Consider the following 57,671-nt stretch of genomic DNA (forward strand, 5'->3'; position numbering starts at 1 on the left):
TCGCCGGCGTCAGCGGCATGCGGTACCGCTCGTTCCTGGTCTTCAACGTCATCGGCGGCGTCCTGTGGGGCGCGGGCGTGACCCTGCTGGGCTCCTGGCTCGGCAACATCGACTTCGTCAAGAAGAACATCGAGGCGATCCTCATCCTGATCGTCCTCGTCTCGGTGATCCCGATCGTCATCGAGTTCCTCAGGGCCCGCTCCCAGTCCAAGAAGAACCCCCGGCAGGCCGCCGCGGCCCCGGCGCAGCAGCAGCACCAGCAGCCGCCCCAGCAGCAGTACCCGGTCATGGACGACGCCACGACCCAGCTGCGCCGCATCGACGACCAGCAGCCCCGGCAGAACGAGTACTACGCGCAGCCGCAGCCGCAGCCGCAGTCCTACGGCAACGACTACTACGGCGGCCAGCAGCAGTACCCCCCGCAGCAGTACCCCCAGCAGCAGTCCCCGTACGACAACCGGAACCAGGGGTACTAGAGCGTCCCGCGGGGCGGCCGCCCGGCGTCAGAATCCCCGCGTCCGCTTGGCGGCACGCCGCTTCTCGGCGGAGCCGATCCGCAGGCCCAGCCGCGACACCTCGGACCCCAGGTTCACCCCGATGGCGATGGCCATCGCCAGTGCCGCGGCCTTGGTCAGCGAGTCGAGCCCCTGATCCACCTCGTTCTGAGCGATCGCCAGCAGCCCGAAGTACGTGGCCGAACCGGGCAGCAGGGGTCCGATCGCCGCGGTGGTGTACGGCAGGGCCGAGGCGAACCGGTACCGCGACAGCAACTGCCCGAACAGCCCCACCAGCCCCGCCGCGACGGCCGTGGAGGCCACGGGCGAGATCCCGCCGGCGTAGTGCATGGCGCCGTACACCGACCAGGCCACGCCCCCGTTCAGGGTGACGGCCAGCACGGTCGACCGTTCCTGCTGCAACAGCACGGCGAACGTCAGCGACAGCAGCATCGACGCGCCGATCTGCCACAGCGGCCGGTCGACGCTGCCCAGGGCCGCGTCGGGGTTGAGATGGGCGCCGAGCTGGACACCGACGTAGAGCATCACCAGCACGCCCACCACGATGCCCACGAAGAGGTACATGACCTCCAGGAGCCGCGCGGCGGCGGTGATGTAGAAACCGGTGAGTCCGTCCTGGACGCCCGCCACCAGCGCCCGCCCGGGCAGCAGCGCGAACAGCCCACCGGTGATGACCGCGGACGCCTTCACGTCGACGTGCCCCAGCGTCAGCGCGATGCCCATCGCGGCCGACGGCATCGCGGCGACCAGGAACTGGTAGAACTCCGGCAGCCCGCGCCCCGCGCACAGCCAGGCCAGCCGGTCACCGAGCATCGCCCCGAGCATGGCCGCCACGAACACCACCGCGTCACCGCCGACGAGGACCGAGGCGGCGCCCGCCAGCAGTCCGCTCGCCGAGGTCAGCACCCAGGTCGGGTAGGGATGCCGGTTGCGGCGGATCTCCGCGAGCCGCCGGTAGGCCTCCTCCAGGGAGATGTGGGTCTCCGGGTCGCTCAGGTCGTCCACGAGCCGGAAGACGGCCGCCAGGCGGGTGTAGTCGGTGCCCCGGCGGCGAACCGTCCGGGACGCCGTCACCGGGTCCTCCACCAGCGACGGCTGGTAGGAGATCGACAGCAGCGTGAAGGTGACGTTCGGCTCGCAGCGGTCCAGCCCGTACGAGCGGCACACCGCGAACATCGCGGCCTCCACGTCCTCCGCGCCCTCGCCGCCCGCCAGCAGCAGCTCGCCGATGCGCAGCGTCAGGTCGAGCACGCGGGGGACGGCCGGACCGCCCTCCTCCGCCTTCGGTCCCGGCTCGGGCGCGGGACGCTCGGCCACCGGCATCCGCAGCATCGTGCGCATCCGGTCCTGCCAGGGCACGTCCTTGGCCAGACTGACCACGGGTATGCCGTCGACCGGAGTGAACGCGGCAGGGGCGCTGCGGGCGCTGTACGTGCTCGGCGGGCTGAACGCCGACCCCTCGGCCTCCGGAGCGGGCGCCACGTCCAGCCCCTTCGGCACGGCGAACTCCGACGTCGTCTCGGGCTCACCGCCCGCTCTGGGGACCGACAGCCCCCGCGGAACGGCGAACTCGGAGGTCACCTCGGGGTCGTAGGACCCCCTCGCCTCGTCCGACTGCGGCTTGCGGTCCTCCGCCTCCGTCACTGCGAAACGCTCCCTGAACGACACCTTCCGTAGGCCTCAGTATGCGCACAGACACACGAAAGGGCCGCACGCGCGTGCGTGCGGCCCTTTCCGGGACTGCGGAAGGTCAGTGACCGCCCTGGTCCTTGAAGCGCTTGTACGACCGCTCGATCTCGGCCTCCGCCTCGGTACGGCCCACCCAGTCGGCGCCCTCGACGGACTTGCCGGGCTCCAGGTCCTTGTAGACCTCGAAGAAGTGCTGGATCTCCAGACGGTCGAACTCCGACACGTGGTGGATGTCGCGCAGGTGCTCCACGCGCGGGTCCGTCGACGGGACGCACAGCAGCTTGTCGTCGCCGCCGGCCTCGTCGGTCATGCGGAACATGCCGATCGCGCGGCAGCGGATCAGGCAGCCGGGGAAGGTCGGCTCGTCCAGGATGACCAGCGCGTCCAGCGGGTCGCCGTCCTCGCCGAGGGTGTTCTCGACGAAGCCGTAGTCGGTCGGGTAGGCGGTCGAGGTGAAGAGTCGACGGTCCAGGCGGATCCGACCGGTCTCGTGGTCCACCTCGTACTTGTTCCGCGAACCCTTCGGGATCTCGATCGTGACGTCGAACTCCACCGGTGGCTCCTCCATGATCAGCACATAGTTCTGGTGGTTAAGTGTCCCTCACGCAGGTGTGTGATCGCGAAAGGGGCTGGTGGTCGTGCCAGAGCTGAGGCCTTGGCGAGCCGCGAGACCGCATGTGGTGCGGATCACGGACGCCGTACGACCGCGTCTGGCACGGGCCGCAGGAATCGTACGGCCCTCTCTCGCGCGTGCGGCGGCGGCCGCCGGGCCGCAGGTCGCACGGCTCAGGCAGGCGGCCGGGCCGCACCTCGAGCGGATCACGAAAGCCGGTCCGAACGCCAGGTCCTGGCAGTACACCGCGGGTGCGGCGACCGCCGGACTGGCGCTGGCCGCGGGCGTGGTGACGGCCGCCGGCCCCTGGGACTCCACCGGTCAGCGTACGGCCGAGCGCGACCGCGCCGCCGCCCTGGAACGCGCGGGTGGCACAGATCACGGCCGTACGGACGATTCGTCCCGTACGTCCGACACGGCCGCCGGAGCGCCCCGGCCCGCCCCCAGCGCCGCCTCCGTCCTCACCGGCCTCGCAGGCGCCGCCGGCACCGGCGGGTCCGCCCCGGACGCCCTGCCGACCAGCACCGGCGTCGCGGCCGTCCTGGACCGGCTGCTGGCCGATCCCGCCCTGGGCGCCCGCCACACCGCCGCGGTCGTCGACGTGGCCAGCGGCAAGCGCCTGTACGGCGCCGGGGCCGACGAGGCGCTGACCCCGGCCTCCACCACGAAGATCGCCACCGCCGTCGCCGCGCTCTCCGCGATGGGCGCCGACCACCGCCTCACCACCCGCGCCGCCCTGGAACCCGACACCAAGGAGCTCGTCCTCGTCGGCGGCGGCGACCCCACCCTCACCGCCCGCGCGGACGCCGAGGGCTGGGCGAGCCTGCGCACCCTCGCCGCCTCGACGGCCAAGGCGCTCAAGAAGCGCGGCGTGACCGACGTGACCCTCTCCTACGACACCACCCTCTTCGCCGGCTCCGCGATTCACCCCATCGGGGTCAACCCCAACCTCGCCCCCGTCACCGCCCTGAGCGCCGACGAGGGCCGCACCGACGGCTCGACGAGCGGCCCGGTGACCCGGGTGAGCGACCCGGCGGCCGACGCCACCCGGAAGTTCGCCGGGTTCCTGAAGGCCGACGGCATCACGACCACGGCCCCCGGCCCCTCGAAGGCGACCGCGCGCGCGGCGACGCTCGCCACGGTCTCCTCGCCCCCGCTGTCCGCGCTGATCGAACGCATGCTCACCAACAGCGACAACGACATCGCCGAGGCCCTCGCCCGCCAGACCGCCGTCGCGACCGGCGTCCGCGCCGACTTCGCCGGGGGCGGCAAGGCCGTCCGGGCCCAGCTGAAGAAGCTCGGACTGCCCCTCGCGGGCACCGTCTTCAAGGACGGCAGCGGGCTCGACCGGGAGGACCGCCTCACCGCGAACCTGCTGACCGCCCTGCTGGTCGAGGCGGGCGACCCGGACCGGCCCGGGCTGCGCCCCGTCCTCACCGGTCTGCCCGTCGCCGGCTTCACCGGCACCCTCAGCACCCGGTACGCCGACGGCGCGGCCGGCGTCGTACGGGCCAAGACGGGCACCCTGACCGGCGTGAACACCCTCGCGGGCACGGTCGTCGACCGGGACGGCCGGCTGCTCGCCTTCGCCCTGCTGACCTCCGGCACCACCGACCCGACGGCGGCCCAGACGGCACTGGACAGGACCGCCACGGCCCTGGCCGGGTGCGGTTGCCGGTGAGCAGTCCCGCCGTGACCGAAAGTCCTGGTCCGCCCCCGGTCCCGACCCCGACCCGTCCCTGACGCGCCCCCGAGTCCTCCCCGATCGACCCCTCGCGGCCTGCCCCAACCGGCGGCGACCACGTACGGTTGACACATGACGAGCATCGGTGGTGCTGCATCTGCTGGGATGGTCGACTGGAATCTCGCGGTGGCGACCGCGACCCGGCTCGTGCGGCCGGGCCCCGAGGTGAGCCGTGACGAGGCCCGGACCGTCGTCGCGGAACTGCGCCGGCACGCCAAGGCCTCGGAGGGGCACGTCCGCGGCTTCACCCGGATGGGCACCGACGACCTACACGACACGCCGATCCTCGTCGTCGACCGCCCCGGCTGGGTCCGGGCGAACGTCGCCGGGTTCCGGGAGATCCTCAAACCCCTCCTCGACAAGATGCAGGAGCGCCGCGGCAACAGCACCGGCGGCGCGGTCCTCGGCGCGGTCGGCGGCAAGGTCACCGGCGTCGAACTGGGCATGCTGCTGTCGTTCCTGGCCTCCCGCGTCCTCGGCCAGTACGAGACCTTCGCCCCGGCCACCCGCGACCTCCCCGCCGGCGGCAAGAACGGCGGCCGGCTGCTGCTCGTCGCCCCCAACATCGTCCACGTCGAACGCGAACTCGACGTCGACCCGCACGACTTCCGCCTGTGGGTCTGCCTGCACGAGGAGACGCACCGCACCCAGTTCTCGTCGGTGGCCTGGCTGCGCGACCACCTGGAGGGCGAAATCCAGTCGTTCCTGGGGGAGACCGACGTCGACCCCATGACCTTCCTGGAGCGGATCAGGGAAGCCGCCCAGTCCCTCGCCGGCGGCCGCCCCGAGGGCGAGGAGGACGACGGCGGCCACTCCCTCGTCGAACTCGTGCAGACCCCCGCGCAGCGGGAGATCCTCGGTCGTCTCACCGCCGTGATGTCCCTCCTGGAGGGCCACGCCGACTTCGTCATGGACGGGGTCGGCCCGGACGTCGTGCCGACCGTCTCGGAGATCCGCGAGAAGTTCCAGCAGCGCCGCGCCAAGGGCGCCTCCCGGCTGGACGTCGCCCTGCGCAAACTGCTCGGCCTGGACGCCAAGCTCCGGCAGTACAAGGAGGGCGAGCGCTTCGTGCGGTCCGTCGTCGAGCAGGTCGGCATGGACGGCTTCAACCGCGTCTGGACCTCCCCGAACACCCTTCCGACCAAGGCCGAGATCGCCGCACCGGCGGACTGGGTCGCGCGGGTGCACCGCAAGGCCGAGTCGTGACCCCTTGCGGAACCTCGTGCACCAATTCCGGCCTACGGCAGACGAACGCCCCTTCAATCACCCGTCCGAGGGACCGTGCGCCCGCGGCAGGCGTGCGATGCTCGGTGAACGCCCCGGTTCTGTCACCATCTACACACTCTGAGTGACCGGCCTCGGGTTCACCCCCCGAAAACATCATGAAGGGAACCGGACATGGGTCCCCATCCTGCGGTCGCGGCGATACGCCTGGCGGTCCGCCGCGTCCTGCACGACATCCTCAATGATCACCAGGCCCCCGACCCGGGGGCGCACGAGCGCCCGCCCGCGCCGCTCGTCCTCGTGGCGTGCTCCGGCGGCGCCGACTCCATGGCGCTCGCCTCCGCCCTCGCCTTCGAGGCCCCCCGGCTCGGCGTGCGCGCCGGGGCGGTCACCGTCGACCACGGCCTGCAGCCCGGCTCCGACCTGCGCGCCCGGGAAGTCGTCCTGCGCCTGCGCGAACTCGGCCTCGACCCCGTCGAGTCCACCGCGGTGACCGTCGGCCGCGAGGGAGGCCCCGAGGCCGCCGCCCGCGACGCCCGCTACGCCGCCCTCGACGCCGCCGCCGAGGACCACGGCGCCGCCGCGGTCCTCCTCGGCCACACCCGTGACGACCAGGCCGAGACCGTCCTGCTCGGCCTCGCCCGCGGCTCCGGCATCCGCTCCCTGTCCGGAATGGCCGCGGTCTCGGGGGCCGGCGGCCGTTACCGCCGCCCCTTCCTCGAACTCGACCGGCAGACCGCCCGCAAGGCCTGCATGGTCCAGTCGCTGCCCGTCTGGGACGACCCGCACAACGCCGACCCGGCGTACACCCGCTCCCGGCTGCGCCACGAAGGCCTGCCCGCCCTGGAGAAGGCCCTCGGCAAGGGCGTCGTCGAGGCACTCGCCCGGACGGCCCAGCTCTCCCGCGACGACGCCGACGCCCTCGACGCCTGGGCCCGCCGCGCCGAGGCCTCCGTACGGGACGCCGCGGGCCTCCTGGAGTGCGCCAAGCTCTACGCCCTGCCGCCCGCCGTCCGCCGCCGCATCCTGCGCCGCGCCGCCATCGAGGCGGGCGCCCCGGCCGGTTCCCTCTTCGCCCGGCACATCGAGGAGGTCGACCGGCTGATCACCGGCTGGCGCGGCCAGGGGGCCATCAATCTCCCCGGCAAAGTCGTCGCCCAGCGGCAGGGTGGCAGACTGGTGATTCGGCAAGGCTGAATCCCGACCCTCCGCACGGAGGGTTCCGGGCCGGCCGGTGTGACGACCGAAAGTGATGCGGGTGGACGCGAAAGACATGGGTGCCGACCTCAAGCAGGTACTCATCACCAAGGAAGAGATCGACGCGAAGCTGGCCGACCTGGCCGCGAAGATCGACGCGGAGTACGCGGGCAAGGACCTGCTGATCGTCGGTGTCCTCAAGGGCGCGGTGATGGTCATGGCCGACCTCGCCCGGGCGCTGTCCACCCCCGTCACCATGGACTGGATGGCCGTGTCGTCGTACGGCGCGGGCACCCAGTCCTCCGGTGTGGTGCGGATCCTCAAGGACCTCGACACCGACATCAAGGGCAAGCACGTCCTGATCGTCGAGGACATCATCGACTCCGGCCTGACCCTGTCCTGGCTGATCTCGAACCTCGGCTCCCGCGAGCCCGCCTCGCTCAAGGTGTGCACGCTGCTGCGCAAGCCCGAGGCCGCCAAGGTCGCCATCGACGTCGAGTGGGTCGGCTTCGACATCCCCAACGAGTTCGTCGTGGGCTACGGCCTCGACTACGCCGAGAAGTACCGCAACCTCCCGTTCGTCGGTACGCTCGCGCCCCACGTCTACGGCGGCTGAGCCCCGAGGGGCCCAAGCTCGCAGGACGATCGGGAACCCCGGCGGCCCTCGCGCCGTTGGAGCATGCAGACGGGTGTGCCAGCCGGACTGTGCGGCTTCGCGTGACAAAGCTGGGGTACCGTCAGAAGAACTGTCTTATCAAACTCACTATGGCAGGAGGGACGGGGCGGCACCGCTCCGTATGGATGGACGTGAAGCGATACTTCCGTGGGCCGGTCATGTGGATCGTGCTGGCCGTCCTTGCCGTGGTCGTGTTGATGCAGGTCGTCGGCTCGTCCGGCGGCTACAAGACGGTGGACACCGGCCAGGTCGTGGCAGCGATCAACGACAACAAGGTCGAGTCGGCCAAGCTCACCACCGGTGACGAGCAGACCATCAAGGTCACGCTCAAGGACGGCGTGAAGGTCAAGGGCAGCTCGAAGATCCAGGCGAGCTACATCGGCGACCAGGGCGTGACCATCGCCAACACGCTGCAGACCAAGTACCAGGACAAGCAGATTCCGGACGGCTACACGGTCTCTCCGACGAAGCAGAACGCCTTCGTCGGGATCCTGCTGTCCCTGCTCCCCTTCGTCCTCATCGTGGTCGTGTTCCTGTTCCTGATGAACCAGATGCAGGGCGGCGGCTCCCGCGTCATGAACTTCGGCAAGTCCAAGGCGAAGCTCATCACCAAGGACACCCCGAAGACGACGTTCTCGGACGTCGCCGGTTCGGACGAGGCCGTCGAGGAGCTCCACGAGATCAAGGAGTTCCTGCAGGAGCCGGCGAAGTTCCAGGCCGTCGGCGCCAAGATCCCCAAGGGTGTGCTCCTGTACGGGCCTCCCGGCACCGGCAAGACCCTGCTCGCGCGCGCCGTCGCCGGCGAGGCGGGCGTCCCCTTCTACTCGATCTCCGGTTCCGACTTCGTCGAGATGTTCGTCGGTGTCGGTGCCTCCCGCGTCCGTGACCTGTTCGAGCAGGCCAAGGCGAACGCCCCGGCGATCGTCTTCGTCGACGAGATCGACGCGGTCGGCCGCCACCGCGGCGCCGGCCTCGGCGGTGGTCACGACGAGCGCGAGCAGACCCTGAACCAGCTGCTCGTCGAGATGGACGGCTTCGACGTCAAGGGCGGCGTGATCCTCATCGCCGCGACGAACCGGCCCGACATCCTCGACCCGGCGCTGCTGCGCCCCGGCCGCTTCGACCGCCAGATCGCGGTCGACCGCCCGGACATGCAGGGCCGCCTGGAGATCCTCAAGGTCCACCAGAAGGGCAAGCCGGTCGCGCCCGACGTCGACCTGGCCGCCGTCGCCCGCCGCACCCCCGGCTTCACGGGCGCCGATCTGTCGAACGTGCTGAACGAGGCCGCGCTGCTGACGGCCCGCTCGGACAAGAAGCTGATCGACAACCAGATGCTGGACGAGGCGATCGACCGCGTGGTCGCGGGCCCGCAGAAGCGGACCCGGATCATGTCGGACAAGGAGAAGAAGATCACCGCGTACCACGAGGGCGGACACGCCCTGGTCGCGGCGGCCTCCCCGAACTCCGACCCGGTCCACAAGATCACGATCCTCTCGCGAGGCCGTGCCCTGGGCTACACGATGGTCCTCCCGGACGAGGACAAGTACTCGACCACGCGCAACGAGATGCTGGACCAGCTGGCCTACATGCTGGGCGGCCGCGCGGCCGAGGAGCTCGTCTTCCACGACCCGACCACGGGCGCGGCGAACGACATCGAGAAGGCCACCGCCACCGCCCGCGCGATGGTGACCCAGTACGGCATGACCGAGCGTCTGGGCGCGATCAAGTTCGGCGGCGACAACACCGAGCCGTTCCTCGGCCGTGAGATGGCTCACCAGCGCGACTACTCGGAAGAGGTCGCCGCACTGGTGGACGAGGAAGTCAAGAAGCTCATCGAGAACGCGCACAACGAGGCCTGGGAGATCCTGGTCGAGAACCGCGACGTGCTCGACAACCTGGTCCTCCAGCTGCTGGAGAAGGAGACGCTGGGCAAGGAGGAGATCGCCGAGATCTTCGCCCCCATCGTCAAGCGTCCCCCGCGGCCGGCCTGGACCGGCTCCTCCCGCCGCACGCCCTCGACCCGTCCGCCGGTGCTCTCCCCCAAGGAGCTCGCACTGACGAACGGCGCCAACGGCGCGACCCCGGCGATCTCCACGGCCAAGTCCACGGCGGCGGAGACCACCCCGGTGGCCGAGCCGGCCACGGAGGACCGTCCCGAGAGCTGATCGGGCTGCCAGGCCCCTCACCAGGCCCGGAATGGATGCCGCGCCCCCCAGGTTCTAGCCTGGAGGGCGCGGCATTCGCGTATGACCGATTTTCTACGCTCTTGTAGGACACCTAGGAACGAGGCAGCACATGACCGACCCCGTGACGCTGGACGGCGAGGGTTCCATCGGCGAGTTCGACGAGAAGCGCGCCGAGAACGCCGTACGGGAACTGCTGATCGCGGTCGGCGAGGACCCGGACCGCGAGGGGCTCAAGGAGACCCCGGCGCGGGTGGCGCGGGCCTACCGGGAGCTCCTGGCGGGCCATACACAGGTTCCCGAGGATGTGCTGACGACGACGTTCGATCTCGGCCACGACGAGATGGTCCTGGTGAAGGACATCGAGATCGTGTCTCTCTGCGAGCACCACATGCTGCCGTTCCACGGCGTGGCGCATGTCGGCTACATCCCGGCCGACACCGGCAAGATCACGGGGCTGTCGAAGCTGGCGCGGCTGGTCGAGGTGTTCGCCCGTCGTCTGCAGGTGCAGGAACGACTCACCACGCAGATCGCCGACTCCCTCATGCGGATCCTGGAGGCCCGCGGCGTGATCGTCGTCATCGAGGCCGAGCACATGTGCATGTCGGTGCGCGGGATCCGGAAGCCGGGCGCCAAGACGACCACGTCGGCGGTGCGGGGCCAGCTGCGGGACGCCACGACGCGCGCCGAGGCGATGAGCCTGATACTGGCGCGCTGACGCCCTGGCGCGTCGACGCCCCCGCGGCCTAGGCCGCCGGTTCCGCCCCGGTGTGGTTGTGGTCCTCGTCCTCCGGGAGCTTGCAGACGCGCTCGAGGAAGAGGGCGGCCGCTATGACCGCGATGCCTGCCAGGACCGAGAAGCCGGCGTAGATGGCCTGATCGCGGCGGGCGGGGATGTCGAGCGACTCCAGAAGGAAGACGCCCGTGCCGCCGTACATGCCGGAGACGAGGGCGGCGACCAGGGCGCTGGCCTGGCCGAAGACGACCGCGCGGGCCGCCATGAGGGGGTCGACGCCCTTGGCCTCGGGGCGGCGCTCGCGCTGGGCCTTGAGGCGGGCGCGCAGGGAGAGCGCCGTGGCCATCAGGACCACGGCGATCAGGGCGAGGACGATGGGGGCGGCCAGCGGGACGCTGGGCAGGGTCCCGATCGAGTTCCAGAGGCGGGCGCCCGCCCAGGACAGGACGCCGGCCACGACGAACACGCCGGCCAGCACCCTGATGCGCAGCTCTCTCACGGTGTCCCTTCAGCTCCCCCGGGGTCCGCGGGTCTCCCGCGGACGGTGTCGTCCTGACCTTAACGACTACGCGGGCAGGTGGAGTTCCAGGTCCTTGCGGGGGACGACGCCCTCGCGCGTGATCGTGTCGAGGAGGTCGGCGACCGCGCCGCGGCCGGGGAGCTGGGCCTCGGGGTCCACGTCGTGCCAGGGGGCGAGGACGAAGGCCCGTTCGTGGGCGCGCGGGTGCGGGAGGGTGAGGTGCGGGTCGTCGTCGACGACGTCGGCGTAGGCCACGATGTCGACGTCGAGGGTGCGCGCGCCCCAGCGTTCGTCCCGGACGCGGTGGAAGGCCTCCTCGACCGCGTGGGCCCGCTCCAGGAGCGAGGACGGCGGCAGGGTCGTCTTGAGGACGACGACGGCGTTGAAGTACGCGGGCTGGGAGCCGGGCTCGACGCCCCACGGCTCCGTCTCGTACACGGGGGAGACGGCCTTGACGCGGACGCCCGGGGTGTCCTCCAGGGCGTCGATGGCCCCCTGAAGGGTCTCCAGGCGGTTGCCGAGGTTGGAGCCGAGCGAGAGCACGGCGCGTCGGGGGTTGTGCAGGGTCGTGTCGGCGGCGTCCACCTGCTGCACCACGGAGGCGGGCACCGGCTGAACGGTCGGGTCGCTGTGGCCCTGGGTGAAGGACGCGGTCATACTCGGCTCCGGGTGATGGTGACGGTCACGTCGTCGAAGGGGACCGTGATCGGCGCGTTCGGCTTGTGGACGACGACCTCGACCTCTTGTACCCGCTCGTGTTTCAGGCAGGCCTGGGCGATGCGCTCGGCGAGCGTCTCGACGAGGTCGACCGGCTCGCCCTCGACGACGGCCACGACCTCCTCGGCCACGATGCCGTAGTGCACGGTCTTCGCCAGGTCGTCGTCGGCGGCGGCGGGCCGGGTGTCCAGGCCCAGGACCAGGTCCACGACGAAGGTCTGGCCCTGCGCGCGTTCCTCGGGGAACACCCCGTGGTACCCGCGGGCCTTCAGGCCGCGCAGCGCGACACGATCCACGCGAATCACTCCTGCAATCGTCGGTTGCGGCCGGTGCGTACCGGGTGCGGGCGGCACGCCGGCCTCGAACGAATCTACCTGCGAGCACCGACAGGCCCGGGCGGCGGCCGCGGTGGCGCCGGCCCGATCCGGACTTTTCACCCGGTGTTTCCCCTGGGGAATCCGGTGGCTCACGGGTTGGTAGCCGCCCCTACCCGCGGGTTCGTGATTCCAACCACTTCTTGGTCCAGGAGGGGGTGTCTAGGGGGTGTCGTCGTCCTCGGCGGTCTCGTCCTCGTCGTTCTCGGCCAGGACCGGGGAGGCGTGGTGCGACCAGAGCTTCCAGCCGTCGGGGGTGCGGCGGAACACGTTCGTGGCGACCACCAGCTGGCCCACGAGCGGTCCGAGCTCCTCTCCGGCCCGGGGGGCGGGGCCGCCGCTGAGGATGTTCTCCGTGCAGGTCACCAGGGCGGTGTCACCGGTGACCGAGACGTGCACGTCGGTGAGGAAGAACTGGATGTAGTCCGTGTTCGCCATGATCAGCGCGTAGGAGCGCAGCACCTCGCCGCGTCCGGTGAGCACCGGCCAGCCGGGGTGGACGCAGGAGACCACGCCGGTGTCCGCCGGGTCGTGGTACTCCTCGTCGACCCCCAGGTCGGCGGGGGTGAGCCAGAGCGAGGACACCCCTTCGAAGTCACCCTGCTCCAGTGCCTCGTAGAAGGCGGTGTTCGCGGCCTCGACCTGCTCGACGTCGGTGTGGGGGGCGCTCACCGGGCTCCTTCTGCGCCGTGCGGGCCGCGTGCGCCGGAATCCTCGGAGCCGGTGTGCGCGCGGGGCGCGGCGCTTTCCGCGCGCGCTCCTTCCACGGCGCGCGCGACCCGCACCGCGTCCGCCGTGGCGCGCACCTCGTGCACGCGCACCGCCCACGCGCCGGCGTGGGCCGCGAGCGCGGACACGGCGGCCGTGGCGGCGTCCCGCTCGCGGGCGGGCGGGGGCGCGCCCTCGGGTCCGGCCAGGACCCGGCCGAGGAACCTCTTGCGGGATGCGGCGACGAGCAGCGGGTGCCCCAGGGCGCGCAGCCGGTCGAGGTGGGCGAGCAGGGTGAGGTCGTGGCCGGCGTCCTTGGAGAAGCCGAGGCCGGGGTCGACGACGATCCGGTCGGGGGAGACGCCGCCGGCCAGGACGGCCTCCACGCGCGCGTGCAGTTCGTCGACGACCTCGGTGACGACGTCGTCGTAGACGCCCTTGATCGTGCCGCCCTCCAGGAAGCCGCGCCAGTGCATGACGACGAAGGGGGCGCCGGCGTCCGCGACGGCGGGGATCATCGCCGGGTCGGCGAGGCCGCCGCTGACGTCGTTGACGAGGGCGGCGCCGGTGGCGAGGGCGCGGGCGGCGACGGAGGCGCGCATCGTGTCGACGGAGACGACGACGCCCTCGGAGGCGAGGCCGCGGACGACGGGGATGACGCGGCGCAGTTCCTCGGTCTCGTCGACGCGGGTGGCGCCGGGCCGGGTGGACTCGCCGCCGACGTCGACGAGGTCGGCGCCCTCGGCGACGAGCTGGAGGCCGTGCTTGACGGCGGCCGTCGTGTCGAACCAGCGGCCGCCGTCGGAGAAGGAGTCGGGCGTCACGTTGACGACTCCCATGACCGCGCAGCGGTCCCATTCCGGAAGGCCGGCGACGCGCCCGCGTCCGCTCTGCTTGCTCATACGTTCAGCGTAGGCCCCGTGGGGGGCCGGGACGCCGGGCGGCCCGGGCGGAAGCCCCAGGGCTGGGAGGGGGCGGGGCTTCCGCCCGGGCCGGTCATGAGGGCCGTACGGCTATGCGGCGCGTACGTCTCTTTCGGCCAGCCCGTGCGCGCACGCGCGGGCCGGCCTGGCCCGGCGGCGCAGGAAGCGCGGCAGCGGGAGGGCGAGGTTGACGAAGCCCTCGGCCTGCATCGCGGCGAAGCCGATGCGGGGCAGGTCGCCGGAGGCCCGGTAGACGACGAAGCGGGGCTCCCAGCGGGGCTGGAACTTGGCGTTGAACTTGTAGAGCGACTCGATCTGGAACCAGCGGGACAGGAAGACCAGCAGCCCGCGCCAGGCACGCAGCACCGGTCCGGCGCCGATCTTCTCGCCACGGGCCAGCGCGGAGCGGAACATCGCGAAGTTCAGCGACACGCGCGTGATGCCGAACCGCGGCGCGGCCTGGAGGGCGGCGACGATCAGCAGTTCGTTCATGCCCGGGTCGGCCGCGCGGTCGCGGCGCATCAGGTCCAGGGAGGCGCCGTCCGTGCCCCAGGGCACGAAGTGCAGGATCGCCTTCAGGTCGCCGTACGGCCCGGGCACCTCGTCGGCCTTGTGCGCGGTGGCGATGAGGCAGTCGCCGTCCGAGGCGTCGCCCACACGGCCCAGCGCCATGGAGAAACCGCGCTCGGTGTCGGTGCCGCGCCAGTCCTCCGCGGCGCGCCGGATGCGCTCCAGTTCGGCCTCGCCCAGGTCACGGACACGACGTACGCGGGTCTCGTAACCGGCGCGCTCGATGCGCTTGACCATCTGGCGCACGTTGCGCATCGCGCGGCCGGCCAGCGAGAAATCCGCGACGTCCACCACCGCCTCGTCGCCCAGTTCGAGGGCGTCGAGGCCGGTCTCGCGGGTCCAGACCTCGCCGCCGGTCTCCGAGCAGCCCATGACGGCGGGCGTCCAGGAGTGGGCCCTGGCCTCGTCCATGAAGCGTTCGATGGCGCCGGGCCAGGCCTCGACGTCGCCGATGGGGTCGCCGCTGGCGAGCATCACGCCGGAGACGACGCGGTAGGTCACCGCGGCCTTGCCGCTGGGCGAGAAGACGACGGCCTTGTCGCGGCGCAGCGCGAAGTGGCCGAGGGAGTCGCGGCCGCCGTGCCTCTCCAGCAGGGCACGCAGGCGTGACTCGTCCTCCTCGGTGAGGCGGGCGGCCGGGTGTTCGGGGCGGAAGGCGAGGTAGATCGTGGTGACGGCGGTGATCCAGCCGAGGGCGCCGAGGGAGAAGGCGACGGTCCAGGAGGTGTTGCCCTGGTAGTCGACCGGGCCCTCGAAGCCGAAGAGGCCGTACAGGACGTGGGTCAGGCGATCGGCCAGGCTCGGGTCGCCGATCATGCGCCGCGGGTGGACGCTGACGATGACCAGTCCTAGGACGAGGGAACCGGCGCCCATGAGGACGAAGTTGGCGAGCGCGCGCCAGCGGCTGCGCGGGTCGGGCAGGGCCGCGAACTGGTCGCGGTGGACCACCAGCGGCACCAGCAGCGCCAGTGAGATGAGCGCGCCCACGAGCGAGTGGCGGTACACGAACTGCGCGACCGCGCCCGCCGGGAGCAGCACGACCGCGGCCCGCCACGCCCGCCGTTTGGCGCGCTTGAGACCGTGGGCGAGCAGGAGCAGCAGGACGCCGGCGCTGAGCGAGAGGGCGGCCGCGAACGGGCCGAACGCGCCGGGCAGCACCTCGGCGAGGGTGTGCATACGGCTCTGCCGGAACCGCGGGAAGATGCCCGCGGCGACGTCCAGCAGGCCCACGAGGGCACAGGCTCTGCCGACGAGGGCGGGCACGGACTCGGGGCGCGGGCCTCGCATCAGCCGCCGCACCCGGCTTGATCGGATCGGAACCCCGCCCGACATTTCCCCATCTTCCCTGACAGACATCGCATCCCGTAGTTCCGCGAGAGACCTTGAACCCGGCGCCATTCGGGGCATCCGGCGACATTGCGCCCTCTAGGACGGTGTCTCGGGGAGAGAGGTTCACTCGTCTCTTCAAAGCCGCTGAAAAGGCCAGGGAAAGTCCGGGACAAGCCCTCGCGAAGGAGTCGGGGGAACGGGCGTGCGCCCGGACGGAGAAGCAGGCAGGAAACCACTTCATGGGTCTCACGAGCAACACAGTGCTGCTGTTGTCGGTCCTGTTCGCCTTAGTGCTGTTCGTCGGCACGGTATGGCTGTGGCCGCGGCTGGCCCGGCGTTCCTGGCGGGCCGTCGGAGGGCGTGTGGGGCTGCTGCTGTCGACGCAGCTGGCCCTCTTCCTGTCGGTCGGGCTGTCCGCCAATCAGGCCTTCGGTTTCTACGCCAGCTGGGCGGACCTGTTCGGCCGGGAGACGGAGCCGGGTGTGGTCGTCGACCACACGAACGGCGCCCCGGGCGGGCCGGTGCGGGTCGTCGACACCCGGCGGGTGGACGGCGGCGGCGGGCGGCCGGAGTTCGGCGGGCAGATCCAGAAGGTGACCCTCGACGGCCGTACGTCGGGCATCGCCACGCCCGCCTTCGTGTACCTGCCGCCGGAGTACTTCGCCCCAGAGAACCGCTCGCGCACCTTCCCGGCGGCCGTCGTCCTCACGGGCTACCCCGGTACGGCGGAGGCGCTCGTCGACAAGCTGCACTACCCGCGCACCGCCCGCAAGCTCGCCGAGGACGGCCGTATGCAGCCGATGATCCTGGTGATGCTGCGGCCGACGGTGGCGCCGCCGCGGGACACGGAGTGCGTGGACGTCCCGGGCGGACCGCAGACCGAGACGTTCTTCGCCAAGGACCTGCCGGACGCCGTCACGGCCCACTACCGGGTGGGGAGGAAGCCCGGCAGCTGGGGCATCATCGGGGACTCCACGGGCGGTTACTGCGCCCTGAAGCTCGCGATGCACCATCCGGAGGTGTACGCGGCGGGCGCGGGACTGTCGGCGTACTACAAGGCGCCGACCGATCCGACCACGGGCGACCTCTTCCACGGTGACAAGACGCTGCGCAACGAGGCGGATCTGCACTGGTTTCTGAAGAACCGTTCCGCCCCGGACACCTCGCTGCTCGTCACCAGCAGCAAGGCCGGTGAATCCAACTACAAGGCCACACTGAAGTTCATCGACCTGGCGAAGGCCACGGACCGGACCAGGATCTCGTCGATCATCCTCGAAAGCGGCGGCCACAACTTCAACACCTGGCGGCGGGAGATCCCCCCGACCCTGGAGTGGATCAGCGGGCGGCTGAACAATTGATCTTGATGTTCTTCGCCGTGCTCTGTGAAGACTTCGTCATGGCTGTGTTTTTGCGGGGCGGGGCGCCAACATTCGCCTACGCGCGGTAAGTTTCTGGCCATGCCACGTGGACGTCACCGCCATTCCCCGCCTTTGCACAGGCTGCTGCCTCCCTCGGCGATCGCAGGCGTCTCCGTCGTCTGCGCCCTCGGCCCCTGGCTGTTCGCGGAGCCGGTCGTGCTCCGGGGTCTGGCCGCGGCCGCGGCGGTGACGGCGGTCGTCGGCGCGGTCGTCATGCGCCGCTGGGACACGCAGGCCGGCCGGCAGGTCGCCGACCTCACGCGCGCGCGTGCGAGCGACGAGTGGCGCTTCGAGGAACGGGTCGCCGAACTGGAGACGGATCTCGACGAATCGCGCGAGCTGCGCGTCAAGCTGGAGCAGCGGCTGCGCGCCAAGCGCGCCGAACTGGCGGGCCTGCGCAACGAGCACGCCGCCCTGCTGCGTCGCTACGCCACGGCGGAGACCGAGCGGGCGAGCGCCCTGGAGGGCCGCCGTCTGCTGGAGATCGAGGCCGTCACGGAGATGCACGCGCTGCCTGCCGCGCGGGTGTCGGAGGAGCAGGAGCAGCCGGAGCCCGAGCGGGAGCCGGACACGGCGGCCGCGGTCTCCGGGACGGCGGAGACGGCCGACGTGCCGGGGACGACCGGGACGGCGGAGGAGGAGAGCGCCGAGCCGGAGCGGAACACCGAGGCGGAGTCCGGCGCTCCGGCGGTCTTCTCGCCGGAGGGCTCGCGGCTCTTCCTCAAGGCGCAGGTGGCGCTGGCCAAGCTCGACCCGGACGCCGCGCCGGCCGCCGAGAGCGATGCCTCCGGCGGGGAGGAGCCCGTCAAGGTCACGTCCGGGGAGGCCGCCACCACGGAGGCGGCCCAGGAGGACGAAGCCGAGGGGAAGCCCGAGGCGGTCGACGAGCACGCGCGCGCGGCCGCCGCTCACCCGGCTGACGACGAGAAGGAGAGCCCGGCGCAGGAGCCCGCTCCGGAACCGGCGCGGGAGACGGCTGGTCACGACGACCTGGCCGAGCCCGCCGGGACCCCCGGTTCCGGGACGGCCGGTTCCGTGACGTCCGGGTTCGGGGCGTCCGGTTCCAGGACGGTCGAGTCCGGGACGCCCGCCTCTGAGACGCCCGGTACGTCCGCGTCCGTGGCGCCCGGTTCCGGGGTGCCCGGTTCCGGGACGGCCGAGTCCGAGGCGCCTGCGTCCGGGAGGTCCGCGTCTGGGACCCCTGGTTCCGAGATGCCCGCGTCCGGGGCGCCTGCGTCCGTGACGTCTGCGTCCGGGGCCCCCGGTTCCAGGGCCGCTGACGCCGGATCGGCCGCGTCCGAGCCCGAGCGCGAGCTGTCTGAAGCAGCCGCATCCGTGCGCGCCGCGTCCATGCCGGCCGCGCCCGCGCCCGCGCCTGCCGCATCCGGGTCCGCCGGCCCCGCGCCCGCCGCGCCCGCCGCATCCGCGCCCGCCGCATCCGGGTCCGCCGCGCTCGTTCCCCGGCCCGCCGGTCCCGTGCAGCGGCCCGCCGGGCACTTCACCGTGCCGACCGCCGTGGCCGTCGTGCCCGCCGCACAGCCGGTGCGGCGACCCGCGGTCGAGGGCGGGTTCGACTTCTTCGGTACGAAGAGCGCGACGCCGTCGAACGCCCTGGAGGCCGTGCAGAACGAGGACCTCGCCGACGTCGTCGGGCAGGAGGCGCTCGCCCTGCACAAGGCCGAGGCCGAGGCGGAGTTCAAGCCGGCCGGCGAGGAGGCGCGCGGCGTCGGCCAGGTCATCGACCTGACCGCGCACGACGAGACCGAGGTGATCGACCTCCAGGGCCTGCGCAGCGCGGTGTCCTGACCCGGCGTCACCTTCGCCGCGACCCGAGGGCCGTGCGCCCGCCGTCTCCGGAACGGCGGCCGCACGGCCCTCGCGCGTCCGGGAACGGGCCCAGGGCCTGCCCGGCGGGTGCTGCCGACGAGGCGGGGTCCGGCACGCCCCTGCGGCGTCGGCGGCGGGCGACGGCGGTTGCAGCCCCCCCTCACGTCCCGTCCCGCGCCCCCTACGCCATCCAGCGGTCCGGGCGGGCGGCTCGGCGGCCGGTTCGGGAGCGCTCGGCCTGGGAGCGCAGCAGTCGCTCGGCCTCCTGTACGTCCCTCAGGCGGGCCGTGACGGTCTTGTCGGCCCCCGTGTCCACATGGACGGCCGCGAGGCGCCAGAGGCGCTGCCAGGGGCCCTGGGTCAGCCGTACGCTCTGGACCTTCGCGTGCGGCACGAGCGCGAGGCTCCGGTGCAGCAGCCCGTGCCGGGTGGCGAACACGGCGTCGGTGACCGCGATCCCGTAGCCCCGCCACCACAGCGGCACGCACCGTCCGGCCCGGCGCGGCGGGCGGGACAGCGAGTCCGCCGCCGGCACGGTCACGCCGGGCAGCACGCGCGCGACGACGGCCTCCGCGACCGCGCGCGGGGCGACCGGTACGAGCACGGAGTTGGCCGAGCCCGCCACGTCCAGCTCGACGCGCACCCAGCCCCGCCGCCGCCACAGCAGCGGCTGCACGATCCGCACGGTCTGCACGCGCCCCGGCGGGACCGTCTCGTGCGTGCGGTCCAGCAGGCCGCGGTCGATGCGCAGCCCGTCCGGGGACTCGCCGACGGTCCAGTCGTACTCGCCGACGAACCGCCCCGCGCTGCGCGCGGCCGCCGCGCCGAGCAGGGGCAGGCCGGTCGCGAGGACCGTGACCACGCTGTGGGTGACCAGCCACAGGACGGGCGGCACGACGAGGGCGGCGGCCAGGGCGCCCCAGGTCGCGCCGGTCAGCGCCAGCGCGACCGCGAGGTGGCGCGCCGGTACGCGCAGCAGTTCGCGCGCCGGCGCCTCGCCCACCTCGTGCGCCGTCTCGGGCGCGAAGCCCGCCGCCCGCGCGAGCAGTTCGGCCCGCAACGCGCGGGCCTCGTCCTCGCCCAGGAAGGCCAGTTCGTCCTTCTTGTCGGCGCCGACGACGTCGAGCCGCAGTTTCGCCACCCCCGCGATCCGCGCGAGCAGCGGCTGGGTGATGTCGATCGCCTGGATGCGTTCGAGACGGATGTGCGCCGTGCGCCGGAACAGCAGCCCGGTGCGGATGCGCAGCTCGCTCTCCGTCACGGCGAAGTGGGTGAACCACCAGCTCAGGAACCCGTAGGCGGCCGCCGCCGGGACCAGCACGGCCAGCGCGACCAGCAGGGTCGTCGTGGTCAGCCGGGTGAGCTGCTCCTGCGTCTGGCGGGGGTCGTGCACCGCCCAGCCGACGAGCACCGCGACCGGCGCCCAGGCCCGCCGGAACGGGGTGACGGGGTGCAGCCGGTGCTCGGCGAGGGCACGCCCCGCACCCTCGCCGGCGGCGCCGGGGGCCGTCACAGGCCCGCCGATCGGGCCTCGCCGAGCTCGGTGAGCCGGTCGCGCAGCCGTTCCGCCTCGGCCGGGTCGAGGCCCGGGATGGTCGCGTCGGTGGCGGCGGCCGCGGTGTGCAGCTGGACGCTGGCGAGGCCGAAGTGCCGCTCGACGGGACCCGAGGTCACCTCGACCAGCTGCATGCGCCCGTACGGTACGACGGTCTCCTCGCGCCACAGCACGCCCCGGCTGATCAGCAGGTCGTCGGCGCGCTCGGCGTACCGCCAGGAGCGCCAGTTGCGGGCGAGGAGCTGCCAGCCGGACGCGATCCCGATCAGCGGCAGCAGCGCGAACGCCGCCCACGCCGGTCCGGCGAGCAGTCCGAGGAGCAGGCCGAGGCCGACGGCCGCGAGCCCCAGCCACACCACCAGCAACAGCCGCCGCATCCGCAGCAGCCCCGGCGGCAGCCCGGTCCACACCGGCCCCGCCTCGGACGTCTGCGGTCCCGCCTCGGTCGTCTCCGCGCCCCCAGGGCTCCCCGTTTCCATACGGCCAGCGTACGTAGGGGAGACTGGGTGCCATGACTCCTACGACGGAGACCACGGTCGGGATCGGCGGCGCCGCGGAGAGCACCGACATGGTGCTCAACATCGGCCCCCAGCACCCCTCCACGCACGGCGTGCTGCGGCTGCGACTGGTGCTGGACGGCGAGCGCATCCGGCATGCCGAGCCGGTGATCGGCTACATGCACCGCGGCGCGGAGAAGCTGTTCGAGGCGCGCGACTACCGGCAGATCGTCATGCTGGCCAACCGCCACGACTGGCTGTCGGCCTTCTCGAACGAGCTGGGCGTGGTCCTCGCCGTCGAGCGGATGCTCGGCATGGAGGTCCCCGAGCGCGCGGTGTGGACGCGCACGCTCCTCGCGGAGCTGAACCGGGTGCTGAACCACCTGATGTTCCTGGGGTCGTATCCGCTGGAGCTGGGCGGCATCACCCCGGTCTTCTACGCGTTCCGTGAGCGCGAGGTGCTGCAGAACGTGATGGAGGAGGTCTCCGGCGGGCGCATGCACTACATGTTCAACCGGGTCGGCGGCCTCAAGGAGGACCTGCCGGCCGGGTGGGCCTCACGCGCGCGGGCGGCCGTCGCCGCCGTGCGCTCCCGCATGGACGTCTTCGACGACCTCGTGCTCGGCAACGAGATCTTCCGGGGCCGCACGCGCGACGTGGGCACGCTCTCGCCCGAGGCCGTGCACGCGTACGGCGTCAGCGGGCCGATCGCGCGTGCCTCGGGTGTCGACTTCGACCTGCGCCGCGACGAGCCCTACCTCGCGTACGGGGAACTCCAGGACACCCTGGAGGTGGTGACCCGCACCGAGGGCGACTGCCTCGCCCGCTTCGAGTGCCTGCTCGCCCAGACCCACAACGCGCTCGACCTCGCGGACGCCTGCCTGGACCGCCTCGCCGACCTGCCGCCCGGCCCGATCAACCAGCGGCTGCCCAAGGTCCTCAAGGCGCCCGAGGGGCACACGTACGCGTGGACCGAGAACCCCCTCGGCATCAACGGCTACTACCTCGTCAGCAAGGGCGAGAAGACGCCGTACCGCCTGAAGCTGCGCTCGGCCTCCTACAACAACATCCAGGCGCTCACCGAGCTGCTGCCGGGCACCCTGGTCGCGGACATGGTGGCGATCCTGGGGTCGATGTTCTTCGTGGTCGGGGACATCGACAAGTAGGCCCGGCGCGGTGCCTCACCGCAGGGGGTCCGCGACGCCCACCGGCTGGAGCAGCCAGCCGAAGTCGCCGAGCCCGCCCGGGGCGGTGAGCTCGGCGGCCTCTCCGGCGCCCGCGAGGGCGCGGACGTAGGCGGCCGGGTCGGCGGAGGCGAGCGAGAGCGGGGGGCGCGCGCCGTCGAGGCCCAGGGCGTGCAGGGCGGCGCGCTGGGTGAGCAGACGCGGGACGGGCGGGTCGTACGCCGTGGTGTGCGCCGTCGCCCTCGCGCCGGCCTCCGCGCACGCGTCGAGCGCCACGTGCGCCGTGATGTCGCACGTCCCGTCCGGTACGGGTGCCGTCTCCCGGCCCTCGCGGAAGCCAGTGAGCGTGCCGAACGGGGGGCGCGCGTCCGCCGTGTGCGCGTAGTCGACGGCCACCGCGAGCCCGCGCGCCACGGACGCGACGGCGGACGCCCACGCCGTGTCGCGGGGCAGCCCGATCTCCGCCCGCAGCCCCTGCTCCTCCGGCAGCGGCCACCAGCGCGCCAGCCACGCCGCCGCCGTGCCGGACACCTCCTCGCCGAGCCGCTCGGTCCCGTCGGCGCGGACCAGCACCAGGCGCGGCACGCCCGCGGAGTCGACCTCGGCGACCTCGACCGGCACGTTGTCGAGCCACTCGTTGGCGAACAGCAGCCCGGTGATCCCCGGCGGCGGCTCCGCCAGCCACTCGATCCGGGGAGCGAGCCCTTCGGGGCGGCCGGCGAGCTCGACGGCGTACGCGCGGGTGCGGTCGGCCACCTCGGCGGGGAGCGCGGCGAGCACCCCGGTGACCAGTTCGCCCCGTCCGGCGGCCATGTCGACGAAGTCGAGCTCCTCGGGCCGGCCCAGTGCCTCGTCGACGCGGCACACCAGGCGGGCGACGGCCTCGGCGAAGAGGCGGGAGGCGTGCACCGACGTGCGGAAGTGCCCGGCGGGGCCCTCGGGCCGCCGGTAGAAGCCGCCCGCGCCCCCCGTGCCGTACAGCGCGTCCCGCATGGCCGACCGCCAGCCGCGCCAGTCGTCGGAGTCGCTCACTTCGTGCGTCATCCGGTCAGACTAGGCGCACAGGTGATCACGGCCTCCACCTTGCGGAGTACGCGCGCCGGGACCGGATCGGCCCTCCGGTTGACCCCCGCACACAGCGGGCTTCCCTACGCTGGGTTACGTGCAGCGCCTCTATGACTTCCTCCGCAGACACCCGACCGGGGTGGACGGCTTCTGGGCCGTCGTCCTGTTCGGGATCACCGCGGCTGCCGGAACCGCGGGTCAGGACCGGGGCGGCACCGACTCCGCGGCGCTGCTGGTGCCGGTGGTCTTCCTCCTGTGCCTGGTCATCGCGCTGCGTCGGCTCATGCCCGAGAAGATGCTGGTGCTGGCCGCCGCGCTCGGCCTGGCCCAGCTGGTGCTGAACGTCGGGGTCACGGCCGCCGACTTCGCCCTGCTGGTGATCGTCTACACGGTCGCCGCCACCGGCGCCCGCTGGGCCTCCCGGCTCGCCCTGGTCATGGCCCTGAGCGCGGCCACCCTGGCGCAGGTGCGCTGGCCGCACGAGCACGCGAGCGTGCCGGGCCAGTTCGCGGTCATCGTCTTCCAGACCGTGCCGTTCGCCCTCGCCTGGGTGCTCGGCGACTCGATGCGGACCCGGCGTGCCTACTTCGCGCAGCTGGAGGAGCGCAACGCGCGTCTGGAGAAGGAGCGCGAGGCGCAGGCGAAGGTCGCGGTGGCCGCCGAGCGCGCCCGGATAGCGCGGGAGCTGCACGACGTCGTCGCGCACAACGTGTCGGTGATGGTGGTGCAGGCCGACGGCGCCGCGTACGTCATCGACGCCGCGCCCGACCAGGCGAAGAAGGCCCTGGAGACGATCTCCTCCACCGGCCGCCAGGCCCTCGCGGAGATGCGCCGTCTGCTGGGCGTGCTGCGCACCGGGGAGCACCAGGAGGGCGGGGAGTACGTGCCGCAGCCGGACGTGGAGCAGATCGAGGATCTCGTCCAGCAGTGCCGCGGCTCGGGCCTGCCCGTGGACTTCAAGATCGAGGGCACCCCGCGGCCGATGCCGAGCGGCGTCGAGCTCACCGCGTACCGGATCGTGCAGGAGGCGCTGACGAACACGCGCAAGCACGGGGGGCCGAACGCGGGTGCGAGCGTCCGCCTGGTCTACTTCGACGACGGCCTCGGGCTGCTCGTCGAGGACGACGGCAAGGGCGCCCCGCACGAGCTGTACGAGGAGGGCGGCGCCGACGGGCAGGGCCACGGCCTGATCGGCATGCGGGAGCGGGTCGGCATGGTCGGCGGCACTCTGGACGCGGGCCCGCGTCCCGGCGGAGGATTCCGCATCAGCGCCCTGCTGCCGCTCAAACCGGCGCATTGACCCCGACGCGCGCCCCTCGTTGACACCTGTCACGCCCCCGGGCGTCGACCCGCACTGAGAACCGACCCACGGAAGAGGACCCGATGACGATCCGCGTGATGCTCGTCGACGACCAGGTGCTGCTGCGCACCGGGTTCCGGATGGTGCTCGCCGCCCAGCCGGACATGGAGGTCGTGGCGGAGGCGGGTGACGGCGTCGAGGCCCTTCAGGTGGTGCGCTCCACGGCCGTCGACGTCGTCCTGATGGACGTGCGCATGCCGAAGCTGGACGGGGTGGAGGCCACCCGGCGGATCTGCGCGGAGCCCGACCCGCCGAAGGTGCTGATCCTGACCACCTTCGACCTGGACGAGTACGCGTTCTCCGGGCTGAAGGCGGGCGCGTCCGGCTTCATGCTGAAGGACGTGCCGCCCGGCGAGCTGCTCGCCGCCATCCGCTCGGTGCACAGCGGCGACGCGGTGGTCGCCCCCTCCACCACCCGCCGCCTGCTCGACCGGTTCGCGCCGATGCTGCCCGCCACCGGCAGGGAGCCCCGGCACAAGGAGCTGGAACGGCTCACCGACCGGGAGCGGGAGGTCATGGTGCTGGTCGCCCAGGGCCTGTCCAACGGCGAGATCGCGGCCCGTCTGGTGCTGTCCGAGGCCACCGTCAAGACCCATGTCGGCCGCATCCTGACCAAGCTGGGCCTGCGGGACCGGGTCCAGGTCGTGGTCCTCGCATACGAAACGGGGTTGGTGCGGGCCGGCGGCCACTAGTGTCTGCGCATGCTCCTGTGGATCAACGGCCCCTTCGGGGGCGGCAAGACACAGACCGCACATGAGATCCGGCGCCGCCTGCCCGGCAGCGTCGTCTGCGACCCCGAGCACGCCGGGTTCGGGCTGCGCCGGATGCTGCCGCCGGAACTGCGCGGGGACTTCCAGGACCTGGTGTCCTGGCGGCAGGGCGTCGTCGAGGTCCTGGACCTGGCGCTGAGCAGGCACGACGGCGTGGTGATCGCCCCCATGACGGTCACCGATCCCGCCTGCTTCGCGGAGACCGTCGGCAGGCTGCGTGAACTCGGGCACGACGTAGGCCACTTCACCCTGCTCGCCGAGCGCGAGACGGTCCTGCGGCGGCTGCGCGAGCGGGGCTTCGGGCATCTGCTGCGGTACGTCGCGGGGAAGAACGCCGGTCTGCGCCGGGAGAGCTGGGCCGTGCGGCAGTTCGACCACTGTCTGGAGCGGCTGCGGGAGCCGGAGTTCGCCGAGCAGCTGTGGACCGACCACTCGACCGTGCCGAAGACGGCGGACCGCATCGCGGTGCTGGCCGGGCTGACGCTCAGGCCGAACACCGAGGGCGCCCTGCGCACCCGGCTGCGGCAGGCGGGGGTCGGGATCCGGCACATCCGGTTCGACTGAGCGGCCCGCTCAGCGCAGGAGGCCCTCCAGGAAGTCGCTGCCCAGCCGCGCCACCACCGTCACGTCGAGCTGGTGCAGCACGTACCGGCCGCGGCGGCGGGTGGTGATCAGGGACGCCTTCTTCAGGACGCCGAGGTGGCGGGATATCTCGGGTGCCGTCATGCCCAGGGACTGGGCTATCTCGCTCGTGGTGTAGGCGCTGCGGGCCAGCAGACGGCAGATCCGCATCCGTACGGGATGGGAGAGCGCGGTGATGCGCAGCGTCAGCTGTTCGACCGAGGGCGGCGAGGCGAGCTCGGGGGAGCCGACCGGGTAGTGCAGGACCGGCTGCCAGCCGTACCGGTGCAGGACCATCAGGTGGGGCCAGCCGAGGCTCGTCGGGATGAGGAGGAGCCCGCCGTCCGCCGTGGCGGTGCGGCCGTGGGCCATCTTGTCCACGGAGATCAGCGCGGCGCCCTCGTCCAGCGACACGGCGGTGGACACCGAGGTGAGGGCCTCCGCGAGGCCCTTGCGCCGCAGCAGGTCCGTCTTGTGGCGGGCGTCGGCGGCGAGCGGGTGGCTCACCCGGGCCCAGACGTCGGCGAAGAACGCCTCCTCGCAGTCCCGGAGGAACTGGCGCAGCCAGGCGCGCACCGCGGGCGGGTCGTCGAGCAGCCGCCGGGTGAAGTGCACCTGCCGGGGGCCGCGTGCCGCGGCCAGGTCCAGGGCGCGGCGGTGCTGCGCCGGGTCGGCGAGGACGTCGAGGCCCGGCGCGTCGTAGCCCGGCGTGCACATGAACTCCGTCGCGGCGTTCACGAACTGTTCGTCCGTCAGTTTGTCGAGGAGGTCCAGTTCCTCGGTGAGGGTGGCGCCGGGCAGGGTGTCGCGGCCCGGGAGGCCGGCGTACGGCAGGAAGAGGTCCGAGAACGTCGTCCGCCACAGGAAGTCGGCCTCGCACATCCGGTCGGCCAGATACGGGTCCAGCCGGGCGGTGACACCGGTGACCCACCCCTGGAGACCGGGGTGGTGGCCGGGCTCGGAGAGCGCGTGCAGGGCCATGCCGAGCTCGGCCAGGGGCGAGGGCACGACGGCGATCCGCTCCGGCCGCAGGCCCGCGATGTCGATGCTGACGCTCATGCCCTCATGGTGCACCCCGCCACTGACAACCCCCCTCCCGATTGACGAGGGCCGTCAATCGGGAGGGGCGGGAGCGGTCTCGTGTGCGACGGACCCGTGCGGTCTCAGTTCGCGGCGTCCAGCTTCGCCCGCTGCTCCGCCGTCAGTTCCAGGTCGACGGCCGCCAGGCTGTCGTTCAGCTGCTCGACCGAGGACGCGCCGACCAGCGGCAGGACCGGGATGTCGCCGCCCATCAGCCAGGACAGCACGACCTGGTTGACGCTGGCGCCGGTCTCCTCGGCCACCTCGCGGACGGCCTGGAGCCGGGCGGGCGTGCCCGCGTGCTCGAAGCCCGGGCCCAGCGGCTTGTCCTCGCGCACGTAGGCGCCGGACAGCAGCGGCGAGTAGGCGACCTGGGTGAGGGAGGGGTTGGCGCGGACGTAGCTGAGCAGGTCCGCGCTGACCAGGCCCTGGTTGCCGTCGGGCGAGCGCAGGCTGGGGATGTCGGCGCGCTGGCGCAGGTAGCTGTGGTGGTGCTGGAGGACCTCGTATCCGGGCAGTCCGGCCGCCCTGGCGAGGTTGCGGGCGGCCTCGATCCGCCAGGCCCAGTGGTTGCTCGCGCCGAGCAGGCCGGCGACGCCGTCGGCGACGACCTCGGCGAAGCCGGTGACGGTCTCCTCCAGGGGCGTCTTCTCGTCCATGATGTGCGCGTACAGCAGGTGGATGCGCTCGATGCCGAGGCGTTCCCTGCTGCGCTCGGCGGATTCCCGGATGGCTTTGGCCGAAAGTCCCTCGACGTCAAGGCTGAAACCGGTCGCCGGCGCGTTCGGGCGGGCGCCGAGTTTCGTCGCGATGGTGATCTCGTCGCCGATGCCCCGGCTGCGGATCCAGCGGCCGAGCAGTTCCTCGCTTTCCCCGCCCTGCGTTCCATTGACCCAGAACGCGTAGTTGTTGGACGTGTCGATGAACGTGCCGCCCGCTTCGACGAAACGGTCGAGAATGGCGAAGGAGGTCGCTTCGTCGGTCACCGTCCCGAAGAGCATGGAGCCCAGGCTCAGGACACTCACCTCACGGCGGGTGGCCGGATCGCTGCCGATGACGCGGTATTTCATGAGAGTCCTCTTCATGGCTTCGGGTCGGGGCGTGGAGACTTTGCTGCGAAAACCGGAACCGTTAATTCCCGGTGAACAATTGCCGGTCGCCGGCCGGGTCCAGGGCGGTGGCGACGATCTCCACCATGGCATCGAGATGCGGTACGAGGAAGAAGTGGCCGCCCTCGTACTCGTGGAGCGCGAACCCCTCGGTGGTGTGCGTGGCCCAGGCCCGGGCCATGGGGGCGTCGACGCGCGGATCGGCGTCCCCGATGAACGCGGTCACGGGACAGTCCAGCGGGGGTGCGCCCCGGTAGCGGTAGGTCTCCGTGGCGACGTAGTCGCTGCGCACCGCGGGCAGGATCGCCGCGAGCAGTTCGGGGTTGTCCAGCATCCGGCTGTCCGTGCCGCCCAGGAGCTTCATGTCGGCGATCAGCTTCTCGTCGCTGGCCAGGTGCACCGAGCCGGGCGCGGGCACCGAGGGCGCGCGCCGCCCGGACACGAACAGGGCGCTCGGGCGGACCCCGGCGGTGTGCAGCCGGCTGCCCACCTCGAACGCGAGCGTGGCCCCCATGCTGTGCCCGAACAGGGCGAACGGCCCCTCCCCGGCCCACTCGGCGAGCTCGGCGGCGACGGTGTCGGCCAGCTCGTGCAGGTCCTCGACGCAGGGCTCGTGGAACCGCTCCTGACGCCCCGGGTACTGCACGACCAGCACCTCGGCCCGTGGCGCGAGCCGTGCCGAGAAGGGGTGGAAGAACGAGGCGTTGCCGCCGGCGTGCGGGAAGACGAACAGCCGTACCGCGCCCGGTGCGGCGGGGTGGAAGCGGCGCAGCCAGGGGGTGGCGGGCGCGCTCACGGCCATCCCCGTCACCCCGCCCGGCCCGCGCCGGACCGCACGCGGGCGGTGATGGGCACGTGCTTCCAGCCGGAGACGAAGTTGGAGGCGAGGCGTTCCGGCTTGCCCGCGGGCCGGAAGTCCTCGAACCGGGTGAGGAGTTCCTCGAAGAGGATGCGCAGGGTCACCCGGGCCACGCTGTGCCCGATGCAGTAGTGCGGGCCGATGCCGAAGGCGATGTGCTTGTTGGGCTTGCGGCGGATGTCGAAGGTCCCCGCGTCGGGGAAGACGGCGTCGTCGCGGTTGGCGGAACCGAGCCAGACGACCACCGCGTCACCCGCGCTGACCTTGGTGTTCCTGACCTCCACGTCCCGGGTGGCGTAGCGCAGGAAGTGGTTGACGGGCGAGGCCCAGCGCAGCGCCTCCTCGGTGGCCGTGGTGTTGAGCTCCGGGTGTGCCGCCCAGTCCTCGAGCACGCCCTTGTCGATGAACTCCGCCATCACGTAGTTGGGGGAGTGCGGGGTGGTGACGTTCGCGCCGAGGAGCAGGCTGTAGCAGTTCGCGACGATCTCGCCGGGGTCCATGTGCCGGCCCTCGAACTCGGTGGAGATCAGCACGCTCAGCAGGTCGTCGCCGATGTTGCTGCGGCGGAAGCGCATCAGGTCCTGGAAGTAGGCGAACAGGTCGCGGTGGGCGCGCTCCAGGGTGGCGGCCTTGCCGCCCGGGTCCTGGTACTCGGGGTCGTCCGCGGCGATGCAGATGGTGGTCAGCCGGCTCAGCCAGGGCCAGTCCGCCCGGGGCAGGCCCATCATGGTGCCGGTCACGGACATCGGCATGGCCAGCATGGCCTCGGCGAAGTCGAACGTGCCGCCGTCGCCGAGCGGGGTGATCAGGTCGACGACCAGGGGTCTGATCATGTCCTTCTGCCGCTCGACGGCCTTCACCGCGAGGGCCTTCTTCAGGCGCGTCTGCATCTCGGTGTGGCGCGGCGGGTCGGTGACGGCGAGCTGCTTGCCGCCGGCCGGGTCGTCGGTGCCGAGGAGGTCGAGCATGGTGCCGCGTTCCGAGGTGAAGGTCTCGGTGTCGCGCAGGACGCGCTCGGCGTCGTCGAAGCCGACGATGTTCCAGAACCCGCGCTTCTCGTCGACGTCCTGGCGCGTCAGGGTCTCCTGGGCCCGCATCCACCGCCATACGGCGTGTGCGTCGCCGCCGCTGTACAGCCAGGGGTCGACGAGATCGGCCGTCGCCCCCTGGTGCACGGGGCATCCGGAAATCGCTGCGCCGGGTAGGGCGGCGTCATGGACTCGCAAGGGGGTTGTCCTTTCGTCCGGTAGGGATGCCGCGGGACAACGTACACGAAGGATGTCCGGTGAAGCTTAATTATTTGACCAACCGATTGCAGGCTTCGTGAGAGCGTAATGAATCAGACACGTTCCGATGGCTGGAATTGTTTTGGTCAGGTGGCCAAAAAGCGCCGCACGAGGTCTGACCGGCAGGTCCGAGGTGTGCAACACGCCAAGCCAGGGAAACCCTTGACATGTTCATCGGGCCCCGCCTACGGTCATTCAGCCATTCACCGGCGGTCGCCGTCCTGCCTTGACGGAAACGCCTTTTTTGCTTTCCTCTGGTTCGTACAACGTTTTACCACGTGTTATTCGTGGTTCCGGTAAGCGGTTCCATTGTTCACATGAGTTTCGGGGGAATCTCTCGTGTTGTCCGTTTGGTACCCGGCCACCCGCATGCAGCAGGGCCTGTGGGTCCTCGACCGTGACGAACTGCAGAGACCCACCCAGCTCGTCCCGTCCGTCGTCGAGTTCACCGGCGAGGTGGACCACGGACAGCTCGTCGAGGCCGCCCGGCTCACCATCGCCCGGCACCCGTCCTTACGGGCCCGGTTCCGCTTCGACCTCAAGCGCCGCCGGGTCGAGTACAGCACCGACGGCGAGCCCGGCCAGGCCCTGCTGCGCGACGCCGAGGCCGAGGGGCTGTCCGAGGCCGAGGTCGACGCCTACGTCCGCACGCTGTGCAGCACCCCGTTCGACCTCGCCGTCGACGCCCCCGCCCGGGCCGTCGTCGTCCGGCTCGACGCCCGGCGCACCCTGCTGGTCCTCGTCTCGCACCACATCGTGGTCGACGGACTGTCGCGCACGATGCTGCTGGAGGAGATCTTCGCCGTCTACCGGGCCCGGCTGGCCGGCACCCGGCCGGAGCTGAGCGACCCGCCGCATCCCGCCTCCGTCGTCGCCGACCGTCCGCCCGAGGAGGTGGCCGCCCAGGTCGACGAGGTCGTCGAGCGGCTGAGCGGCGCCCCCCTCGACGTACCCCTGCCCTTCCAGCGCGGCGCCGTCGACGACCTGGAGGCCGCCCGGCTCGGCGCCACCGTCACCACCCGGCTCGACGCGGAACGCACCGCGAAGGCCCTGGCGGTCGCCTCCGAGGAGGGCTGCACGACGTTCATGCTCGGCGTCGCCCTGCTCGCCGGCACGCTGGCCCGCAGCAGCGGACAGCGCGACTTCCTCATCGCCTTCGCCTGGCCGGGCCGCGACCATCCGGACGCCGGCGAGGTGATCGGCATGTTCATCACCACCGTGGTGCTGCGCGTCTCCCTGGAACCGGACACCAGCTGGCGGGAACTGCTGGGCAACGCCCGCATCGGCGCCATGGAGGCGTTCATGGACGCCGACGTGCCGCTGGACGCCCTCGCCGCACGGCTCAACCCCGACCGGACCCGGATCTGGCCGCCCCTCACCCCGGTCCTGCTCAACCTCGACGACGCGCCGCACACCCCCGTGCTCGCCCCCGGCGTCACGGGCCGGCTGCGTCCGCTCGACCCCCTCTACGTCAAGTACGACCTCGCGGCGTTCGTCCGGATCGCCGACACCGCCGAGGGCCGGCAGCTGGAGCTGTCCCTCGACCACCCGACGGACGTCACCGACCACTCCGCCGTGTCCGCCTTCCTGGCGGATCTGCGGCGCAGCGCCGCCGACCTTGCCACCTCACCGGAGGAACCCGTGCTGGAACAGCCCGTCGAGACGATCAACCTGGACGACCCCGAGGAGCGGATCGGACTCGTGCGGTCCATATGGTGCGAGGTCCTCGGCCTCGAGGACACCGCCGACGACCTCGACGACGATGTCAGCTTCTTCGAGGCCGGCGGCGACTCGCTGCTCCTCGTCGTCCTGGTGGAGCGCCTCAGCCAGGCCTCCGGGCGGACCCTGCGCACCATCGACCTGTTCCGCTCCGCCACCGTCAGCGGCCAGGCCGAGCTCCTCGCGAAGCCCGCCGAGGCCGTCTGATGACGCCGACCCGCGAAGCGCTGGCCGTCTCCGTCCTCGGCGACGGGGTGGACCCGGAGAGCTTCGCCACGGAGACGTTCCTCTCCCTCGGCGGGGACTCGCTGCGGGCCATGCGCCTGGCCGCCCAGGCCCAGGAGCAGCTCGGCCTGCGCATCCCCGTGCTCGAACTCCTCGGCGGCCGGCCGCTCGCCGAGGTGCTCGCCGGGGCGCGGGTCGAAGAGGCACCCGGCGCCGCCGCGGGAACCGGCCCCGGCGACGACACCGCCCTGTCGCCCGCCCAGCGCGGCATGTGGCTCATCGAGCGGGTGGCCGGCGGATCCCCGTACAACCTCGTCTTCACCGCCCACGCCGAGGACGGCGGCCGGATCGACCGCGGCGCCCTCGCCAAGGCGCTCGCCGAGACCGCCGCCCGCCACGAGGGGCTGCGCACCGTCTTCCGGGAGAGCGTGCGCGACGGCGACGACGACGTCGTACGGGAGGTGCTGTCCGCGCACACCCCGCAGCTGACGGAGATCGTGCACGAGGGGCCGGCCGAGGACTTCGAGGAGTTCGTGCGCCGCGAGGGCGCCGAGCAGGGGCGGCGGCCGTTCGACCTGTCGGCCGCGCCCGCCTGGCGGCTGCTGCACTTCTCGCACCCCGCCGGCCGTGACGCCGTCGTCCTGGCCGCGCACCACATGGTGCTCGACGGCTGGGCGGTCGGACTGCTGCTGCGCGAGCTGTTCGCCCGGCACGCCGCCCTCACCGGCACCGGCCCCGAACCGGACGACGGCACCGCGCCCCCCGTCCAGGTGCTGACCGCCCGCCAGGAAGCCCTGCGCGCGAGCGGCGTGTGGGACACCCAGGCCGAGTTCTGGAAGGCCCACCTCGACGGCGCGCCCACCACCCTGGAACTCCCCGCCGACCGGCAGCGCCCCGCCCTCCAGGACGCCACGGGCGAGCGCACCGGCCTCGACCTCGGCCCCGAGGTGTCCGCCGCCCTCACCGAGCGGGCCCGCACCCTCGGCATCACCCCGTACGCCTTCCTGCTCGGCGCCTTCGGTCTCGCCCTCGGCCGCCGCACCGGGGCCCGGAGCCTGCTCGTCGGCGTGCCCCTGCTCGGCCGCCAGAGCAGTGAGCTGGAGCGGCTGATCGCCGTCGCCGGCAACCTCGTACCGGTCCGCGTCGACATCGACGACGAGGCGAGCCCCGCCGCCTACCTGCGCTCCGTGCACGCCTCGCTCGGGCGCAGCATCGACGCGGGCGACCTGCCCTTCGAGGAACTGGTCTCCCGGCTCGGCGTCGAACGCAGCCTCGGCTGCCACCCCCTGGTCCAGGTCTGCTTCGGCATGCACGACCAGCTGGTGCCGCAGACCCTCGACGCGGGCACCGCACGCCTGCGGGTCGAGGAAGGACACGGCGGCGGCTCGCAGTTCGACCTGACGATGCTCATCGGGCACTCCGACCCGTCCTACGCGGGCCACGTCGAGTACGCCACCGCCGTGTGGACCGAGGCCGAGACCCGTGCCTTCGTCGCCGACTTCCTCGCCGGCGTCGCGGAACTGGCCGGCTCGGACGCGGCCCGCCTGGAGGACGTGCGCTGCATATCCGACGCAGGCCACGCCCGGCTCGCCGAACTCAACGACACCCGCCGCGAGTTCCCCGACACCTCCCTCGACGCCCTGTTCCGCGCGGCCGCCGCCCGCACCCCGGACGCCGTCGCCGTACGCGACGGGTCGGCGCACCTGACGTACGGTCAACTGGCCGACGCGGCAAGGGAACAGGCGCGGCTGCTGCGCGCCGCCGGGGTCCGCCCCGGCGACCGTGTGCTGGTCGGCGTCGAGCGGTCGGTCGCCGAGGCCGTCGCGGTGCTGGGCGTGCTGTGGGCGGGCGCCGCCTACGTCGGCGTCGAACCGAGCGCCACGGACGCCCATCTGGCGAGGATCGTGGCCCGCGCCGAGCCGTCGGCCGCCCTCGTCGGACCGGTCGGCGGGGAGACCGCCGCCCGCTTCCGCGCCCTCGGCACCGCACCGGTCGCCGTGTGGGAGCCGACGTGGGGCTCCGCAGGGGCCGGCACCGCCGAGGGGGACCGCGGCGTCCCGGACGGCCAGGCCCGGGACGCGGACGGTGCCGCCGCCGGGGCCACGGCGGACGACTTCGCTCCCGAGGACCCCGCCCGGCTCGCCTACGTCGCCTTCACCTCCGGGTCCACCGGTGAGCCCAAGGGTGTCGCCGTGCCCCACCGGGCCGTGATCCGGCTCGTGCACGAGGCCGGGTTCGTGCGCCTGGGCCCCGGTGAGCGGATGCTGCGCCTGTCGCCGCTGGCCTTCGACGCCTCCACCCTCGAGGTGTGGGGCGCGCTGCTCACCGGAACGACCCTGGAGGTGCACCCGGCGGGCCTCGCCTCGCCCACCGAACTCGGCGCGTTCCTGCGCGAGCGCGGGATCACGGTGGGCTGGCTCACCGCCGGCCTGTTCCGGCTCGTGGAGGAGTTCGCACCCGACTCGCTCGGCGGCATGAAGCACCTGCTGACCGGCGGAGACGTGGTGCCCCACGAGCACGCCGCGCGCGTGCTGGCCCGCCACCCCGGCCTCGTCCTGACCAACGGCTACGGCCCCACCGAGAACACCACCTTCACCACCACCCACTCGGTCTCCTCGCCCGACGAGATCGACGGCCCGCTGCCCATCGGCCGGCCCGTGCCCGGCACGCGCGTGTACGTCCTCGACGCGCGCCGCAGGCTGCTGGCGCCCGGCGCGGTCGGCGAGCTGTACGCGGCGGGCGCCGGACTCGCCGACGGCTACCTCGGCAACCCGGACGAGACGGCCCGCTCCTTCGGCGCGTTCTCACCCGACGTGCCCGAGCGGCTCTACCGCACCGGAGACGTCGTACGCCTCGACTCCCGAGGCCGGCTGACCTTCCTCGGCCGCGCCGACGACCAGGTCAAACTGCGCGGCTACCGGGTCGAGCTGAGCGCCATCGGCGACGTGCTGACCGGCCACCCCGCCGTGCAGGACGCCGTCGTGCTGGTCACCGAGGGGGACAGCGCCGACAAGCGGCTGATCGCCGCCGTGGTGCCGGCGCCGGGCGCGGCCCTCGCCGCCACCGAGCTGCGCGCGCTGCTCCAGCAGAAGCTGCCCGCCTACATGGTCCCCACCCTGTGGACGATCGTGGACGGCATCCCGGTCACCGCCAACGGCAAGGTCGACCGGCGCGCCCTCGCCGCGTCCGCCGTCCCCGCCGGGCAGGCGAAGCGGGCCGCGGCGGACCCCGGCGCGGCCGTGACCGCCCGCATCGCCGAGCTGTTCGCCGAGGTCACCGAGGGCGCCGAGGGGGCCGGGGCCATCGACGCCGACACCGACTTCTTCATGGTCGGCGGCAACTCCCTCGGCGCGGTGCGCCTCATGCGCAAGGTCAAGGAGCACCTCGGGGTGACCGTCCGGCTGCGCGACTTCCTGCTCTCACCGACCCCGGCCGGCCTGCGGGCGCTCGTGGAGAAGGAGGCCGGCGGCGCGTGAACGGTACGCCCCCGCTCGCGTGGGACGAGGGCCTCGAATGCTGGGTGGTCGCCGATCCGCGGCTCGCCCGGCAGGTCCTCAACCACCCCGGCTTCACATCCGGGACGTTCGAGCGCTCCTTCCAGCTCTACATGTCCGAGCCCGCCCGCGAGGAGTACCGGGAGCTCACCGAGTTCCTGCGGCTGTGGTTCGTGCAGGCCGACGCCCCCGAGCACACGGCGCTGCGCCGCCCGGTGCAGCGCGTGATGTCCGCGTCGTACGTGCGCTCCCTCGCGCCGCGCGTCGAGGAGATCACCGACGAGTGCCTGGACGCGCTGGCCGCGACCGCGCCGCACGACGTCGTGCCGGCCGTCGCCGACGGGATCTCCGGCAAGGTGATGGCGCACGTCGTCGGTGTCACCGAACCGCCCGAGGTGCTGCACCGCTGGGCGCGCACCCTGTCGCTGTTCATCGGCGCGATGTACCGCCGTGACTACGCCCGGGCGGCGCACCGCACGATGACCGAGATGACCGAGGCCCTGTCCCGGGCCACCGCCCCGAAGGCCTTCCCGCAGGAGACCCCCGAGGACCGGGCGCGCACCACCGCGACCTGGGCCATGAACCTCTTCGGGGGCCTGGAGACGACGTCCTCGCTGCTCGCGTCCACCGTCATGGACGTCCTGGGCGAGCCGGCCGTCTGGGACGCGGTGCGCGAGGGCCGGCCCGGCGCGGCGGAGGCGTTCGTGGAGCGCGTGCTGCAACGCCGGCCGCCGCTGCGGCACCTGGGGCGGGTCGTCGCCTACGACCAGGAGATCGCCGGGGAGCGGATGAAGGAGGGCGACCTGGTCCTCGTCAGCCTCACGGGGGAGGGGCTCCTCGACGACGCGGACGCGCCGGCCGCGCCGGCCGTGGGCTGTCCGGTCACCGGCGCGCCGGCCGAGTCCGGTGGTACCGAACAGCACCTCGTCTTCGGGTTCGGCCCGCACTACTGCGTCGGCGCGCCCCTGGCCCGCCTGGAGGCGGCCGTCCTGCTGCGCCGGTTCGCCGCCCGTTTCCCGGGCGCGCGGCTCGCCGACGAGGCGGCGGTGTGGGGGCCCAACCTCTCGTACGTCGGTCTCGACCATCTCTACGTGGACCTGGGGGTGTGAGCGTGCCGAACGCGGTGGAGCGCGGGGACGGCGCGGTGGCCGTCGTGGGCATGGCGTGCCGGCTGCCCGGAGCCGACGACGTGGACCGGTACTGGGCGGCGCTGACGGCCGGCGCCGACGGCATCAGCCGCTTCGACCCGGAACGGCTGATCGAGCGGGGCGCCGACCCCGACTACGTCCGCCGGGAGAACTTCGTCCCGGCGATGGGCGTGATCGCCGGGTCCCGCCGCTTCGACCACGCCTACTTCTCCTACAGCCGGGCCGAGGCCGCCGCGACCGACCCGCAGCAGCGGGTGTTCCTGGAGGCCGCGGTCACCGCGTTCGACGACGCGGGGCTCGACCCGACCCGCTTCCGGGGCCGGATCGGGGTGTACGCGGGCGCCGACCGGGTGGGCGAGCACATCGACCCCGAGCTGGGCGAACTCGCCCGCTACATCGGCCGGGAGAAGGACTTCCTCGCCACCCGCGCCGCCTACAAGCTGGGCCTGCGCGGCCCCGCGCTCACCGTGCAGACCGCCTGCTCCACCTCGCTGACCGCCACCCATCTCGCCGTCCGCGCCCTCGTCGGCGGCGAGTGCGACGCGGCCCTCGCCGGGGGCGTCACCGTGATGCCCGACGGGGAGTGGGGCTATCTGTACGAGCCCGGCGGCATCCTCTCGCCCGACGGCCGCTGCCGGCCCTTCGACGAGGACGCGGCGGGCACCGTGCCCAGCGAGGGCGTCGCCGTGGTGGTCCTCAAGCGGCTCGCGGACGCGCTGCGCGACGGCGACCGGATCGCCGCCGTGATCACCGGCACCGCGGTCAACAACGACGGCTCCGACAAGATGGCGTTCACCGCGCCGTCCCCGGTGGGGCAGAGCGAGGTGGTCCGCGCCGCGCAGGCGGTGGCGGGGGTGGACCCGGCCGACATCGACTACGTCGAGGCGCACGGCACCGCCACCCGGCTCGGCGACCCGGTGGAGGTGCAGGCCCTCGCCGACGTCTTCGGGAGCGCCGGGGAGGGCCGGGCGCGGTGCGCGCTCGGCGCCGTGAAGGGGAACATCGGACACACCGGTGCCGCGTCCGGCGTCGCCGGGCTGATCAAGACCGCGCTCATGCTGGAGCACGGCCGGCTGGTGCCCACCGCGCACTACACCAGGCCGAACCCGCTGCTCGAACTGGACGCCACGCCGTTCCGGATCGTGCGGCGGGGCGAGCCGTGGGAACCCCGCCGGGGCGACGGCGCCCGCGTCGCCGCCGTCAGCTCCTTCGGGGTGGGCGGCACCAACGCCCACGTCGTCCTGGAGTCCGCCCCCCGGCGCGCCCCGCTCCCGGACCGCGCCGGACCGCGCCCCCTGCTGCTCTCCGCGGCCGCACCACACGCCCTCGGCGAGCTGGCCGAGGCCCTCGCCACCCACCTCACCCCACCCCCGACGCCCCCTTCGGCCCCTTCGGCCGAGGTCTCCGGCACAGTCGCCGGCGGTGCTCCGTCCGAGGTCGGGAGCACGCCCTCGTCCGTCGCCGGGGTCTCCGGCGCCGTCGGGGGGAGCGGCCCGTCTGTCGCCGGGGGTGTGGCGTCCGTCGCCGGAATTTCCGGTGCCGTCGTGGAGAGCGCGTCGTCTTCTGCCGGGTTCTCCGAAGCCGTCGTGGAGAGCGCGTCGTCCGTCGGCCAGGCTTCCGATGCTGTCGCCGGGGACGGGCCCTCCCCGACCGAGGCCTTCGATGGTCTCGGTACCTCTGTGCCCTCGCCTGCCGGGGCGCCTGGTGTGTCTGGTGCGTCTGTGTCCTCGCCTGCCGGGGCGCTTGGTGTGTCTGGTGCGTCTGTGTCCTCGCCTGCCGGGGCGCTTGGTGTGTCTGGTGCGTCTGTGTCCTCGCCTGCCGGGGCGCCCGATGTGTCCAGTACGTCCGTGCCCTCCCTCGCCGAGGCGGCCCGCACTCTCGCCGGGCGGCGGGTGTACCGGCATCGGGCGGTCGTCGTGGCGCGGGATGCCGGGCAGGCGGTCCGGCTGCTGCGCGGGGTCGCCGAGCGGGAGGCCGCCCGGGACGCCGGTGCCAAGCCGCGCAAGCTCGGCAAGGTGGCGTTCGTCCTCCCCGGCCAGGGCACCCTGCGGCACGCCGCCGGCGCCGCCGCGCATCGCGCGCTCCCCGGCTTCCGGGCGGCGTTCGACGCCCTGCGCAAGCACGTGCTCGACGAGCACGGCATCGATCTGACGCCCGTCGTCGAGGACTCCCCCGGGGACGGCACGCCGGACGACTGGTTCGCCGACACCGTGCACCAGCAGCTCGCCCTGTTCGCCCTCGGCCACGCCTTCGGCAGCCAGCTCAGGGAGTGGGGCGTCCGCCCCGCCGCCCTGCTCGGCAACAGCGTCGGCGAGTACGCGGCCGCCGCCCTCGCCGGGGTCTGGTCGCCCCAGGACGCCGCCGACCTGGTGTTCCGCCGGGCACGGGCCATGTGGGACACCGAGCCCGGCCGTATGGTGAGCGTCACCGGTGACGCCCGCGAGATCGCCGCCCGGCTCCCCGCCGACGGCGCGGTCACCGTCGCCGTCGAGGGCGCCGGCTCCGTCGTCCTGTCCGGCCCCGAGCGGGCCGTCGAAGACCTTCTGGCGGGCGACGCGCTTGCGGGCCTGCCCCTCACGCCGGTGCACACCCGGCGCGCCTTCCACTCGAAGGCCATGGAACCGGCAGCCGAGGCGGTGCGTGCGTACCTGTCGTCGGTGCCCGCCCGCCCGCCCCGGCTGCCACTGATCTCCAACTCCACCGGCGACTGGGCCGACCCGGCCCGGGTGGCCGAGCCCGGCTACTGGGCCACCCAGCTCCGCCGCCCCGTGCTGCTGGCCCGCGCCATGGAGACCCTGCTCGCCTCGGGCTGCACGACGTACGTCGAACTCGGCCCCGGCAGCTCGATGCTCGGCGGACTGCGCCGCAGCCCCGGCTGGGACGCCGCCGCCTTCACCGCCGTACGGCTGACCGGCCGCCCGGACGAGCCCGCCGACGACGCCCTGCTGGCGGCGCTCGGCACGCTGTGGGAACTGGGCGCCGACCGCGCGCTCGGGGACGTACTGGAGCCCGCCGGGCCCGGGGCGCCCCGCTGCTCACTGCCCGGCTACCGCTTCCAGGGCGGGGACCCGCGCGGCGAACGGCGCCCGGCGCGTGCGCCCGCTCCGGGCGCGTCGGCCGCGCCCCGGCCCCTTCCCGCGCGGGGCGGCACACGGGCGGTGCTCGAAGAGGTGTGGTGCCGCACCCTCGGGGTGACCGCCGTCCGCGACGACGACGACTTCTTCGCCCTGGGCGGCGAGTCCCTGATGGCCGTCACCCTGATGTCCGCGGTCAGGGAACGCACCGGTCACGCGCTGTCCGTCACCGACTTCTCCCGCCGGCCCCTCTTCGGAGAGCTCGTGGCCGCGGTCACCGCCGGCGCCACGACTCCGTCGGTGCCCGGCGTGGCCACCCTCGCCGAGGGACGGCCGGGACAGCGCCCGCTGTTCCTCGTCAGCGACGCCGTGGGCAACGCCCTGCCCTACCGGGAACTCGCCGGTGAGCTGGCCGCCGCCGGCAGCGGCAGGCCGGTGCTCGGCCTGGAGGACACCGACGACCCCCGGGGCACCCCCCGCACGGTCGGCGCCCTCGCCGCCGCCCACCTCGCGACCCTGCTGCGGGCCCAGCCCGAGGGCCCCTACACGCTCGGCGGCTGGTCCTACGGCGCCGTCGTCGCCCATGAGCTCGCCCGGCTGCTGATCCGGCGCGGCGAACACGTCGACCTGCTCGTCTGCCTGGACGGGTTCGTGCCCGACACCGCCGGTCTGCCCGTCGGCCTCGCCCCCGAGTTCCTCCGCGCGGGCCTGCGCCACCAGGCCGAGGCCCTGCTGGGCGTCGGTCCGCTCGCACGGCGGCTGCGCACGGACCCGGCGCTGCGGCGGCGGTTCGCGGCCCGGCAGGCGGGCCTGCTGCGCTACCGGCCGCGCCCGCTGCCCTGCCGAGCGGTCCTGTTCAAGGCGGCCGAAGGCCTCGCCCCCGGCGGCGCGGACCGGCTGCGGGCCCGGCTGGACGGGCTGTACGGCGGCGGACTGCGGGTCGAGCCGGTCCCCGGCGACCACTGGTCGATGCTCACCGCCCCCCACGCGGGGCCGCTGGCCCACGGGCTCCTCGGCGTGCTCGACCCGGGGGAGCAGTTGTCCGGCGAGAAACGGAGTGACCATGGCTGACGCGATCACCCAGGAAGAGGCGCAGACCCGGCCGCAGGAGCCCAGACCGCTCCTGCGCAACGCCGACTTCCAGGCGCTGTGGACCAGTGAGGCGTTCGCCGCGCTGGCCAAGGAGACCGCCGAGGTCGCGTACCCGCTGCTGATCCTCGCCACCGGCGGCTCCGCCTTCTACGCCGGTGCCGTCGGCTCCGCGCAGCTGATCACCGCGAGCCTGATGTCGATCCCCGGCGGCACCCTCGCCGACCGGGTCGACCGCCGGCTGCTGCTGATCGCCTGCAACATGGTGCGCGTCGTCCTGCTCGGACTGCTGGCGCTGCTCGTGTCCACCGGGCACACCCACCCCGCCGTGATCCTCGCCGTGGCCGTGGGCTCCGCCGCCTGTCTCGGCATCTCCAACCCCACCGGCCTCGCCGTCATCAAGCAGCTGGTGCCGCCCTCGCAGCTGACCCAGGCCACCGCCCAGAACCAGGTCCGCTACTTCGCGGCCACCATGGGCGGACCTCCGGCCGGCGGCGCGCTGTTCGCCGTCGCGCGCGCCTTCCCGTTCCTCACGGCGGCCCTCTCGTTCCTCGTCTCCTCCGCGCTGCTGCTGTTCATCCGCAAGCCGCTGAAGGTGGAGAACGCGGCGCCCGGCGAGAAGCGCAACGCCGCCGAGGGCTTCCGCTTCCTCGCCCGGCAGCCCGTCCTACGGCTGCTGATCGTCTGGATCATGGGCTCGAACATGGCGTTCACCCACACCGGGGTCTTCCTGGCGCTGATCGCGACCGCCGAGAGCCGGGGCGCCTCGTCCACCTTCACCGGTCTGCTGCTGTCCATCGCCGGCATCGGCGGAGTGGTCGGCTCGCTCCTCGCGAGCCCCATCATCAAGCGGGTGCCGCCGCCGGTGGTGTTCCTGACGGCCGCCTGGATCGGGCCGGTCGCCGCCGTGCTGCTGGCCACCGTCTCCGGACTGGTCCCGCTCGGCATCATCGTCGCCTGCGTGTTCCTGCGCGGGCCGATCACCAGCGCCCTGTTCCTCGCCTATCTGGCGGCCATGGCGCCGGACCGGACGCAGGGCCGCGTCCTCGGTGCCGTGATGTTCATGTCGATGGTGGCCGCCCCGCTCGGCGTGTTCGGCGTCGGCACCATCTTCGACCTGGCCGGACCCACCTGGGTGTTCACGGCCATGGGCATCGTCTCGGGCCTCGCCGCCCTGCCCACGCTCAGCCCCCGCATCCGCAAGCTCGCCCCGCCGGAGGAGTACGCCGTCACCACGGCGGACCCGGCCGGGGACCCGGACTCCCCGACCTCCCCGACCTCCAAGGAGACGTGATGCCCGCCGACACCACACGGCCGACCTCCGCCCCCGGCACCGCCGCCGCCACCCTCCCGGCCCAGCCGGCGGCCGGTGCCGCTCCCGCGGACGACACCGACCCCGCCGTGGCGAAGCTCGCGGCGGCCACGGGCAGCGGTGACCGGCTGCCGCCGGAGTTCTTCACCGACCCCGACCCGGCGCCCGGCGCCACCCACGCAGCCAACGCCCGCCTGCGGGCCACCGGTTGCCCCGTGCACCCCATCAACTACCCGCCCGGCGGCGACGCCTACGTGGTCTCCGAGTACGAGACCGCCCTCAAGGCGTTCGGCGACCCGCGGCTGTCCAAGTCCGTCGACAACGCGCCGTCCTGGTTCCGCGACCTGCTCAAGGACAGCAGCCCGGTCCTCATCCGCAACATGATCACCGCGGACGCGCCCGAGCACACCCGGCTGCGCCGCCTGGTCAGCCGCGCCTTCGTGCCGCGCCGGATGGCCCTGCTGCGGCCCCGCATCCAGGAGATCACCGACGAACTCATCGACGGGCTGCCCGATTCGGGCGAGGTCGACCTGATGGAGTTCGCGTTCACCCTGCCGATGCGGGTCATCTGCGAGTTCCTCGGCGTCCCCATCGAGGACCGCCCCGATCTGCACGCCTGGGGCTACTGGCTGAGCGGCGCCCCCTTCGCGGACGAGGAGTCCAACCGGCAGCTGAAGGTGGCCAGCGACAGCATCGAGCAGTACCTCGTCGGGCTGCTCGACCGGCGCCGCGCCGAGGGGCTCGGTGACGACCTGGTCTCCATCCTGCTGCGGGCCGCCGACGAGGAGGACGTCTTCACCAACGACGAGCTCGTCTCCACCCTCGTCCTGCTGATCATCGCCGGCCACAAGACCACCGCGAACCTCATCGGCAACGGCTTCCAGGCCCTGTTCGCCTTCCCGGACCAGCTGGAACTCCTGCGGTCCAAGCCGGAGCTGGTGGAGACGGCGGTCGAGGAGTTCCTGCGCTTCGAGCCGCCCGTCTACCGCGGCACCCTGCGCGTGGCGACCGAGGACATGGAACTCGGCGGCTGCCCCATACCGCGCGAGGGGTTCGTCCACATCCTCATGGACTCCGCCAACCGCGACCCGGAGGCCTTCGAGGACCCCGACCGCCTCGACATCACCCGCGGCAACAACCGCCACTTCGCCTTCGGTCACGGCGCGCACTTCTGCGTCGGCGCCCCGCTCTCCCGCGTCGAGGGCTCGGTCGCCTTCCCGACCCTGCTGCGCCGCCTGAGGGGACTCGAACTCGCCGTCCCGCACGACGAGCTGGAGTGGGTCTTCGACAACTCCACCAGCCGGGGCCTGAAGAGCCTCCCGGTGCGCTACACCGCCCGGCTGGCCGCCGACCACCCGGAAGGGGCCCACTGAGATGACCACCACCACCCTGGTCTGCCTGCCCTTCGCCGGGGCCGGCGCCTCCTTCTTCCGCCCCTGGCAGCACGTCGCCGGCGAGCGGCTGACGATCCTGCCGCTCCAGCTCCCCGGCCGGGAGCGCCGGATCGACGAGGACCCGTACACCGACGCCCGTACGGCGACCGACGGGCTCCTCGCCGACCTGCGCTCCACGCTCGCCGACGACCCGGGACTGCCGCGCCGGATCGCCCTGTTCGGGCACAGCCTGGGCGCCGTCCTCGCCTACGAGCTGGCGCACCGGCTGGCCGCCGAGCCGGGCGGCACCGAACTCGTACGCCTCTTCGTCAGCGGCTCCCCGCAGCCCGCCGAACAGCGCACCCGCCGCGCGACGGGCCTGCCCGACGACGCGTTCCTCGCCCGCGTCAACGAGTTCGCCGGCTACACCCACGAGGCGCTCGACGACCCGGAGATGCGTGAGCTGATCCTGCCGACGCTGCGCGCCGACGTGGAGATGCACGAGAACTACGCGCCCTCCACCGACCTGCCGCTGCCCGCCCCGCTCACCGTGCTGCGCGGCAGCGACGACGAACTGGTCAGCCGTGACGAGGCGGAGGCCTGGGCGAAGGTCGCGGGCGCCGGCTTCACGTGCGTGGAACTGCCCGGCGGCCACATGTACCTGACCGAGTCGGCGGCGGGGCTGATCGACGTCGTCGCCGCCGGCGTCGAGTAGGAGAGATGGGGGAGCGCGCCATGCGCCTGACCGGGAAGACCGTCGTCGTCACCGGGGCGTCCCGGGGGCTCGGCCGGGCCACGGCGGTGGCCTGTGCCGCCGAGGGCGCCGACCTGGCGCTGCTCGACCTCTGCGGCGACCTGCCCGGGGTGCCGTATCCGCTGGGCACCGCGGGCCAGCTGGAACACACCGCCGCGCTGTGCCGCAAGGCCGGTGCGGCCGTGCTCACGGCCCGCTGCGACGTACGCGACCTGCGTTCCGTGGAGGAGGCCGTGGCGCTCGCCGAGGACCGCTTCGGAGCCGTCGACGGCGTGGTCAACAACGCGGGCATCGCGGCGCCCTCGGGCCGTCCCGCGCACGAGATCGGCGAGGAGGAGTGGGCGCTGATGATCGACGTCGACCTCTCCGGGGCGTGGCGGATGATCCGGACCGTCGGCAAGGCGATGAGCGCCCGCCGCTCGGGCAGCATCGTGAACATCGCCTCCACGGCGGGCCTGGTCGGCTACCGGCACTTCGCCGGGTACGTCGCCGCCAAGCACGGCCTGATCGGGCTCACCAAGGCCGCGGCGCTCGACTACGCCCCCCGCAAGGTGCGGGTCAACGCCGTCTGCCCCGGCTCGGTCCGCGACGACCCGGCCGCCGAGGGCCGGATGCTCGCCGAGATCGCCCGCGCCCTCGACGTGCCGGTGAGCGAGCACGAGGAGGAGTTCGTGGCGGCGCAGCCGATGAACGCGCTGATCGAGCCGGAGGACGTGGCCGCGGCCGTGGTCTACCTGCTGTCGGACGACGCCCGGCAGGTGACGGGCACGACCCTCACGGTGGACGGCGGCTTCTCGGCCCGCTGAGCGGCACCGCGGGGATCAGCACAGCGACAGCACAGGAACAGGACAGGGGAGGACACCCGTGCCGGGTGCACAGTGCCATGCGGTCCGCGTCCCGGTGACCGGGACCGGCGTACGACAACTGCAGGACCGGCTGGCCGCGGCGGGCCCGTGGCGGCTGTGGGCGGACGACGTCCCGGCCGCACCGGCCGAGCCGCTCGCCGCACGCCGCCGCGAGGCCGAACTGCGCCGCCCGGTCTCCCGGGACGTGCGGTGCGTCCTGCTGCGGTACGCCGACGGCACCGCGGACCTGGTCCTCGTGGCGCACCGGGACCGGCTGGACGGGGCGGGCCTGCGCCACCTGACGGAGGTGCTGACGGGCGAGCGCCCGCCGTCCCCCTGCCCGGCCCCCGCCGCGCCCCGCGCCCCCCTGCCGCCCGCGGCCCCTGCCCCGGAGTGGGGTGAGGGCGAGCCCTCCGCCACCGCGCACGGCAGCTGCCGGCTCGACCTCCCCGTCCCGTACGCCACCACGCCCGCGTCCCTCCGCCTCCCCGCCCTCGCGCTGACCCTCACCCGTTACGACGGCCACGGCTCCACGGGGTCGGCGACGGTCGGGACCGACCGCGGGGAGGCGTGGGAGCACGCCGTCCCCGAGTCGGCCACCCTCCGGGACCTGGCCGCGACGCAGCCGTCGCGGGTGGAACGCGGTGTGGTCGCGGGGGTCCTCGACGAGCCGGAGGACTTCGGCCCGGGCGAGCGGCTCCCCTGCCTCGCGCCGCCCTTCCCCCTCACCTTCGTCTTCTCTCCCCTCCCCGACGGCGGCACCCGCCTCTCCTGCTTCTTCCGGACCTCCCATGTCGCACCGGCGGTCGCCGAGGGATTCACCCGGCACTTCGGCGAGGTGTACCGGCAGTCGGCGCTCGCGGGGGAGACGGCCGTCGCCGACGTGGACCTGCTCGACGCCGGTGAACGGGCCCGCGTGGCGCGGCTCGGGCGGCCGGCCGCCGCTCTGGTGTCCGCACCGGACACCCTGCCCCGGGTGTTCGCGCGCGTGGCGGCCGCCACGCCCGACGCCGTGGCCGTCTGCGACGGCGGGACGGAGCTCAGCTACCGGGAACTGGACGAGCGTTCCGCCCGGGTCGCCGCCGGGCTGCGGGCCCTCGGCGTGCGCCGCGGCGACCGCGTCGGGGTCTGCCTGGAGCGGACGGCGGAACTCGTCGTCACCCTGCTCGGCGTGGTCCGGGCGGGCGCGGCCTACGTCCCGACCGACCCGGCGTACCCCACCGACCGGCTCGCCCACACCGTCTCGGACGCCGGGCTGCGCGTGGTCGTGACCCGTCTCGCCGAGTTCCCTCGCGAGGGCGGGGTCGCGCTGGTGACCCCGGAGCGACTCGCCGAGGCGGAGGGCGACCCCGGCGCTCCCGACGCGGTCCCCGACGACCCGGCGTACGTCATCTACACCTCCGGTTCCACGGGCCGCCCCAAGGGTGTGACCGTCCCGCACCGCAACGTCGTCGCCCTGATCGACGCCACCCGGGACGAGTACGGGCTCGGCCCCGACGACACCTGGACCCTCTTCCACTCGGCCGCCTTCGACTTCTCGGTGTGGGAGATCTGGGGCTGCCTGCTGACCGGCGGGCGGCTCGTCGTCGTGCCGTACTTCGTCAGCCGCGACCCGGACGACTTCCGCGACCTGCTGCTCGCCCGGCACGTCACCGTGCTGAGCCAGACGCCGTCCGCGTTCTCCCAGCTCCTGCGGACCGACCACGCCCGGCTGCCGGTCCGGCTCGTGGTGTTCGGCGGTGAACCGCTGGACAGCCGCATGCTGCTGCCCTGGTTCGACGTCCACCCCGAGAACACCTGCCGCATGGTCAACATGTTCGGCATCACCGAGACGACCGTGCACGTCACCGCCCAGACGGTCACCCGGGAACTCGCCCTGGCCGGCTCCCGCTCCGTGGGCCCCGCCCTGCCCGGCTGGCACCTGTACGTCACCGACGACCGCGGCCGCCTCGTGCCCCCGGGCGTCACGGGCGAGATCCGCGTGGGCGGCGCGGGCGTCGCCTCCGGCTACCTCAACCGCCCCGACCTCACAGCCGAACGCTTCACACCCGACCCCCACCCCCTCGCCCTGAACACCCCGCACCCGTCCAACGCCGCCTCGGACGCTGCGGACCTGTCCACCGCCGCCTCGGCCGCCCCGGTCCCGGACGCTCCCGGCCGGTCTGCCCGTGGCGAGTCCGCCCCGGCGTCGGATGCCCCGGCCTCGGACGCCTCGGGCCCGGATGCCCCCGGCCTGTCCGCCCCCGGCGTGCCCGCTCCCATCCCGGATGCCCTGGACCAGTCCGCCACCGGCGCACCCGCCCCCGCCTCGAATGCCACCGGCGCGGAAGCCCCTGCGCCCGCTCCCGGCACGCACGCCCCCGCCCCGTCCGCGCTTCTCTACCGCAGTGGTGACCTGGGGCGGTTGCGGTCCGACGGGCGGTTGGAGCATCTTGGCCGGATCGACAGCCAGGTCAAGATCCGGGGCTTCCGTATCGAGCTCGACGAGATCCGTGCCGTGCTGCTGGAGGACCCGGCCGTCGCCGCCGCGGCCGTCGTGGTGCGCCGTGACGACCCCGCCGACCCGGCCACGGCCCGGCTGGACGCCTACGTCGTCCCGGCCGACGAGGGCACGGACGCCGACCCGCAGGGCATCCGCAAGCGTGCCGCCGGCATCCTGCCCGAGCACATGGTGCCGGCCACGGTCACGCCGCTCGACGCCCTCCCGCTGACGACCAACGGCAAGCTCGACCCGGCCCGGCTGCCGGCCCCGCTCCGCTCGACGACGGCGTCCCCGCGGCCCGGAACGGTACCTTCCGCACCGGCGGGGAAAGGTGATCCGGGTCTCGCCGAGGCCCTGCGGGAGATCTGGGAGACGGTCCTCGGCACGCCCGTCGGCCTCGACGACGACTTTTTCGAGCTCGGCGGAAACTCCCTGTTCGCCGTCCGTGTCAGCGCCGCGCTGCGGGCCCGCGGACTGCCGTCCCTGCCGCTGCGCGACCTCTACCGGACCCCCACGATCCGGGCCCTCACCGGCTGACGCCGAAGCGCTCGCCGAACGCCGACCCGGCCGTCCCGAACTCCAATCGCGTTAACATGACGAGAAATCGTCCGGTACCCCGCGCGGACTGGAACGGGAAGGCCGCCCTCGCGTGAGTGCATTTCAACAACCAGATCCCCAGGACCGCCCCGCGCGGCTCACCGTCGGCGTCGTCGGCGCCGGCCGCGTGGGACCCGCCCTGGCCGCGTCCCTCCAGCTCGCCGGACACCGCCCGGTGGCCGTCTCCGGTGTCTCCGACGCGTCCCGGCGGCGGGCCGCGCAGCTGCTGCCCGACGTGCCGCTGGTGCCGCCCGCCGAGGTCCTGGAGCGGGCCGACCTGGTGCTGCTCACCGTCCCCGACGACGCCCTGCCCGGGCTGGTCCAGGGCCTCGCCGACACCGGCGCCGTACGGCCCGGCCAGCTCCTCGTGCACACCTCCGGGCGCTACGGCGCGAAGGTCCTCGACCCGGCCCTGCGCGCGGGCGCGCTGCCGCTGGCCCTGCACCCGGCGATGACGTTCACCGGGACGCCCGTGGACGTGCAGCGGCTGGCCGGCTGCTCCTTCGGCGTCACCGCGCCCGACGAACTCCGGCTGGCCGCCGAGGCCCTCGTCATCGAGATGGGCGGCGAACCGGAGTGGATCGCCGAGGAGAACCGCCCGCTCTACCACGCGGCCCTCGCCCTGGGCGCCAACCACCTGGTCACGCTGGTCGCCCAGTCCATGGAGCTGCTGCGCGCGGCCGGCGTCGAGGCCCCCGACCGGATGCTCGGCCCGCTCCTCGGCGCCGCCCTCGACAACGCGCTGCGCTCCGGTGACGCCGCGCTCACCGGCCCCGTCGCGCGCGGGGACGCCGGCACCGTCGCCGCGCACGTCGCCGAGCTGCGCCGGCACGCCCCGCAGACCGTCGCCGGGTACCTGGCGATGGCCCGGGCGACCGCCGACCGCGCGCTCGCCCACGGACTGCTCAAGCCGGAACTCGCCGAGGACCTCCTCGGCGTCCTCGCGGGCCGGCCCGACGGCGCCCCCGGCACCCACGGCACCGAAGGAGACGCCGGATGACCACCACCCTCCTGCGCACCGCCGCCGATCTGCGGGCACGCACGCGTGCCGGCCGCCGCGCCGTCGTGATGACGATGGGCGCCCTGCACGAGGGCCACGCCACCCTCGTGCGCACCGCCCGCGAACTCGCCGGACCGGACGGCGAGGTCGTCGTCACGGTCTTCGTCAACCCGCTGCAGTTCGGCGAGGGCGAGGACCTCGACCGCTACCCGCGCACCCTGGACGCCGACCTCAAGGTCGCCGAGGAGGCGGGCGCCGACGTGGTGTTCGCCCCGTCCGCCGACGAGGTCTACCCCGGCGGCGAGCCCCAGGTCCGCGTCAGCGCCGGCCCGATGGGGGAGCGCCTGGAAGGCGCCTCGCGCCCCGGCCACTTCGACGGCGTCCTCACGGTCGTCGCCAAGCTGCTCCACCTCACCCGGCCCGACGTGGCGCTGTACGGGCAGAAGGACGCCCAGCAGCTCGCGCTGATCCGCCGCATGGTCCGGGACCTGAACTTCGGCATCGAGATCGTCGGCGTGCCGACCGTCCGCGAGGCCGACGGTCTGGCCCTGTCCAGCCGCAACCGCTACCTGTCCCCCCAGGAGCGCCGCACCGCGCTCGCGCTCTCGGCGGCCCTGTTCGCCGGCCGCGACCGGCACGCCGCGCAGGAGGCGCTGCGGGCACGCGCGCGTGAGGTGCCCGCCACGCAGGCGCGCGCCGAGGCGCTCAGCGCGCTGGGGGAGTCCCGTGCGGCGGCCGACGCGCACGCCGTCGCCCAGGCCGCCCCCGGCAACCCGGCCGCCGTCCGCGCGGCCGCCCGGCTGGTCCTGGACGAGGCCGCCCGGTTCGACCCGCCGCTGGAACTGGACTACCTCGCGCTCGTCGACCCGTCGGACTTCACGGAGATCACGGACCTTGAGGACGACTTCACCGGCGAGGCCGTCCTCGCCGTCGCCGCCCGGGTCGGGACGACCCGGCTGATCGACAACATCCCCCTCACCTTCGGAGCCGCCTCGTGACCAGCACAGGCATACGACTGCACGCGCCCGCGCCCGGGTGGAACATCGACGCGGACGTCGTGGTCGTCGGCTCCGGCGTGGCCGGTCTGACCGCGGCCCTGCGCTGCGAGGCGGCGGGACTGAACACCGTCGTCGTCACCAAGGCCCGGCTCGACGACGGCTCCACCCGCTGGGCTCAGGGCGGCATCGCCGCGGCCCTCGGCGAGGGCGACACCCCCGAACAGCACCTGGACGACACGCTGGTGGCGGGCGCCGGCCTGTGCGACGAGGACGCCGTCCGGATCCTCGTCACCGAGGGCCCGGACGCGGTGCGGCGGCTGATCGAGACCGGGGCGCACTTCGACGAGTCCTCCGAGGGCGGTCTCGAGCTCACCCGCGAGGGCGGCCACCACCGGCGCCGTATCGCCCACGCGGGCGGCGACGCGACCGGCGCGGAGATCTCCCGCGCGCTCGTCGAGGCGGCACGCGCGCGGGGCATCCGGATGATCGAGAACGCGCTCGTCCTGGACCTGCTCACGGACGCGGACGCCCGGACGGCGGGCGTCAGCCTGCACGTCATGGGCGAGGGCCAGCACGACGGCGTGGGCGCCGTGCACGCCCCGGCGGTCGTCCTGGCGACGGGCGGCATGGGCCAGGTCTTCTCGGCCACCACCAACCCGTCGGTGTCGACGGGCGACGGCGTGGCGCTCGCGCTGCGGGCGGGCGCGGAGGTCAGCGACCTCGAATTCGTGCAGTTCCACCCGACGGTGCTGTTCCTCGGCCCGGACGCGGAGGGCCAGCAGCCGCTGGTCTCCGAGGCCGTGCGCGGCGAGGGCGCCCACCTGGTCGACGCGGACGGCGTGCGCTTCATGGTCGGGCAGCACGAGCTGGCCGAGCTGGCGCCCCGGGACATCGTCGCCAAGGGCATCATGCGGCGCATGCAGGAGCAGGACGCCGAGCACATGTTCCTCGACGCCCGCCACTTCGGCGCCGAGATGTGGGAGCACCGCTTCCCGACGATCCTGGCCGCCTGCCGCGCCCACGGCATCGACCCCGTCCACGAGCCCATCCCGATAGCCCCGGCGGCCCACTACGCCTCCGGCGGGGTGCGCACCGACTCCCGGGGCCGTACGACCGTCCCGGGCCTGTACGCGTGCGGCGAGGTCGCCTGCACCGGCGTGCACGGCGCGAACCGGCTCGCGTCCAACTCCCTCCTGGAGGGTCTGGTCTACGCCGAGCGGATCGCCGCCGACATCGCCGCCGGGCACGCGGACGACCGCCTGCGCGCGCGGGTGCCCGCCCCGGTGGAGCAGCCGGACAAGCCCGCCCACCCGCTCCTCGGCGCCGAGGCCCGGTTCGCGATCCAGCGGATCATGACGGAGGGCGCCGGCGTGCTGCGCTCCGCCGAGTCCCTGGACAAGGCCGCCGACCAGATCCAGCGGCTGCACGCCGAGGCCCGCGACGCCCTCGACGAGAACGGCAAGACCGCCGAGCCCGGCGTCGACACCTGGGAGGCCACCAACCTCCTGTGCGTGGCCCGCGTCCTGGTCGCGGCGGCCCGGCGGCGCGAGGAGACCCGCGGCTGCCACTGGCGCGAGGATCACGCCGAGCGCGACGACACGACGTGGCGCCGCCACATCGTCGTACGGCTGAATCCCGACCGGACGCTCGCCGTACACACCACCGATACCGCAGACTTCCCCCCTACCCGGCAGCACCAGCAGGAGCAGTGACAGACGTGAGCACCCCCGACCTTCCCCTCGCCTCCAGTGGCGGCTGCGGCGACGGCTGTGCCTGTGGCGCCGACGGCGACCTCACGGGCGAGGACTACCTGGAGTGCGGTCTCGACCCCGCGCTCGCCCAGCTCCTGGCCGACGCCGGGCTCGACCCCGTCGAGGTCGAGGACATCGCCAACGTCGCCATCCAGGAGGACCTGGACAACGGCGTGGACGTGACGACGGTCGCGACCATCCCCGAGGAGGCGGTGGCCACCGCCGACTTCACCGCGCGCGAGGCGGGCGTCGTCGCGGGCCTCAGGATCGCCGAGGCGGTCGTCTCGGTCGTCTGCACCGACGAGTTCGAGGTCGAGCGGCACGTGGAGGACGGGGACCGGGTGGAGGCCGGGCAGAAGCTGCTGTCGGTGACCACGCGCACGCGTGACCTGCTGACCGCCGAGCGCAGCGCGCTCAACCTGCTGTGCCGCCTCTCCGGGATCGCGACCGCCACGCGCGCGTGGGCCGACGTCCTCGACGGCACGAAGGCACGCGTGCGGGACACCCGCAAGACCACCCCGGGCCTGCGCTCCCTGGAGAAGTTCGCGGTCCGGTGCGGAGGCGGCGTCAACCACCGCATGTCCCTGTCGGACGCGGCGCTGGTCAAGGACAACCACGTGGTCGCGGCGGGCGGTGTGGCCCAGGCCTTCAACGCCGTGCGCGAGGCATTCCCGGACGTGCCGATCGAGGTCGAGGTCGACACCCTGCACCAGCTGCGCGAGGTCGTGGACGCGGGCGCCGACCTGATCCTGCTCGACAACTTCACGCCGGGCGAGTGCGCGGAGGCGGTGGGCATCGTCGGCGGCCGGGCCCTGCTGGAGGCCTCGGGCCGGCTCACGCTCGAGAACGCCAAGGCGTACGCCGACACCGGCGTCGACTTCCTGGCCGTCGGAGCCCTGACCCACTCCTCGCCGATCCTGGACATCGGTCTGGATCTGCGGGACGCGGAGTAGGGAGCGGGTGCCGGCCATGCTGCTGACGATCGACGTGGGGAACACGCACACCGTGCTCGGCCTGTTCGACGGTGAGGACATCGTCGAGCACTGGCGGATCTCGACCGACTCCCGCCGTACGGCCGACGAGCTCGCGGTGCTGCTGCAGGGCCTGATGGGCATGCACCCGCTGCTCGGCGTGGAGCTGGGCGACGGCATCGACGGCATCGCGATCTGCGCGACGGTCCCCTCGGTGCTGCACGAACTGCGCGAGGTGACCCGCCGCTACTACGGCGACGTGCCCGCCGTCCTCGTCGAACCGGGCGTGAAGACCGGTGTGCCGATCCTCTTCGACAACCCCAAGGAGGTCGGCGCCGACCGCATCATCAACGCGGTCGCCGCGAACGAGCTCTACGGCGGCCCGGCGATCGTCGTGGACTTCGGCACGGCGACGACGTTCGACGCGGTGAGCGCGCGGGGCGAGTACGTCGGCGGCGTGATCGCGCCCGGCATCGAGATCTCGGTGGAGGCCCTGGGTGTCAAGGCGGCCCAGCTCCGCAAGATCGAGGTGGCCCGCCCGCGCAGCGTGATCGGCAAGAACACGGTCGAGGCCATGCAGTCCGGCATCGTCTACGGCTTCGCCGGCCAGGTCGACGGCGTGGTCACCCGCATGGCCCGCGAGCTGGCGGAGGACCCCGACGACGTCACGGTGATCGCGACGGGCGGCCTGGCCCCCATGGTCCTCGGCGAGTCCTCGGTGATCGACGAGCACGAGCCCTGGCTGACCCTGATCGGCCTGCGCCTGGTCTACGAGCGCAACGTCTCGCGCATGTGATCCGTCGGTCCGCTGATCCTGTGGTCCTCTGATCCGCAGGTGACCGCGGAAGGAGCCGGGGGGCGGATTTCGGACGCGCCACACCTGCCCCCTATGTCGAATTTGTCCGATTAGCGCGTATCGTCGCCGCATGCCCACGCCATACGGATCCCGCGGCGGCATGGCGTTCGGCGCGGCGGAGCTGCGTGTGCTCCGTCGCGCTCTCGCCCTCGCCCTCCACCCCGGTCCCGCCTGTGCCGAGGACGTCCAGGACTGCCATCGCCTAGCCGAGTCCCTCGACGAGGCGATGCGCGAGGCCGCCCGTCTGCGGGCCTTCCTGGTGGCCGACCTCGCCCGCTACCGCGCCGCCCTCCCCGGCGCCGCGGTCGGCTACCTCAGGCTCCTGGAGGAGGTCCTGGCGGCGGGGCACCTGCCCGGCCCCGACGACCTCGCCGCCCTGCGCGCCCTGCGGGGCAACCCGGCGGCCGCCGCCCTCCTGGACCGCTGCCAGGCGCTCGCCGAAGCGGACGTACGGGCCCGTCTCGCCCGCCGTGCGCCCCGCGAGGCCCCGGCGGCCACCCCGGCCGTCCCGGCGTCCCGTACGCGCCTCCTGGCGCTTCCCGGGGGCCGTTCCGGCGAGGCCGGAGACCCCCTCGCGGCCGTCGCCGAGGACCCGCGCGAGGAACCGCGCAAGAAACCCGCCGAGAAGCCCGCCGCGCCGGCCCCCGGGCCCGCCCCCGTGAAGCCCTCCGCCCCCGAGCCCGAGCGCCGCCCCATCCCCACCCCGGGCGAGGTCTTCCCGCGCCGCAAGCCCGCTCCGGAGCCGGCGGAGCCGGAGGAGCGCCGGCCGCGCACGCTGGCGGCCGGCTGAGGCGTCCGCTCCCGCGCGGCGGCCCCGGCCGACCCCGCCCCTTCGTCCCGTTCCTCCCTGGCTACCCTGGATCCATGGACTATGTCTCCGCGCTGGTGCCCCCCGTCGTCATGGCCGCGTTCTTCATCGGTCTGATCAGGGTGATAGTGAAGACCCAGGGGGGCGCCAACAAGGCCAAGGAGGACGCGGCCGTCGACGCCGCCCTCGCGCGCGCGGAGGGCGCCCGCGGGTCCTCCGCCGGCACCGACGCCTGACCCAGCGCCCCGCGGCACCCCCGCCCCGCGGCACCCCCGGGCGTACGGCCTCCCCCAGGAGTCGTACGCCCCTTTTGTGTCTGTTTGACATCGAAAGTGCCCGTCCGGCACGCCATTGGCGAGATCTCCCACTATTGTGCTGAGAGTGCCTCGCCCATTGGGAGAACTCGAAGACGCGGTCATGACGCGGGTGTGGAAGTGGAACCGCCCGGTGACCGTTCGAGAAGTCCTGGAAGACCTTCAGCAGGAACGGTCCATCGCCTACACCACGGTGATGACCGTTTTGGACAATCTCCATCAGAAGGGCTGGGTACGCCGCGAGGCCGAAGGCCGCGCCTATCGATATGAGGCGGTCTCCACCCGCGCCGCCTACGCCGCCGCCCTCATGAACGAGGCCTGGTCGCAGAGCGACAACCCCGCGGCCGCACTCGTCGCCTTCTTCGGGATGATGAGCGACGAACAGCGACAGGCGCTGAGCGACGCCGTACGCATCGTCCAGGGTCCGGAAACATCCGAAGCCGCAACTGCGGGCAGTGGCGGGGAGAACCCCGGCGCGGCGGCGGGAGGCCGCGGGCGATAGCGTCCGCACATGTCCGCAGAGAGCCCCTCCGCCGAGAACCCCGAAGTCACCGCTAAAGCCATCACCGTCCGCCGGGCCCGGACCAGCGATGTCCCCGCCGTACGCCGACTGCTTGACGCCTACGTCAGGGGCGGCATCCTGCTCGACAAAGCGACGGTGACCCTTTACGAGGACATCCAGGAGTTCTGGGTCGCCGAACGCGACGACAACGCCGAGGTCGTCGGCTGCGGCGCGCTCCACGTCATGTGGGAAGACCTGGCCGAAGTGCGCACTCTCGCGGTGAAGCCCGGCCTGAAGGGCGCCGGCGTGGGCCACAGGTTGTTGGAGAAGTTGCTGCACACCGCGCGCTGGCTCGGCGTTCGCCGGGTTTTCTGCCTGACCTTCGAAGTGGACTTCTTCGGCAAGCACGGCTTCGTGGAGATCGGTGAGACGCCGGTTGACACCGATGTCTACGCCGAGCTGATGCGTTCCTATGACGAGGGCGTAGCGGAGTTCCTCGGACTCGAACGAGTGAAACCGAACACCTTGGGCAACAGCCGGATGCTTCTGCATCTGTGATCGTGGGCGTCCATTCCCGCGGACCGGCCTTGCCCGGTGCCCTATGTCCGAAACGCGCACGTTTCCGGGCGAGGGACGGGTCGTCGGTCTCCGCCAGGGGTTTGTGTTTTCCCAGCAAAAGCGGTTTGCTTTCCGACGTACTGCAGTACTGCATATAACAGGGCGCGGCTAAACGGCGGACGCCGCGGACCCCCGTCCCTCACGTTATCGATGAAAGGAAATCCGGTGGCACAGAAGGTTCAGGTCCTTCTTGTCGACGACCTCGACGGCGGCGAGGCGGACGAGACCGTGACGTTCGCGCTGGACGGCAAGACGTACGAGATCGATCTCACGACTGCCAATGCGGACAAGCTGCGCGGGCTTCTCGAGCCCTATGTGAAGGGTGGCCGTCGTACCGGAGGCCGTGCTTCGGGCGGGCGTGGAAAGGCGCGTGCCGCTGCCGGCAGCAGCCAGGACACCGCTCAGATCCGCGCATGGGCGAAGGAGAACGGTTTCGAGGTCAACGACCGTGGCCGTGTTCCGGCGAGCATTCGCGAGGCTTACGAGAAGGCCAACGGCTGAGCGCGGGAGCGCCGCAGCCGGACACGGTGACAGTGCGTCGCCAGCGTGTCCACCAGCCGCACCAGGTCGGGGGCGTCTCCCGTGCCCCCCAGCGCCGGCATCGCCGGCAGCGAGGCCTCACCCTCGCACCCCGCGACGGGGGGCCGCACCCACACGGCGGCCCCCTGCAACGGCCCGGAGTGGTCGTCTTCCTGGACCGGCGTGACCTCTGACCCCGGCGGCAGGGGGGCCCGCGGGCCCGGGCGGAGGGCCGCCCGCGGACCCGGGGGCGTCCGCGGACGCGGGGGCAGGGGCGCCTCCATGAGGCCGCCCGGTCCGATCGCCGTGAGATCCAGGGGCAGCGCGCCCCACTCCAGCCACTGAAGGATTCCCGGCAGCTCCTCCGCGCTGCCCGCGGCCACCAGCAGCCGCATGCGCCCGCCCCCCGCGGCCACGGGGGAGCCCGGCGCCAGGCGCCCGAGCGCCGCGTGTCCCGCCTCCGCGGGCACGTCCAGGACGTCGAAGCGCTCGCCGACCAGAAGCCGTACCGGTCTCCCGGGCACCGTCGGCCACCCCAGTTCGTTCTCGTACCAGCCGCGGACCCGGTCGTCCGGGTCGGCGGCGTCGAGCGGCCGCCGGGGGAGAGGCACTGAGCCAGCCATGCCGAGTAGAACCGTTCCCCCGGGGTGCGAGTTACGCTGGGTGGTCGTCCGGCCGCGCACAGTGGCGAAAAGGGGGGCGCGCGGGGAGCCAGGGAGGCGCAAGGTTGTTCGCCCGTAGCGGAGGGAAAAGGCGTGCACGGCATGGACTGTCCGTGCCGGCGGGTAAGACATCCCTAGTGGGAGGGGGCGACACGCAGGAAAGGGCGTCTCACGTTCGCCATCGGCGTACTGATGGTGAGGGTAACCACCT

Annotated in this window: 48 protein-coding genes (1 of these 48 only partly in view); 32 read left to right on the forward strand and 16 right to left on the reverse strand. The window is 73.2% G+C overall.

Annotation, left to right across the window (positions count from 1 at the left end):
- Positions 1-476 carry the 3' portion of a DedA family protein gene (locus tag ACFY2L_RS22330; protein WP_390823159.1) on the forward strand. Its footprint begins 409 nt before the window's first position, so only the last 476 of its 885 coding nucleotides appear in the window; the start codon falls outside the window, past its left edge; the stop codon is at positions 474-476.
- Between the two features lie 27 nt (positions 477-503).
- Here ACFY2L_RS22330 and ACFY2L_RS22335 read toward each other — a convergent pair whose 3' ends face one another.
- Complete coding sequence (locus ACFY2L_RS22335) at positions 504-2,159, reverse strand: threonine/serine exporter ThrE family protein (RefSeq protein ID WP_390659408.1); 1,656 nt, start codon at positions 2,157-2,159, stop codon at positions 504-506.
- A 106-nt stretch (positions 2,160-2,265) separates the two neighbouring features.
- Positions 2,266-2,757, reverse strand: coding sequence for an inorganic diphosphatase (locus ACFY2L_RS22340; protein WP_003975424.1), 492 nt, complete (start codon positions 2,755-2,757; stop codon positions 2,266-2,268).
- A 124-nt stretch (positions 2,758-2,881) separates the two neighbouring features.
- Here ACFY2L_RS22340 and dacB point away from each other — a divergent pair, with 124 nt between their 5' ends.
- The 6 genes from dacB to folE all read left to right on the forward strand — a co-directional run bounded on the left by dacB (position 2,882) and on the right by folE (position 10,559).
- Positions 2,882-4,498, forward strand: coding sequence for a D-alanyl-D-alanine carboxypeptidase/D-alanyl-D-alanine-endopeptidase (gene dacB / locus ACFY2L_RS22345; RefSeq protein ID WP_390823208.1), 1,617 nt, complete (start codon positions 2,882-2,884; stop codon positions 4,496-4,498).
- 135 nt (positions 4,499-4,633) lie between these two features.
- Positions 4,634-5,767, forward strand: a complete 1,134-nt coding sequence (locus tag ACFY2L_RS22350) for a zinc-dependent metalloprotease (protein ID WP_390659409.1) — start codon at positions 4,634-4,636, stop codon at positions 5,765-5,767.
- Between the two features lie 192 nt (positions 5,768-5,959).
- The gene (tilS, locus tag ACFY2L_RS22355; RefSeq protein ID WP_390659410.1) at positions 5,960-6,982 is read left to right on the forward strand and encodes a tRNA lysidine(34) synthetase TilS; all 1,023 of its coding nucleotides are present in this window, start codon (positions 5,960-5,962) and stop codon (positions 6,980-6,982) included.
- A 55-nt stretch (positions 6,983-7,037) separates the two neighbouring features.
- The gene (gene hpt, locus ACFY2L_RS22360; RefSeq protein ID WP_390659411.1) at positions 7,038-7,598 is read left to right on the forward strand and encodes a hypoxanthine phosphoribosyltransferase; all 561 of its coding nucleotides are present in this window, start codon (positions 7,038-7,040) and stop codon (positions 7,596-7,598) included.
- A gap of 185 nt (positions 7,599-7,783) precedes the next feature.
- Positions 7,784-9,823 (forward strand): ATP-dependent zinc metalloprotease FtsH, encoded by a 2,040-nt coding sequence (gene ftsH, locus ACFY2L_RS22365; protein ID WP_390659507.1) that lies wholly within the window; start codon positions 7,784-7,786, stop codon positions 9,821-9,823.
- Positions 9,824-9,953: 130 nt separating this feature from the next.
- Positions 9,954-10,559 (forward strand): GTP cyclohydrolase I FolE, encoded by a 606-nt coding sequence (gene folE, locus ACFY2L_RS22370; RefSeq protein ID WP_390659412.1) that lies wholly within the window; start codon positions 9,954-9,956, stop codon positions 10,557-10,559.
- A 28-nt stretch (positions 10,560-10,587) separates the two neighbouring features.
- On the opposite strand, the gene ACFY2L_RS22375 is transcribed toward folE, so the two are convergent.
- The 6 genes from ACFY2L_RS22375 to ACFY2L_RS22400 form a co-directional block, all read right to left on the reverse strand.
- On the reverse strand, positions 10,588-11,076 hold the full coding sequence (locus ACFY2L_RS22375) for a DUF3180 domain-containing protein (RefSeq protein ID WP_390823160.1): 489 nt from the start codon (positions 11,074-11,076) through the stop codon (positions 10,588-10,590).
- A 66-nt stretch (positions 11,077-11,142) separates the two neighbouring features.
- The gene (gene folK / locus ACFY2L_RS22380; protein ID WP_390659414.1) at positions 11,143-11,754 is read right to left on the reverse strand and encodes a 2-amino-4-hydroxy-6-hydroxymethyldihydropteridine diphosphokinase; all 612 of its coding nucleotides are present in this window, start codon (positions 11,752-11,754) and stop codon (positions 11,143-11,145) included.
- The gene (folB, locus tag ACFY2L_RS22385; RefSeq protein WP_390659415.1) at positions 11,751-12,110 is read right to left on the reverse strand and encodes a dihydroneopterin aldolase; all 360 of its coding nucleotides are present in this window, start codon (positions 12,108-12,110) and stop codon (positions 11,751-11,753) included. The genes folK and folB overlap by 4 nt, the downstream gene beginning before the upstream one ends.
- A 240-nt stretch (positions 12,111-12,350) precedes the next feature.
- Positions 12,351-12,860, reverse strand: a complete 510-nt coding sequence (locus ACFY2L_RS22390; protein ID WP_390659416.1) for a nuclear transport factor 2 family protein — start codon at positions 12,858-12,860, stop codon at positions 12,351-12,353.
- Positions 12,857-13,798, reverse strand: a complete 942-nt coding sequence (gene folP / locus ACFY2L_RS22395; protein WP_390823161.1) for a dihydropteroate synthase — start codon at positions 13,796-13,798, stop codon at positions 12,857-12,859. Before folP ends, ACFY2L_RS22390 begins: the two co-directional genes overlap by 4 nt.
- A 111-nt stretch (positions 13,799-13,909) precedes the next feature.
- A complete protein-coding gene (locus ACFY2L_RS22400; protein WP_390823162.1) occupies positions 13,910-15,721 on the reverse strand; it encodes a phosphatidylglycerol lysyltransferase domain-containing protein in 1,812 nt (603 codons plus the stop codon).
- A 236-nt stretch (positions 15,722-15,957) separates the two neighbouring features.
- On the opposite strand from ACFY2L_RS22400, the gene ACFY2L_RS22405 reads away from it, so the two are divergent.
- Together ACFY2L_RS22405 and ACFY2L_RS22410 are read left to right on the forward strand one after the other, a co-directional pair.
- Positions 15,958-17,076, forward strand: a complete 1,119-nt coding sequence (locus ACFY2L_RS22405; protein WP_390659419.1) for an alpha/beta hydrolase — start codon at positions 15,958-15,960, stop codon at positions 17,074-17,076.
- A 99-nt stretch (positions 17,077-17,175) separates the two neighbouring features.
- On the forward strand, positions 17,176-18,942 hold the full coding sequence (locus ACFY2L_RS22410; RefSeq protein ID WP_390823164.1) for a hypothetical protein: 1,767 nt from the start codon (positions 17,176-17,178) through the stop codon (positions 18,940-18,942).
- A 202-nt stretch (positions 18,943-19,144) separates the two neighbouring features.
- On the opposite strand, the gene ACFY2L_RS22415 is transcribed toward ACFY2L_RS22410, so the two are convergent.
- Both ACFY2L_RS22415 and ACFY2L_RS22420 read right to left on the reverse strand, forming a co-directional pair.
- The gene (locus ACFY2L_RS22415; RefSeq protein ID WP_390659421.1) at positions 19,145-20,476 is read right to left on the reverse strand and encodes a PH domain-containing protein; all 1,332 of its coding nucleotides are present in this window, start codon (positions 20,474-20,476) and stop codon (positions 19,145-19,147) included.
- Complete coding sequence (locus tag ACFY2L_RS22420; RefSeq protein ID WP_390659422.1) at positions 20,473-20,997, reverse strand: PH domain-containing protein; 525 nt, start codon at positions 20,995-20,997, stop codon at positions 20,473-20,475. The genes ACFY2L_RS22415 and ACFY2L_RS22420 overlap by 4 nt, the downstream gene beginning before the upstream one ends.
- A 32-nt stretch (positions 20,998-21,029) precedes the next feature.
- On the opposite strand from ACFY2L_RS22420, the gene ACFY2L_RS22425 reads away from it, so the two are divergent.
- On the forward strand, positions 21,030-22,181 hold the full coding sequence (locus ACFY2L_RS22425; protein WP_390659423.1) for an NADH-quinone oxidoreductase subunit D: 1,152 nt from the start codon (positions 21,030-21,032) through the stop codon (positions 22,179-22,181).
- Positions 22,182-22,196: 15 nt separating this feature from the next.
- Here the strand turns inward: ACFY2L_RS22425 and ACFY2L_RS22430 are convergent, their stop codons facing one another.
- Positions 22,197-23,243, reverse strand: coding sequence for an SAM-dependent methyltransferase (locus ACFY2L_RS22430; RefSeq protein ID WP_390823165.1), 1,047 nt, complete (start codon positions 23,241-23,243; stop codon positions 22,197-22,199).
- 118 nt (positions 23,244-23,361) lie between these two features.
- Here ACFY2L_RS22430 and ACFY2L_RS22435 point away from each other — a divergent pair, with 118 nt between their 5' ends.
- The 3 genes from ACFY2L_RS22435 to ACFY2L_RS22445 all read left to right on the forward strand — a co-directional run bounded on the left by ACFY2L_RS22435 (position 23,362) and on the right by ACFY2L_RS22445 (position 25,958).
- Positions 23,362-24,564, forward strand: a complete 1,203-nt coding sequence (locus ACFY2L_RS22435; protein ID WP_390659425.1) for a sensor histidine kinase — start codon at positions 23,362-23,364, stop codon at positions 24,562-24,564.
- Positions 24,565-24,647: 83 nt separating this feature from the next.
- Positions 24,648-25,316, forward strand: a complete 669-nt coding sequence (locus tag ACFY2L_RS22440) for a response regulator (protein ID WP_390659426.1) — start codon at positions 24,648-24,650, stop codon at positions 25,314-25,316.
- Between the two features lie 9 nt (positions 25,317-25,325).
- Entirely contained in the window at positions 25,326-25,958 is a 633-nt protein-coding gene (locus tag ACFY2L_RS22445; RefSeq protein ID WP_390823166.1) for an AAA family ATPase, read from the forward strand.
- A gap of 9 nt (positions 25,959-25,967) precedes the next feature.
- Here the strand turns inward: ACFY2L_RS22445 and ACFY2L_RS22450 are convergent, their stop codons facing one another.
- The 4 genes from ACFY2L_RS22450 to ACFY2L_RS22465 form a co-directional block, all read right to left on the reverse strand.
- A complete protein-coding gene (locus tag ACFY2L_RS22450) occupies positions 25,968-27,074 on the reverse strand; it encodes a DUF5937 family protein (RefSeq protein WP_390659428.1) in 1,107 nt (368 codons plus the stop codon).
- Between the two features lie 104 nt (positions 27,075-27,178).
- Positions 27,179-28,165 carry an aldo/keto reductase gene (locus ACFY2L_RS22455; RefSeq protein ID WP_390659429.1) on the reverse strand — a complete coding sequence of 329 codons (987 nt, stop codon included), beginning with the start codon at positions 28,163-28,165 and terminating at the stop codon, positions 27,179-27,181.
- 61 nt (positions 28,166-28,226) lie between these two features.
- Positions 28,227-29,006: a thioesterase II family protein gene (locus tag ACFY2L_RS22460; protein ID WP_390659430.1), complete on the reverse strand. Its 780-nt coding sequence runs from the start codon at positions 29,004-29,006 to the stop codon at positions 28,227-28,229.
- Between the two features lie 5 nt (positions 29,007-29,011).
- Positions 29,012-30,238 carry a cytochrome P450 gene (locus ACFY2L_RS22465; RefSeq protein WP_390659431.1) on the reverse strand — a complete coding sequence of 409 codons (1,227 nt, stop codon included), beginning with the start codon at positions 30,236-30,238 and terminating at the stop codon, positions 29,012-29,014.
- Between the two features lie 450 nt (positions 30,239-30,688).
- On the opposite strand from ACFY2L_RS22465, the gene ACFY2L_RS22470 reads away from it, so the two are divergent.
- The 19 genes from ACFY2L_RS22470 to ACFY2L_RS22560 all read left to right on the forward strand — a co-directional run bounded on the left by ACFY2L_RS22470 (position 30,689) and on the right by ACFY2L_RS22560 (position 56,780).
- A complete protein-coding gene (locus ACFY2L_RS22470) occupies positions 30,689-32,275 on the forward strand; it encodes a condensation domain-containing protein (protein WP_390659432.1) in 1,587 nt (528 codons plus the stop codon).
- Positions 32,275-35,769: an amino acid adenylation domain-containing protein gene (locus ACFY2L_RS22475; RefSeq protein ID WP_390823167.1), complete on the forward strand. Its 3,495-nt coding sequence runs from the start codon at positions 32,275-32,277 to the stop codon at positions 35,767-35,769. The genes ACFY2L_RS22470 and ACFY2L_RS22475 overlap by 1 nt, the downstream gene beginning before the upstream one ends.
- Complete coding sequence (locus ACFY2L_RS22480; protein WP_390659434.1) at positions 35,766-36,896, forward strand: cytochrome P450; 1,131 nt, start codon at positions 35,766-35,768, stop codon at positions 36,894-36,896. Before ACFY2L_RS22475 ends, ACFY2L_RS22480 begins: the two co-directional genes overlap by 4 nt.
- A complete protein-coding gene (locus ACFY2L_RS22485) occupies positions 36,893-41,080 on the forward strand; it encodes a beta-ketoacyl synthase N-terminal-like domain-containing protein (protein ID WP_390823168.1) in 4,188 nt (1,395 codons plus the stop codon). The genes ACFY2L_RS22480 and ACFY2L_RS22485 overlap by 4 nt, the downstream gene beginning before the upstream one ends.
- Positions 41,073-42,392, forward strand: a complete 1,320-nt coding sequence (locus ACFY2L_RS22490; RefSeq protein WP_390659436.1) for an MFS transporter — start codon at positions 41,073-41,075, stop codon at positions 42,390-42,392. The genes ACFY2L_RS22485 and ACFY2L_RS22490 overlap by 8 nt, the downstream gene beginning before the upstream one ends.
- Positions 42,392-43,783, forward strand: a complete 1,392-nt coding sequence (locus ACFY2L_RS22495) for a cytochrome P450 (RefSeq protein ID WP_390823169.1) — start codon at positions 42,392-42,394, stop codon at positions 43,781-43,783. The genes ACFY2L_RS22490 and ACFY2L_RS22495 overlap by 1 nt, the downstream gene beginning before the upstream one ends.
- Position 43,784: 1 nt before the next feature.
- The gene (locus tag ACFY2L_RS22500) at positions 43,785-44,498 is read left to right on the forward strand and encodes a thioesterase II family protein (protein ID WP_390823170.1); all 714 of its coding nucleotides are present in this window, start codon (positions 43,785-43,787) and stop codon (positions 44,496-44,498) included.
- A 20-nt stretch (positions 44,499-44,518) separates the two neighbouring features.
- A complete protein-coding gene (locus ACFY2L_RS22505; RefSeq protein ID WP_390659439.1) occupies positions 44,519-45,343 on the forward strand; it encodes an SDR family oxidoreductase in 825 nt (274 codons plus the stop codon).
- Positions 45,344-45,401: 58 nt separating this feature from the next.
- A complete protein-coding gene (locus ACFY2L_RS22510; RefSeq protein WP_390823171.1) occupies positions 45,402-48,401 on the forward strand; it encodes an amino acid adenylation domain-containing protein in 3,000 nt (999 codons plus the stop codon).
- Positions 48,402-48,513: 112 nt separating this feature from the next.
- Positions 48,514-49,461: a Rossmann-like and DUF2520 domain-containing protein gene (locus ACFY2L_RS22515; protein WP_390659441.1), complete on the forward strand. Its 948-nt coding sequence runs from the start codon at positions 48,514-48,516 to the stop codon at positions 49,459-49,461.
- A complete protein-coding gene (gene panC, locus ACFY2L_RS22520) occupies positions 49,458-50,459 on the forward strand; it encodes a pantoate--beta-alanine ligase (RefSeq protein WP_390659442.1) in 1,002 nt (333 codons plus the stop codon). The genes ACFY2L_RS22515 and panC overlap by 4 nt, the downstream gene beginning before the upstream one ends.
- The gene (locus tag ACFY2L_RS22525; RefSeq protein ID WP_390659443.1) at positions 50,456-52,171 is read left to right on the forward strand and encodes an L-aspartate oxidase; all 1,716 of its coding nucleotides are present in this window, start codon (positions 50,456-50,458) and stop codon (positions 52,169-52,171) included. The genes panC and ACFY2L_RS22525 overlap by 4 nt, the downstream gene beginning before the upstream one ends.
- A 5-nt stretch (positions 52,172-52,176) precedes the next feature.
- Positions 52,177-53,163, forward strand: a complete 987-nt coding sequence (gene nadC, locus ACFY2L_RS22530; protein WP_390659444.1) for a carboxylating nicotinate-nucleotide diphosphorylase — start codon at positions 52,177-52,179, stop codon at positions 53,161-53,163.
- Between the two features lie 16 nt (positions 53,164-53,179).
- Complete coding sequence (locus ACFY2L_RS22535) at positions 53,180-53,977, forward strand: type III pantothenate kinase (RefSeq protein ID WP_390659445.1); 798 nt, start codon at positions 53,180-53,182, stop codon at positions 53,975-53,977.
- Between the two features lie 160 nt (positions 53,978-54,137).
- Positions 54,138-54,827: a hypothetical protein gene (locus ACFY2L_RS22540; RefSeq protein WP_390823209.1), complete on the forward strand. Its 690-nt coding sequence runs from the start codon at positions 54,138-54,140 to the stop codon at positions 54,825-54,827.
- Positions 54,828-54,901: 74 nt separating this feature from the next.
- Positions 54,902-55,081, forward strand: a complete 180-nt coding sequence (locus ACFY2L_RS22545) for a hypothetical protein (RefSeq protein WP_390823172.1) — start codon at positions 54,902-54,904, stop codon at positions 55,079-55,081.
- Positions 55,082-55,262: 181 nt separating this feature from the next.
- On the forward strand, positions 55,263-55,661 hold the full coding sequence (locus ACFY2L_RS22550) for a BlaI/MecI/CopY family transcriptional regulator (RefSeq protein WP_390659509.1): 399 nt from the start codon (positions 55,263-55,265) through the stop codon (positions 55,659-55,661).
- 9 nt (positions 55,662-55,670) lie between these two features.
- Positions 55,671-56,219, forward strand: coding sequence for an amino-acid N-acetyltransferase (locus tag ACFY2L_RS22555; RefSeq protein WP_390659447.1), 549 nt, complete (start codon positions 55,671-55,673; stop codon positions 56,217-56,219).
- Between the two features lie 225 nt (positions 56,220-56,444).
- Complete coding sequence (locus ACFY2L_RS22560; RefSeq protein ID WP_390659448.1) at positions 56,445-56,780, forward strand: Lsr2 family protein; 336 nt, start codon at positions 56,445-56,447, stop codon at positions 56,778-56,780.
- Here the strand turns inward: ACFY2L_RS22560 and ACFY2L_RS22565 are convergent.
- A complete protein-coding gene (locus tag ACFY2L_RS22565) occupies positions 56,759-57,421 on the reverse strand; it encodes an SCO3374 family protein (protein WP_390823173.1) in 663 nt (220 codons plus the stop codon). The two genes, ACFY2L_RS22560 and ACFY2L_RS22565, sit on opposite strands and share 22 nt — an antisense overlap.
- Positions 57,422-57,671: the final 250 nt, after the last annotated feature.

This window comes from Streptomyces sp. NPDC001381 (assembly GCF_042895685.1).
Lineage (GTDB): Bacteria > Actinomycetota > Actinomycetes > Streptomycetales > Streptomycetaceae > Streptomyces.

Bases quoted from the DNA above. Each gene is read 5' to 3' on its own strand.
- ACFY2L_RS22350 (WP_390659409.1), top strand. From the start codon at position 4,634: ATGACGAGCATCGGTGGTGCTGCATCTGCTGGGATGGTCGACTGGAAT.
- tilS (WP_390659410.1), top strand. From the start codon at position 5,960: ATGGGTCCCCATCCTGCGGTCGCGGCGATACGCCTGGCGGTCCGCCGC.
- hpt (WP_390659411.1), top strand. From the start codon at position 7,038: ATGCGGGTGGACGCGAAAGACATGGGTGCCGACCTCAAGCAGGTACTC.
- ftsH (WP_390659507.1), top strand. From the start codon at position 7,784: ATGGACGTGAAGCGATACTTCCGTGGGCCGGTCATGTGGATCGTGCTG.
- folE (WP_390659412.1), top strand. From the start codon at position 9,954: ATGACCGACCCCGTGACGCTGGACGGCGAGGGTTCCATCGGCGAGTTC.
- folK (WP_390659414.1), bottom strand. From the start codon at position 11,754: ATGACCGCGTCCTTCACCCAGGGCCACAGCGACCCGACCGTTCAGCCG.
- folP (WP_390823161.1), bottom strand. From the start codon at position 13,798: ATGAGCAAGCAGAGCGGACGCGGGCGCGTCGCCGGCCTTCCGGAATGG.
- ACFY2L_RS22400 (WP_390823162.1), bottom strand. From the start codon at position 15,721: ATGTCGGGCGGGGTTCCGATCCGATCAAGCCGGGTGCGGCGGCTGATG.
- ACFY2L_RS22405 (WP_390659419.1), top strand. From the start codon at position 15,958: ATGGGTCTCACGAGCAACACAGTGCTGCTGTTGTCGGTCCTGTTCGCC.
- ACFY2L_RS22410 (WP_390823164.1), top strand. From the start codon at position 17,176: ATGCCACGTGGACGTCACCGCCATTCCCCGCCTTTGCACAGGCTGCTG.
- ACFY2L_RS22420 (WP_390659422.1), bottom strand. From the start codon at position 20,997: ATGGAAACGGGGAGCCCTGGGGGCGCGGAGACGACCGAGGCGGGACCG.
- ACFY2L_RS22425 (WP_390659423.1), top strand. From the start codon at position 21,030: ATGACTCCTACGACGGAGACCACGGTCGGGATCGGCGGCGCCGCGGAG.
- ACFY2L_RS22430 (WP_390823165.1), bottom strand. From the start codon at position 23,243: ATGACGCACGAAGTGAGCGACTCCGACGACTGGCGCGGCTGGCGGTCG.
- ACFY2L_RS22440 (WP_390659426.1), top strand. From the start codon at position 24,648: ATGACGATCCGCGTGATGCTCGTCGACGACCAGGTGCTGCTGCGCACC.
- ACFY2L_RS22445 (WP_390823166.1), top strand. From the start codon at position 25,326: ATGCTCCTGTGGATCAACGGCCCCTTCGGGGGCGGCAAGACACAGACC.
- ACFY2L_RS22450 (WP_390659428.1), bottom strand. From the start codon at position 27,074: ATGAGCGTCAGCATCGACATCGCGGGCCTGCGGCCGGAGCGGATCGCC.
- ACFY2L_RS22455 (WP_390659429.1), bottom strand. From the start codon at position 28,165: ATGAAATACCGCGTCATCGGCAGCGATCCGGCCACCCGCCGTGAGGTG.
- ACFY2L_RS22460 (WP_390659430.1), bottom strand. From the start codon at position 29,006: ATGGCCGTGAGCGCGCCCGCCACCCCCTGGCTGCGCCGCTTCCACCCC.
- ACFY2L_RS22475 (WP_390823167.1), top strand. From the start codon at position 32,275: ATGACGCCGACCCGCGAAGCGCTGGCCGTCTCCGTCCTCGGCGACGGG.
- ACFY2L_RS22490 (WP_390659436.1), top strand. From the start codon at position 41,073: ATGGCTGACGCGATCACCCAGGAAGAGGCGCAGACCCGGCCGCAGGAG.
- ACFY2L_RS22495 (WP_390823169.1), top strand. From the start codon at position 42,392: ATGCCCGCCGACACCACACGGCCGACCTCCGCCCCCGGCACCGCCGCC.
- ACFY2L_RS22500 (WP_390823170.1), top strand. From the start codon at position 43,785: ATGACCACCACCACCCTGGTCTGCCTGCCCTTCGCCGGGGCCGGCGCC.
- ACFY2L_RS22505 (WP_390659439.1), top strand. From the start codon at position 44,519: ATGCGCCTGACCGGGAAGACCGTCGTCGTCACCGGGGCGTCCCGGGGG.
- panC (WP_390659442.1), top strand. From the start codon at position 49,458: ATGACCACCACCCTCCTGCGCACCGCCGCCGATCTGCGGGCACGCACG.
- ACFY2L_RS22535 (WP_390659445.1), top strand. From the start codon at position 53,180: ATGCTGCTGACGATCGACGTGGGGAACACGCACACCGTGCTCGGCCTG.
- ACFY2L_RS22540 (WP_390823209.1), top strand. From the start codon at position 54,138: ATGGCGTTCGGCGCGGCGGAGCTGCGTGTGCTCCGTCGCGCTCTCGCC.
- ACFY2L_RS22545 (WP_390823172.1), top strand. From the start codon at position 54,902: ATGGACTATGTCTCCGCGCTGGTGCCCCCCGTCGTCATGGCCGCGTTC.
- ACFY2L_RS22550 (WP_390659509.1), top strand. From the start codon at position 55,263: ATGACGCGGGTGTGGAAGTGGAACCGCCCGGTGACCGTTCGAGAAGTC.
- ACFY2L_RS22555 (WP_390659447.1), top strand. From the start codon at position 55,671: ATGTCCGCAGAGAGCCCCTCCGCCGAGAACCCCGAAGTCACCGCTAAA.
- ACFY2L_RS22565 (WP_390823173.1), bottom strand. From the start codon at position 57,421: ATGGCTGGCTCAGTGCCTCTCCCCCGGCGGCCGCTCGACGCCGCCGAC.